The sequence below is a fragment of the Gallibacterium trehalosifermentans genome, from assembly GCF_042433055.1.
Taxonomy (GTDB): domain Bacteria; phylum Pseudomonadota; class Gammaproteobacteria; order Enterobacterales; family Pasteurellaceae; genus Gallibacterium; species Gallibacterium trehalosifermentans.
The window spans coordinates 115,146-172,816 of the sequence record NZ_JBHLWB010000004.1 but is presented as its reverse complement, the minus strand read 5'-3'; the positions used below and the strand labels follow the sequence as shown (position 1 = coordinate 172,816).

Below are 57,671 nucleotides of genomic sequence, written 5' to 3'. Positions count from 1 at the left end.
GATGATGCTGTTGTGTTAGTCCCACCTGTTCGCTTCACGCTAGAACAAGCCTTAGAATTTATTGATGACGATGAGCTGGTTGAAGTAACCCCTGCTTCTATTCGGATTCGTAAGAAATTCTTAACAGAAGTTGAACGGAAACGCGCAAATCGCACAACTACCAGTACTAGCACTCGCTAAATTCTGATTTCCTCCTCCCGCTATTTCCCCTAAAATAGCGGGAGTTTTTTCTTTTATCATTGTCATCATGAGTACATCACATAAACGTCCAACGCTACAAACTATTGCAGATCATCTTGGCTTAACCAAAATGACAATTAGTCGTTACTTACGCAACCCTGAATCCGTTGCGCCCGATACGCGCAGAAAAATAGCGACGGCGATTGAACATTTTGGCTATATTCCAAATCGCGCCCCCAGTATGTTATCCAATGCAAAAAGTCGAGCGATTGGTGTTTTAGTTCCCTCACTGACTAACCAAGTCTTTGCCGATGTCATTAAAGGGATCGAAGAAATTACTGATCGGGCGGGTTATCAAACAATGTTAGCTCACTACGGTTATAGCTTGGAAAAAGAAGAAAAACGGGTTGAATCACTACTTTCTTATAATATTGATGGTTTGATTTTGTCAGAAAATCACCATTCAGAAAGAACCTTAAAAATGATTGAAATAGCCAATATTCCTGTCATTGAAATTATGGATAGTAGTCAATTAGGCATTCAACAAGCCATAGGTTTTGATAATACAGTAGCTTCACAAGCGATGACAGAAACGATGATTCAACGAGGGCATCAACAAATTATCTACTTTTCAGCGCGCATGGATAAGCGTACCCAATTAAAAATGCAAGGCTATGAACTAGCAATGAAAAAGCATGGATTAACCCCGCACAGTATGATTACAGAACGTCCATCATCTTTCTCACTTGGCGCAGAATTACTCCATCAAGCGTTAACTAAATATCCAGAAATAGATGGAATTATTTGTACTAATGATGACTTAGCTATAGGGGCGTTATTTGAATGCCAGCGTTTAGGTATTAATGTACCAGAACAGATTGGTATTGCAGGCTTCCATGGGCATGATGTCGGGCAATCAATGACACCTCAGATAGCTAGCGTCATTACACCTCGCCTTGCGATTGGTCAACGTGCCGCAGAAGAATTATTAAATAGGATTAATGGTATTCCACAACAAAGCAGTATTATTGACTTAGGTTATCATATTCATATTGGTGAAAGCATTTAAACATCAAATGTCGGGGTATAACCCGCCATTTGCTTTTCCTAATATAAAATTGTTGCCCCCTCTTCTGCCGAAGAAATATTTTTTCTAAATAAGGTAAATAATTCTCGTCCCGAGCATTGGTAATCCGCCACAAGATCAACCGCTACAGCTGTACGATCTTGTAGATCATGCAAACAACGCAATATGCCTTGCTCCGCATCAATTTCCACCATATCACCTGTTTGCAAATAAGCTAATGGTCCACCTTTACTTGATTCAGGCGAAAGATGAATAACTGATGGGACTTTCCCAGATGCACCAGACAAACGCCCATCTGTTACGAGTGCTACTTGAAAACCTTGCTCCATTAAATTACCTAAAATTGGCATTAATTGATGTAACTCTGGCATGCCTCGTGCAGCTGGTCCACTATTGCGTACCACAATCACTGCATTTTGTTGTAACTCACCTTGTTTATATGCAGCAACTACTGCGTCTTGATCTTCAAAAACGATAGCAGGCGCAGTCATTTTTCGATGCTCTGCTGCTACGGCACTAATTTTGATGATTCCGCGTCCTAAATTCCCCTCAACCACTTTTAAACCACCTTGTGCACTAAACACTTTCCCTTGTGGTGCGATCACGTCAGGATTTGCCGTCTCTGTAATTTGTTGATAAACCAATACCCCATCAACCAAGGTTGGCATCATAAAATAATCCTGCATAGTGCCATAAATTGGTGTCGCATCGAGATGTAATAAATCTCGCTCTGCTAAACGTTTTAATAACAAGGGTACGCCACCCGCCTGGTGAAATTCATTTACATCGGCTGAGCCGTTTGGGTACACTTTCGCTAATAATGGTACTACTGTCGAAAGCTCTGCAAAATCATGCCAATTAATGATAAATCCCGCAGCACGCGCAACGGCGATCATATGCATAGTATGGTTAGTACTTCCCCCAGAAGCGAGTAATGCAACTAAGCCATTAACCAAACTTTTTTCATCAACCACGTTTGCCAATGGACGGAAATCACGGCTATTACCACTAATTTTTACCATTTGTTGACTGATTAAATCTGTCAAAAGTGGGCGTAATGGACTATTTACAGGGACAAAGGCTGAACCTGGCAACATCAAGCCCATTGCTTCAAACACTAATTGGTTAGTATTTGCCGTACCATAAAAAGTACAGGTACCATTACTATGGTAAGCCGCATTTTCCATTGCTTGTAATGCCTCTTTGCCGACTTTTCCTGCTGCATATTGTTGACGAATAGCAACCTTCTCTTTGTTTGAAATACCTGTTGTCATTGGTCCCGTTGGCACGAATGCTGTCGGTAAATGTCCAAAAGATAACGCACCCATTAATTGCCCAGGTGCGATCTTATCGCAAATTCCCAAAAGCAAAACTGCATCAAACGTATTATGGCTTAATCCAACGGCAGTCGCTTGAGCAATTAAATCACGAGAAAATAGCGAAAGATCCATTCCCTCTTGCCCTTGTGTAATACCATCACACATTGCTGGTACACCTGCGGCAACTTGTGCTGAATGTCCTAATTTCGCCAGTGTTTGTTTAATTTGTATTGGATAATCAAAATAAGGCGCGTGTGCACTCAACATATCGTTATACGCAGAAATAATACCCACATTAATTGTTGTAAAATCAAGAATCGTCTGTTTCTGTGCTGGACAACAGGTTGCAACAGTATGTGCTAAATTGCCACAACTTAGCGTTGCTCGACTTTTTCCTCGTTGTAGCTGTTGTTCAATCCCTTGTAAATAACGCTGACGAGTCGCCTGACTACGTTGAAGAATTCGTTGTGTAACCTGAGTAATAATTGGATTCATTGCCACTTACTCCAAAAATGGTTTGATGGCTGCTACACAACGCTCAACAACTGTTGCAAATGGGGCATCAATATCAATATGAATGACATCTGTTTCATCAGACTGAGGCTCTTCTAATGTTGCAAACTGACTTTTTAACATCTCAGCTTTCATATAATGCCCTTGGCGTTTTTGCATTCGAGAAAATACCAAATCAAAATCGCCTTTCAGATAAATAAACTTTACATCTTTATTTCCTTCACGAATTTGATCACGATATTTCTTCTTCAACGCCGAGCAAATAATAATACCTTTTTCAGACTTTTGTTCTAAGCTAAATGCTGCATCACGAATACGCTCCAACCACGGCGCACGATCTTCATCATTTAAAGGTTGTCCATCACGCATTTTGATAATATTGGCACGTGGGTGTAAATCATCACCATCAATTAATTTCATGCCTAATTGTCTAATAATTTCCGTACCAACACTGGTTTTCCCTGTGCTTGATACCCCCATTAGAATAAAACTTTTTCCTATCGACATAAGACACCTCTTGTATATGGTTCATACAGACTGAAATTAGTATCATCTTATCACGTTATCGGTAACATTCAATGCACAAGTTTAATTTATCCTAAATTCTGTGATCTTCATCAAAAAAAGAAAATATGAATAAAATAAATACAAAAAGAGTAATAAACCACCACAAAAGTTAATAAAAATATGATCTAGATCGCAAATTTAAAATTTACCCCTCTTTAGCACTTTTATTTTTTACAGTTATCGGTAACATTTAACCATTATCTAAAATCAAGTGTTTCTTGCACAATGAATTAAAAAAAAACTTCGTCTGGAGGACTCTATTATGGCTCATGATGCCACATCATTACTATTAATTGCGCTTGGTGCTGTTATCGCATTATTAATCTTAATTATGCGATTTAAGGTTCATGCTTTTGTTGCTTTAACATTAGTGAGTTTACTCACAGCCTTAGCAACAGGCACGCCTTTCGCTAAAATCGTACCAACCATGTTGACTGGTTTTGGTAATACATTGGCTTCGGTTGCGTTATTAGTCGGTTTAGGCGCAATGATAGGACGCTTACTTGAAATTACAGGTGGCGCAAAGGTTCTCGCGGATACCTTAATTAATAAATTTGGTGAAAAACGAGCACCATTTGCATTAGGGGTAGCCTCTTTACTCTTTGGTTTCCCTATTTTCTTTGATGCGGGCTTAGTCGTGATGTTACCGATAATCTTCAGTGTAGCAAAACGCTTCGGTGATTCTACCTTAAAATATGCTTTCCCTGCAGCAGGGGCATTTGCCGTTATGCATGCTTTCCTCCCGCCACACCCAGGTCCAGTAGCTTCAGGTGAATTACTTGGCGTAAATATGGGATTATTAGTGATTGTCGGATTAATTACCGCAATCCCAACTTGGTATATAGGTGGTTATCTCTACGGTCAATTTATTGGTAAACGGATTCATGTTGCTCTACCAACTACCTTTTTAAGTAAAAATGTAGTTGCTGAAACAGCAAATTCAGAAGTACCGAGTTTTGGCAAAGTATTATTTATTCTTTTATTGCCACTCTGTCTAATCTTCTTAGATACTGGTCTGAACACACTTAGCACCATTAAAGCGATTGACGGTTCGCAAACTTGGGTAGAGATTCTTAGAATGTTAGGGAAAACACCTGTCGCATTATTAATTACCCTACTCGTATCTATCCTGTTATTAAAAGGACAACGTACCAAAGAACAAATTGAAAAACTGTGTGATAGCGCATTAGGTCCAATCTGTTCAATCGTATTAGTAACTGGAGCAGGTGGAATGTTTGGTGGCGTATTACGTGCTAGTGGGATTGGTGATGTACTTGCGGCTACCTTATCTGACACAGGTTTACCTATCATTGTTGCCGCATTCGTGATTGCCACTTGCTTACGCGTTGCACAAGGTTCAGCAACCGTTGCCCTAACTACAACAGCAGCACTCATTGCCCCAACGGTTGCAGCAACACCAGGACTTTCTCAATTTGATCTCTGTTTTATCGTTATCTCTATTGCATCGGGTGCAACTGTATTATCACACGTTAATGATTCAGGTTTCTGGTTAATCAGCCGTTTCCTTGAAATGGATACGAAAACAACCTTTAAAACGTGGACTGTATTAGAAACTATTTTGGGCGTTGTTGGCTTTACGATTGTTTCCATCGCTAGCATCTTCCTATAAGTTTCAATTTCAAATAAAATATTCATCTCAGCAGGCATAGTTTTCACTATGCCTGCTTTTTATCTTATTTATCATAAATTAATAGGCATCGTTATATGTTTGCATACCTTTTTCCACTAATTTTATTAGTTATCTCTAACTGTTTTATGACATTAGCATGGTATAGCCATTTAAAATTTCTACACAATGCGCCAATCTGGCAAGCTATTCTTTTCGGTTGGTTGATTGCTTTACTAGAGTATAGTTTCATGATTCCAGCGACACGCTTTCTTGCTGCTCAAGGATTTTCATTCGGACAATTAAAAATTACCCAAGAAGTCATCACCTTGATTGTTTTTGTACCTTTCTTAATCTGGTTCTTCAAACAGCCATTTAAATTAGATTATGTATGGGCTGGGTGTTGTTTATTAGGGTGTGTTTATTTTGTATTTCGCAGTTAACAATAAAAAAGGTTTTCTTACCCTTTAGAAAGAAAACCTCATATTATAAAAATATGCTAATAGGAATTACCGTTCTACATCCATGCATTATTACGAATAATACCAACTGCAATTCCTTCAATTTCTACGTCTTCTTGGCTTAAATCAACGACAATAGGCGAGAGTTCGCTATTTTCTGGGTGTAAATATAACATATTGCCTTTTCGTTCAAAGCGTTTTACGGTTACATTATCATTAATTCTAGCTACTACAACCTGCCCATTTCTAACATCTTTTGTACTATGAACTGCCAACAAATCACCATCGAGAATACCAATATCTTTCATCGACATTCCTTGCACTTTTAATAAAAAGTCAGCTTTTGGTTTAAACATATTCACATCAACTTGATACGTTGCTTCAATATGTGCAGCAGCTAATATTGGTTCACCTGCCGCAACTTTGCCAATTAACGGCAACCCTTCTTCTTCCTCATTGATAACATCTTCTATCGTCTCACCAATTAAACGAATACCTCGTGAAGTACCAGAAACTATCTCAATTACCCCTTTTTTCGCCAGTGCTTTTAAATGTTCTTCTGCGGCATTTGCGGAGCGAAAACCTAATTCCTTGGCAATCTCAGCTCGAGTAGGTGGCATTCCTGTTTGCTCTAGATGTTGTTTTACAAAATCAAACACTTCTTGTTGACGTGCTGTCAACGTTTTTGTTAATTTAGCCATAATAAATTCTCTGTTCTTTTATACAGTATCACCTGTTATTATATACAGTAAAAATGATGTTGAAAAGCTTATTTCCTAATATTTTGTCTATCTTTCAACATTTGCATTGATCTGATAACTGCTTTTCATCTATGAATTTATGCTAAAATGACGCAATTTTTCGTATAAAACTGATAATAAAGGAATAAAAAATGGCGACTTTGCTCAATTTTTATCGCAATTTATTGAAAGCTCCACTCTCTATATTAGTTAAAAGTAATTCCATTCCAAATGATCCCATTACAGAATTAAACCTGAATACGACTGAACCTGTGATTTATGTATTACCTTATACTTCACAGACTGATCTACTTATTTTGCAAAAAAATTGCTTAACCTTAGGTTTGCCTGATCCATTACAACAGAATGAGATCAACGGAATACTATTACCGCGTTACGTATTTTTAGATGAAGGTCGTCGTTTTTTTAAATCAAAAACGGCAAAAAAAGAAACGGAACAAATTTTCTCACAATATTTAGAATTACATCGTGATTTATCTGAACTTAATGTTCAACTCATTCCAGTCTCTGTTCTATGGGGACGCTCACCTGGTTATGAAGATAAATCTGGGCTACCTAAATTACGTTTACTCAATGGTATTGAAAAATTTGCCACCATTCTCTGGTTTGGACGGGATAATTTTGTGCGTTTTTCACAATCTGTTTCTTTACGATATATGATTAATACATATGGCAATGATCCAAAACTTGCTCAAAAACTCCCTCGTGTTGCGCGTATTCATTTTTCAAAACAGCGGATTTCTGCGACTGGTCCACGCTTACTTAACCGTTCTGCAATGTTCGCTAAGTTATTGATTAATGAAAAGATTGTGGCTGCGATTGAAGATGAAGCAAATAATAAAAAAATTTCCAAAGAAAAAGCCGAACAAGAGGCGAGAAAAATTCTCGAAGAAATTGCCGCTAATTTTAATTACAGTAGTTTGCGAATTGCCGATCGTTTCTTAGGTTGGCTATGGAACAAGCTGTATCAGGGTATTAGTGTAGAACACGCAGATCGTGTCCGTAAATTAGCATTAGACGGGCATGAAATCGTGTATGTTCCTTGTCATCGTAGTCATATCGATTATCTTTTATTGTCTTATGTCTTATATCATCAAGGTTTAGTTCCACCACATATCGCTGCAGGAATTAATCTTAATTTCTGGCCTGTCGGGAGTATGTTCCGTAGCTGGGGGGCATTCTTTATTCGTCGTACATTCAAAGGGAATCGCCTTTACTCTACTATTTTTAGAGAATACCTTGCTGAATTATTCCATCGAGGTTATTCCGTTGAATTCTTTATTGAGGGCGGGCGTTCACGTACAGGACGTTTACTTGCCCCAAAAACAGGTATGATCTCAATGACATTGCAAGCCCTACAAAGTGGGCAACAAACCCGCCCTATTACGATTGTCCCTGTCTATATCGGTTATGAACATGTGTTAGAAGTGGATACTTATGCAAAAGAATTGCGCGGTGCAGCCAAAGAGAAAGAAAATGCAGGGTTGGTATTACGCGTTATCAAAAAATTACGAAACCTTGGTAAAGGCTATGTGAATTTTGCAGAACCAATTACATTAAATACTTACCTAAATCAGCATTATCCTCAGTGGCGTCATGATGATGATAAAAATCGTCCTGAATGGTTTAATGAAGCCGTTGATCGTGTGTCTAATCAAATCATGGTCAATATTAACCGTGCAGCAGCGGTAAATGCGATGAATTTGACAGGTTCAATTTTGTTATCTTCTCGTCAACGTGCGTTATCTAAAGCACTATTAATTGAGCAACTTGATACTTATCTACAACTATTACGGAATACTTGCTATGACGATGATATTATTCTGCCAAATGAAACAGGGGAAAGTTTATTGAATCATGTTTTAGGGTTAGATCGAGTCGGCATTATCGTTGAAAAAGACAATTTTGGCGAAATTATTCGCTTAGAACGTTCTTCCGCTGTTTTAATGACATATTATCGCAACAACATTCAACACTTATTTGTCTTACCATCATTTATTGCTAGTCTAGTGTTACATCATGAAGCGATTGAGTTAAATTTGGCACTTGATGCGGTAGAAAAATTCTATCCATTCTTGGCAAACGAGCTCTTCTTGAATATTCCACAAGAAAAACTACACCAATATTTATTAACCATTATTGATGAGCTTTGTCGCCAACAAATATTAAAACGACATGAAAATCTATTAACGATTAATAAAAAACGTGGTAGAGCGTTACAACTCCTTGCAGCAGGGGTAAGAGAAACCTTACAACGTTATTACATTACCCTCAGTCTATTAAAAGCAAATCCTCAACAATCTCGTGCGGAATTAGAAAAAGAGAGTCAATCTATTGCCCAGCGTTTATCAGTATTGCATGGTATCAATGCACCAGAGTTTTTTGATAAAGCCGTATTTGCAGCCTTTATTAATGGCTTAAAACTGAATGAAATAGAGGGTAATAAAATCGATGATTTACACTCAATCTTGCATAAAATCGTTTCGTTAGAAATTGATATTACCATTCAAGATGTCATTGAGAAATCATAACAAAGAAAAAAAACGTGCTAATGAATAAAGCACGTTTTTTATTATTCTTACAGCAACATCATACTATTTACAATGAATTTCTCATAATCATTGGGCTGACTAATTTGTGAATTTTTTTATCTTGTCGTTCTTCAATTAAATGTAAGGCTGCTTGACGTCCCATTTCATAATGAGGCAACGAAATGGTGCTTAATGAAGGAATAAATAAATCGCCAACGCCTATCATATTATCATAACCAAGTACGGCAATATCTTGTGGAATACGAAATCCTTTTGATAATAAATATTGATAAGCAATAAAAGCCAGACGATCATTGCCACAAACTAATACATCAAAATCACTTTTTTCTTTATCAATATGCTTTTCTAAAACAGGTAAAATATCGAGAAAGTTCTCATCTTTATCTGACATATAATATTCTAATGGCATAAACGCCATTTGATACTGTTGCCAAGCTGCAATAAATCCTGCTCGTCTGGATTGTGTTGCTAATGCTTTTTTCGGCAAATAAAAACATAACGGTCTTTTATAACCTCGTTGAATTAACTCTATCGTTGCCAGATATTGACCTTGGTAATCATCAGGAATATAACTTGCCACAGGGAAACTTTCGCTAGCACTAATACAATTCGCTAATGCGATTGGTTTATGACGTAACTTATTTGGTATCTGAATTGGTTTTAGCCCCATGGTACAAATAATAATGCCAAAAGGGCGGTGAGATAAAAGCAGATTTACTTCTGTATCAACATCATCATGATTAAAGGTGTTAATAATAAATGAATTCCAGCCATGTTTTCTGACTGTCTCTTCTATAGAGAGTAAAATTTCAACTGAAAATGGTGTCGTTGCTGTATCAAGCGATAAAACGCCAATAGATGTGCTTTTATTGCCACCACTACGAATTTTTTGCGCTGATAAATCAGGAACATAGTTTAATTCTTCTATGGCTTTCATCACGAGCTCTAATGTTTTAGCTTTTAACTTATGTGGCTCATTAATCGCTCTTGAAACTGTCATAAGCGATACTCCCGCAAGTTCAGCAACTTCTTTTAATGATGACATTTTTAATCCAATTCTCTTTTTTCAATAAAACTTTTCTCTTACTTTGCGACTTTTTTAACAAAAGGCAATCTTTATATATGTGATCATTATCACAAAATCACAATGTTAAGGTTAACATTTTTGATATTTATCACATTTTAAAAGAAATGAAGATTTATTTTTTGATAGTTAACGTTAACATTTAACACATTAAATATACTATAAGAGGTGATTTATGACCACAATACAACAAAATAACGATTGCTATTATATAAAAAATCGGAATTTCTGGATCTTCGGCATCTATTTTTTCCTGTATTTCTTCATTATGGCAACTTGCTATCCTTTTTTACCTATCTGGCTAAGTGATGTAAATGGCTTAACGAAAACAGAAACAGGTATTGTTTTCTCATTTATGTCGCTATTTGCCCTCTGTTTCCAACCCATTTTTGGCTATGTTTCTGATAAATTAGGAGTAAAGAAACACTTACTTTGGGCTATTGCGGTTCTCCTTGTATTCTTTGCGCCTTTTTTCATCTATGTATTTAGTCCATTACTACAAACTAATGTTGTCTTAGGCGCCATTGCTGGCGGGATATATATGGGCTTTGTATTCTCTGGCGGTGCAGCTGCCTCAGAAGCATTTGTTGAGCGAGTAAGCCGTCGTAGCCATTTTGAATATGGTCGTGCAAGAATGTTTGGCATGTTAGGCTGGGCATTATGCGCTTCTCTCGTTGGCGTTTTATTCAATATCAACCCAAGTTTTGTCTTTTGGTTAGGTTCGGGGTGTGCCATTATTTTATTGGTACTGTTATTCTTCGCTAAAGTAGAAAATAGTCCCGCAACAAAAGTTGCCGCACATATAGGCGCCAATACCAATCCAGTTACATTAAAGCAAGCTATTGCACTATTGAAATTACCAAAATTCTGGGCATTACTGCTTTATGTCATTGGGGTGGTATGTGTCTATGATATTTTTGACCAACAATTTGCAAATTTCTTTACCTCATTCTTCTCATCAAAGGCAGTTGGTACTGAAGTCTTCGGTTTTGTTACAACTGGCGGTGAAATCCTTAACGCTACAATTATGTTCTTTGTCCCTTTAATTATTAATCGTATAGGTGCTAAAAATGCGTTATTGATTGCTGGTAGCATTATGAGTATCCGCATACTAGGCTCTGCTTTTGCAACAACACCAGTGGAAGTTGTGATCTTAAAAACATTACATATGTTTGAAGTGCCATTTTATCTTGTAGGATTATTTAAATATATTACCACTGTATTTGAGGTGCACTTCTCCGCTACGATTTATCTTGTTGCCTGCCAATTTTCAAAACAAGTCGCTACCATGCTGATGTCTACTGTTGTCGGTAGCTTATATGACAATTTTAGTTTTCACACCGCATACCTCGTACTTGGTTGTATTGCACTAACCTTTACCATTATTTCATTCTTCACATTAACTGGACGTGTTGATATTAGCGAAAGATATAGACTGCAAAAAATCAACCATCAACATCTTCAAGCTCAATAAGGAAAATATTATGCAACAATATATTCATCTACAAACACCAATTAATGACCTAATTCTTCGCACATCTCCTTATGCAGAAATACTCTATTGGGGAGAACATCTTACAACTTTTGATCAACAAGACATTCTCTCACTTGGTCGATGCACGCCTAATAGTGGATTAGATATAGATGTCCCTACCACGCTTGCAGCTGAAAATGGACGCGGTTTTTTTGATAGCCCAAGTCTTGAGGGCTCAAGAAATGGTAAAGATTGGTCTCCTGTTTTCCATACTACCCATGTCGAACAACAACATAATTATGTCAAAATTACAGCCGAAGATCCGATTGCTAAATTAGCATTTATTAGTGAATTTGAACTTGATAAAAATGGGGTATTAAAAACACGTAATACGTTACATAACTTAGCTGAAAGTGAATTCAACCTCAATCGCTTATCGGTAACCATTCCACTACCAGAACAGGCTAATGATGTCATGTCTTTTTATGGTCGCTGGATTAGAGAATTTCAAACGCAACGCCAATCTTTAAAACATGGTGCCTTTATTCAAGAAAATCGTTATGGTCGAACTTCACACGAATACTTCCCAGGCATTATTATCGGTGAACCAAATTTCAGTGAACAACAAGGAAAATTATGGGGATTTCATCTTGCTTGGAGCGGCAATCACAGAATCCGTGCAGATGTAAAAATTGACGGCAGACGTTTTGTACAACTAGAAGCGCTTTATTTTGCAGGAGAAATCAACCTTTCCTCAAATCAATCGTTTTCAACTCCTTGGGTATATAGCACATATTCATCAACTGGACTCAACACAATGAGCCAACAATTTCATACCCATATCAGAGAACATATTCTTGATTTCCCTACCCAAAAAATTCGCCCTGTTCATCTAAATATCTGGGAAGGGGTTTATTTCGATCATGATCCACAGCATATCTTAGCCATGGCAGAAAAAGCAGCTGAAATGGGAGTAGAACGATTTATCATTGATGATGGTTGGTTCAAAGGGCGTAATGATGATTATGCTGGGCTTGGAGACTGGTATTTAGATGAACGCAAATATCCACAAGGTCTTACCCCAATTATTAATCGTGTAAAACAATTAGGTATGCAATTTGGTATTTGGGTAGAGTTAGAAATGATCAATAAAGATAGCGATCTATATCGAAACCACCCAGATTGGTTATTACAATTAGAAGGGTATGATCAACCAGCAGAACGTCATCAATTTACCTTAGATCTACAAAATCCTCAGGTATTTAACTACTTATTAGAACGAATGAATTGGCTACTAAGTCATCACGAAATTGATTATATCAAATGGGATATGAATCGTAGAATTGTACAGCCAGGACATCAAGGTAAACCTGGATTAGACGGACAAACAAAAGCATTATATCGCTTACATGATGAAATTCGTCAACGTTATCCAAATGTCGAAATTGAAGCTTGCGCCTCAGGTGGAGGAAGAATCGATTACGAAATTTTAAAACGTACACATAGATTTTGGGCATCTGATAATAACGATGCGTTAGAACGGCAAACAATCCAACGCAATATGAGTTATTTCTTCCCATTAGAAGTCATTGGTGCACACATTGGTGGGAAACATTGTCATTCTACATATCGCCAATTAAATATTCAATTTAGAGGTATCACAGCGCTCTTTGGTCATATGGGTGTCGAACTCGATCCCGTCAAAGAGGGCGAAACTGAAAGAGCTGGATTTACCAAATATATATCTCTATATAAACAAATCCGCCCATTATTACACACAGGAAATATCGTGCGTTTAGATATGCCAGATCCTGCCATTCAAATTAGCGGTGTCATTGCCAAAGATCGTTCAACAGCCGTCTTTGCTATTGCACAATTAAAATTACCTGACTACTTACTACCAGGTCATATTCGTATTCCTAATCTTATACCAGAAGCAAAATATCGAGTTTCATTATTGGATTTACCTGATACGATTCGTGAACAACGCGCTGGTCATTTAATGAAAATCTACCCACAATGGTTAACGAAATTATTAAATGGGGAAACATTAGAATTTACAGGAGAATGGCTAACAAAAGTAGGCTTAACCCTATTTCCACAAGATCCTTGCACCGCAACACTTCTTTATATAGAAAAACAATAAACAAAAAGAGTGTGGTTAAGCCACACTTTTTTTATTCAAAATAAAAAAGCCAACTACAAGAGTTGGCAAAGATAAATAAAAGATGAAAATTAAAAAGGGAAATTATTTAGGAAATTTGTTAGCATAGGCTTCTGTATTGATCCACTGGTGATCTTTTTCCCAAGTAAACCGCCATTTTCTTACTGGACCAGCCATTACATTCAAATAATAGTTATTATAGCCAGCAATCGTTGCGACTGGGTGATAGCCTTTAGGGACTTGAACGACATCTCCATCATATACTGCCATACACTCATCTAAACTGCGATCATCGGTATAAACACGTTGAAGACAAAACCCCTGACTTGGTTCAAAACGATGATAATAGGTTTCTTCTAAGTAAGTTTCTGTTTCACTATTTTTCTGATCGTGTTTATGGCTTGGGAAAGAACTCGTACACCCTTCATCAGTAAAGACTTCTACTACCAGTAATGCATCTGCAGGTTCAGTTTCTGGCAAAATGTTATGAACCAAACGTTTGTTATTACCATATCCTCGTTTTTCAACGCCAACGTCTTCTGGCGTGATTAAGCGTACAGGCAAGTTGCCTTGACTTGGCGCTCGACAAATTGCAATTTCTGTTTCACTTTCTGCTAAAATTTGAACATTTTTATGATGAGGAACATATAAAGAGTAAGGGGGAATACGTTCAAATGGCGATTGACGATTACCAATCTTCTCGAAGACTTCATCTTCTACTTGAAAAGTGGCATAACCTGATACCATAACGAAACAGACTTCTGTGTCAGCTGTTGTAAAACAGTGTGTTTTACCTGCTGATAAATGTAATAATTCAAAGCCAACATATTCCCAACCTGCACTTTCTGGCGTGATTTTTTGGCGAAAACCATCATTGATTTTATTCGATTTAGCTAATAATTGACTCATAAAAACCTCTTTTTCATATGAATTATACTTGGTTAGAAAGTTATTCAAGTATAGGCGATAAAATCCTATCAATGAACATTGTTTTTTCTAAGATACAACATAGATCACAAAATAAAACAAAAAATATATTTTAAAAATATTTTTATTTGAAATTTTTATTTCATTGGAGTATGGTTGTCTCCATTACCAACCAAAATGTTAATGTTAAACAAGATAAAGATGAGGGTAATTATGACTCAAGTTATTCCAAATTTTATTAATGGACAAATTGTTGAAAGTCAAAGCCAAAGAGCGGCTTTTGTCTATAATCCTGCAACAGGTGAACAAACTAAACAGGTAAAATTAAGTACTGTCAGTGAAATGGAACAAGCCATTAGTGCAGCCCAAGCAGCCTTTCCTGAATGGTCGCAACAATCTCCATTACGTCGCGCAAGAATTCTATTTAAATTCAAAGAATTATTAGAAAAAAACTTTGATAGTCTTGCTCGTTTAATCACTAATGAACACGGTAAAATTTATTCCGATTCTATTGGTGAATTAACTCGTGGTTTAGAAGTTGTCGAGTTTGCAACAGGTATCCCACACTTACTAAAAGGAGAATTTTCTGCCAATGTAGGTCGTGGAATTGACAGTTTCTCTATTATGCAACCACTAGGCGTTGTTGCTGGGATTACACCATTTAACTTCCCAGCAATGGTGCCAATGTGGATGTTCCCTGTTGCTTTAGCTTGTGGAAATACGTTCGTATTAAAACCATCTGAAAAAGATCCTTCTCTTTCTATTCGTTTAGCTGAATTATTAAAAGAAGCAGGCTTACCAGATGGCGTATTTAATGTTGTTCAAGGCGATAAAGAAGTCGTTGATGTGCTATTGCGAGATCCTCGTATTCAAGCAGTGAGTTTTGTTGGTTCAACACCTATTGCCCAATATATTTATGAAGTTGGATCTGCACACGGTAAACGTGTTCAAGCCTTAGGTGGGGCGAAAAATCATGCGTTAATTATGCCTGATGCCGATATTGAAACGACAGCTAATGCCTTATTAGGCGCCGCTTTTGGAGCTGCCGGTGAACGCTGTATGGCTCTTTCTGTTGCGGTAACTATTGACGATAACGTTGCTGATGCATTAGTAGCAAGCCTCGCACCAAAAGTAAAAGCCTTACGTATCGGTCCTGGCATATTACCTGAAGGCGAAAAAGAAAATGATATGGGTCCACTCATTTCTAAAGAGCATTTAGCGAAAGTATCTAGTTATGTAGACTCTGGTGTAGCAGAAGGTGCAAAATTAGTTGTTGATGGTCGTGGTTATAAAGTTGCAGGTCATGAAAATGGTTACTTTATTGGCGGTACGCTATTCGATAATGTAACAACTGAAATGAAAATTTATCAGGAAGAAATTTTTGGACCAGTATTAGCAATCGTGCGTGCAAAAAGTTATGACGAAGCAATTCAATTAATCAATGATCATCAATATGGTAACGGTAGTGCAATTTTCACGAGTGATGGTGATGCGGCTCGTCAATATAGCCACGATGTCAAAGCGGGCATGGTCGGCATTAATATTCCAATTCCTGTACCAATGGCATTCCACTGTTTTGGTGGTTGGAAATCATCAATTTTTGGTCCATTAAATGCTTATGGTCCAGATGGTGTTCGTTTCTATACAAGAATGAAAACCGTAACCAGTCGTTGGCCAAACCACAAAGTCAGAGAACAAGGTGCGGCATTTAGTATGCCAACGTTATAAGTATAAATTACCAATAAGCCCTTAAATTGAATGTGTATGATGTAGTGTCATACACATTTTTTATTATATAAAACAATCTCTTACAATTTATATTTAAAATATTCAATAGAAAGAGAGGGATATTTGATAGATCTTCAACATAAAAAAACCCGCTAGCTAGCGGGTCTTATTTAAATGTTATTTTAATTAAATCTACTTATTAAGTTTTGCCTTATAAGTTGGATTCATTAAGTTTTCTACTGAAAGAATATCGTTTAGCTCTTCTTCTGTAAGCAAGCCCAACTCAAGTACCACTTCTTTCACCCCTTTACCTGTTTTCGCACAAATCTTACCAACTTTGTCGCCATTATGGTGTCCAATAAATGGGTTTAAATAAGTTACGATACCGATTGAGTTAAAGACATAATTTTCGCAAACTTCTTTATTAACAGTAATGCCATCAACACATTTGTCACGAAGATTAACACAAGCATTAGTTAAAATACTGATAGATTCAAACATTGCTTGACCAATCACAGGTTCCATTACGTTAAGTTGTAATTGTCCTGCTTCAGCTGCCATAGTAACAGTAATATCGTTACCCATTACTTTAAAGCAAACTTGGTTGACCACTTCTGGTACAACAGGATTTACTTTTGCAGGCATAATAGAAGAACCAGCTTGTAATTCTGGTAAGTTGATTTCATTTAAACCAGCACGAGGTCCAGAAGAAAGTAAGCGTAAGTCATTACATACTTTAGAAAGTTTTACTGCAGTACGTTTTAATGCACCATGTACCATAACATAAGCGCCACAGTCAGAAGTCGCTTCAATTAAGTTTTCTGCTTTCACACATGGTAAACCAGTTACTTTAGCAAGGTTTTCCACCACTAAATCAGTGTAACCTTTTGGTGTATTTAATGCAGTACCGATTGCAGTTGCCCCAAGGTTTACTTCTAATAATAAGGCAGCTGTTTTGAGTAAGTTTTTAATTTCTTCATCAAGTAAGACGGCAAATGCTTTGAACTCTTGTCCAACAGTCATTGGTACAGCATCTTGTAATTGAGTACGACCCATTTTTAATACATTCGCAAACTCAACAGATTTATTGGCAAAACCATCGTGCAAATATTGGATTTTATCGACTAATTTTAAAATGCTGTTATAAACCGCAATACGGAAGCCAGTTGGATAAGTATCATTCGTTGATTGGCTAGAATTGACGTGATCCATTGGATCTAGATATTGGTATTCACCTTTTTTATGACCAAGTTTTTCTAAGGCAATATTCGCAACCACTTCATTAGTATTCATATTTACGGAAGTGCCTGCACCACCTTGGTAAACATCAGATGGAAATTGATCCATACATTTACCTGTTGTGAGGATTTCATCACAAGCGGCCATAATTGCATCTGCAATATTTTGTGGAATTGCACCAAGTTCGCCGTTAGTCATTGCGGTAGCTTTTTTAACCATTACCATACCACGTACAAACTCAGGAATATCAGAGATCGTATTATTAGAAATATTAAAGTTTTCGATCGCTCTAAGGGTATGAATTCCCCAATATACATCAGCTGGAATATCTCTTTCACCTAGTAAGTCAACTTCTTTACGGAATTCGCTCATAAGACACCTCAATTCATATATTTTATAATAAAAATCATAATGATAGATTAATGAAAAATCCTAATTTTCATTTCTATCACCTAATGTAATTGGCGCCTATTATAGAGAGAGTTTTTTACAAATTTTGTGATGTGGATCATAAAATCAAATTTACTAAACAGGAGTTATTTTTATCTTATTCATTAGTTTTTTTTATGGGTTGTAGTATGAAAAATTTTTTCACTTGTTACCCTTGAAAGCGATTTTGTGATCCCCATTTCTAGAGCCGTTGTCAAAAAGGGGTATCCCAATAACACACATATTTAGCTAAAACTTATAGGAGTACTTTTATTATGAATATTCGTCCATTACACGACCGTGTAATTTTAAAACGTGAAGAAGTAGAAACTCGTTCAGCAGGCGGTATCGTTTTAACTGGTTCTGCAGCACAAAAATCAACTCGTGGTAAAGTGTTAGCAGTAGGTAAAGGTCGTATTTTAGAAAATGGTCAAGTACAACCACTAGATGTAAAAGTGGGTGACGTAGTGATTTTTAACGACGGATATGGCGTGAAATCAGAAAAAATTGATGGTGAAGAAGTGTTAATCATTTCTGAAAGCGATATTTTGGCGATTGTAGAGTAATTAATTAGAGAACATAAGGAAGCAAAACAATGGCAGCAAAAGATGTAAAATTTGGTAATGACGCGCGTGTAAAAATGTTAAAAGGCGTCAATGTATTAGCCGATGCAGTAAAAGTAACTTTAGGACCTAAAGGTCGTAACGTAGTATTAGATAAATCTTTTGGTGCACCAACAATTACTAAAGATGGTGTATCAGTTGCACGTGAAATCGAATTAGAAGATAAATTTGAAAATATGGGCGCACAAATGGTGAAAGAAGTTGCGTCTAAAGCGAATGATGCCGCTGGTGACGGTACAACCACAGCTACCGTTTTAGCACAAGCAATCGTAAATGAAGGATTAAAAGCGGTTGCAGCAGGTATGAATCCAATGGATTTAAAACGTGGTATTGATAAAGCGGTTGCTGAAGTCGTAGCAGAATTAAAGAACCTTTCTAAACCATGTGAAACTTCAAAAGAAATTGAACAAGTAGGTACTATCTCTGCAAACTCTGATAGCGTAGTAGGTCAAATCATTGCTCAAGCAATGGAAAAAGTAGGTAAAGAAGGCGTTATCACTGTTGAAGATGGTACAGGTTTAGAAGATGAATTAGCCGTTGTAGAAGGTATGCAATTTGATCGTGGTTACCTCTCTCCATATTTCATCAACAAACCAGAAACAGCAACAGTAGAATTTGACAGTCCTTACATTCTTCTTGTTGATAAAAAAGTTTCTAACATTCGTGAAATGTTACCTGTATTAGAAGCAGTTGCAAAAGCAGGTAAACCATTACTTATCATTGCTGAAGATGTAGAAGGTGAAGCGCTTGCAACATTAGTGGTAAATACAATGCGTGGTATCGTGAAAGTTGCCGCCGTAAAAGCACCTGGCTTCGGTGATCGTCGTAAAGCAATGTTACAAGATATTGCGATCTTAACTGCTGGTACTGTGATTTCTGAAGAAATCGGTATGGAATTAGAAAAAGCAACATTAGAAGATCTTGGTCAAGCAAAACGTGTTGTAATTTCTAAAGACAATACCACTATCATTGATGGTATCGGTGATGAAGCACAAATCCAAGGTCGTGTTGCGCAAATTCGTCAACAAATCGAAGAATCTACTTCTGATTACGATAAAGAAAAATTACAAGAACGTGTGGCTAAATTAGCTGGCGGTGTGGCTGTAATTAAAGTAGGTGCTGCAACTGAAGTTGAAATGAAAGAGAAAAAAGCGCGTGTTGAAGATGCGTTACACGCAACCCGTGCCGCAGTTGAAGAAGGTATCGTCCCAGGAGGCGGTGTGGCATTAATTCGTGCTGCAAGCAAAGTGGCTGATAAACTTTCTGGTGAAAATGAAGATCAAAATGTTGGTATTAAACTTGCATTGCGTGCAATGGAAGCACCATTACGTCAAATCGTAACCAATGCTGGTGAAGAGGCCTCTGTTGTTGCAAGCAAAGTGAAATCAGGCGAAGGTAACTTTGGTTATAACGCAGGTGCAGAAGTTTATGGTGATATGTTAGAAATGGGTATCTTAGATCCAACTAAAGTAACTCGTTCTGCATTACAATTTGCTTCATCAATCGCTGGTTTAATGATTACCACTGAATGTATGGTAACTGAATTGCCAAAAGAAGATAAAGCAGATTTAGGTGCTGCAGGCATGGGCGGTATGGGTGGAATGGGCGGTATGATGTAATCATCTATCCACCTCAAAATGAAAAAATACCAGCAAAAATGCTGGTATTTTTTTATCTATTGGAAATAGTCTATTTATTACGCATTTTTCTGTGCATTAAATGTTTCAACTGCCGCATCAAATTTTTCCGCAACATCAGGAGCAACAGGAGAAAAAATTGATGACGCAACGGTTACTGCTGAACACGCTAAGAAACCTGGAATAATTTCATATAAATTAGCAATATCATGCCAATTTAACGTGTGCATTAATGGTTTCCATGCCACGACGGTTACGGCACCTGCTAACATTCCCCATAATGCAGCATTTGAAGTAATATTACGGTTAAATAATGACAAAATAACCAATGGTCCAAATGATGCGCCAAATCCTGCCCACGCATAAGACACCAATCCCATGACCTTGGAGTTTGGATCTTGCGCAATTAACATGGCAACAACGGCAATAATTAATACCATCACCCGACCAACCCAAACAAGCTCCTTACTTGAAGCATTTTTACGCAAAAATCCATGGTAAAAATCTTCCGTAATTGCCGCCGAACACATTAAGAATTGTGCAGATAAGGTACTCATAATAGCGGCTAAAATTGCAGATAAGACAATTCCAACAATCCACGGATTAAAAATTGCCTTAGAAATTTCGATAAACACAGATTCCGCAGAATCTAACATTACGCCTTTAACTTCAAAATAAGCCAAACCGAAATAGCCAACTGCACAAGCACCACCAAGACAAAGAATCATCCAAGTAATCCCAATAACTCTCGCTTTTTCTAAGGCTTGCACGGAATTTGCTGCCATAAAACGAGCAAGGATATGTGGTTGTCCAAAATACCCTAACCCCCAAGAAAGCGCCGAAATCACCCCAATTCCTGAAACGTTATACAACCAATTTGCATAAGGAATACCTGTTTGTTCAGATTTGAGCGCTAATGCCGCTGAAATCTCCCCCCAACTAATATTTAATAACACAATCACTGGCGCAAGTAATAAAGCAAAAATCATTAAAGAGGCTTGAATCGTATCGCTCCATGAAATCGCTAAATAACCACCAATGAAAGTATAAGCTATCGTAGCAATCGCCCCAAAGATTAATGCTGTACCATAATCAATACCCAATAAACTTTGGAATAATTTTGCCCCAGCAACAACACCTGAAGCACAATAAATCGTGAAGAAAAATAAAATTACAGAAGAAGAGATAATTTTCAATGATTTTGCACGACGAGGAAAACGTACTGCAAAAAACTCTGGTAGTGTTAAGGCATTACCATACTGCTCAGTAAATACTCTCAATCGGCCTGCCACAATTTTATAGTTAAAGTAAGCCCCAACCGTTAACCCTACCGCAATCCAAGCTTCTGATAATCCTGTTACAAAAATTGCACCAGGCAAGCCTAATAGTAACCAGCCAGACATATCTGAGGCACCTGCAGACATAGCGGTAACAAAGCTGCCCATTTTTCGACCACCTAAAATATAGTCGTTAAAATTTTTCGTTGAATAATAAGCATAAATCCCTATGCCGAGAATAATAAATAGATACAAAGCAAACGCCGTATAAATTTGATAATTTTGCATATATTTTTCCTGCAGTTAGTGGTTATTGTTCTTCAATAGCCATCAGTGTTGCATTACCACCTGCGGCTGCAATATTTTCACTACGTGAAAATTCATGATACAACAAAGTTACATCTTGTGTTTTTGTCCAATCATATAAACAAAAAATAGCTGGATTATTTTCTGCTAGAGCTTGGCGCTGTTCCTGACTGATCGGCGACACAAAGACACCTTTTTGATAGTATTGCTCTGCTTGACGACACGCCAATTCAGACAAGTTTTGTTTAAGCAATGGATTATCCGCTTCTACAACAACCTTAAATCCTGCTTGTTGTAAAATTTGATACGCTGCAAGCAAACGTGCCATATCCTCACCGAGTAATAATACGCTTGTTGTTTTATAATCAATACTATTTAATTCGCCTGTAATACTTGGTAGAACTTTTGGTTTAGCGGCTAATGAAGAATAATATTGCATCGTTTTTGTTAAACGTTGCACATAGAGTTCTCCTCCTGCCTTTGGTCCAGTTCCAGACAAACCATATCCACCAAACGGTTGTACGCCAACTACTGCGCCAACAATATTACGATTAATATAAAAATTACCACATTGTAAGTGTTCTTCTACAAACTGCACTGTTTGCTTTATTCGACTATGACAGCCACCAGTCAATGCGTATCCTTTCGCATTTACTTCAGATAATAAACGCGGTAAAGATTGCACTTGATAACGAACAAAATGGAGAATTGGTCCAAATACTTCATGGGTTATTTGATCAAGCGAACCGACTTCGTAAATAGATGGTGCCACAAAATGTCCACTTGTTGGTGCAGCCAGTTCTAAATAGCGCCGAGAAATTTTACGGACAGATTCTTGATAATCAAGTAATTTTTGTTTCGCCTCTTCATCAATCACTGGTCCAATGTCTGTATTCAGATACGCTGGATTACCTAAGACTAACTCTTGCATCGATTCGGTTAACATTTCATACAAACGATCTGCAATATCTTCTTGAACCAATAAAATACGTAAAGCAGAACAGCGTTGTCCTGCGGAGTCAAAAGCAGAACTTAACACATCAGTAATCACTTGTTCTAATAGTGCAGATGAATCCACCACCATTACATTCATGCCGCCTGTTTCAGCAATCAAAACAGGCGGATTTTCTCGCGTAATTAATTGGCGATTAATTAAATGTGCAACCTCTGTTGATCCAGTGAACATTACGCCATTAAATGATTGAGCCACTAATGCTGCACCTAATTCACCATCTCCCAAGGTTAATTGTAAAGCATCTTCTGGTACACCTGCTTGATGCAGTAATTTTACCGCATAATATGCAATTAAGGAGGTTTGCTCTGCTGGCTTAGCAATCACACTGTTCCCTGCTGCTAACGCAGCAGCTAGTTGCCCCGTGAAAATTGCTAATGGGAAGTTCCAAGGAGAAATACAAAGAACAACGCCCAATGGTTCAGCCAATACTTTTTTATCTTCTAATAAACGGATCTGTTCTGCGTAATAGCGTAAAAAATCTACCGATTCCCTTAATTCGCCAAGCGCATTTACTAATGTTTTACCCGCCTCTTCAATCGCTAATTTAATTAACAAACCAAAATTTGCTTCATACAAATCTGCGGCTTTCTCTAGAATATCTGCTCGCTCATTAGCCGATCTCAACTGCCACTGACTCCTCACTGCCGCACGAAATACATCTGCAACATCTGCTGCTGCCATAAATTCCACATTTGCTAATACTTGATCAAGTTGCGCTGGATTTCTCACAACAACTTGCTTACCTGCAGACATTGGTACTGCACAAAGTGAGGTAACATCTGCATATGATGCTTGATTTAATGCTTTTTCTAAACGTGATAATGCAACTTCGTCATTTAAATTAAATCCAGCGGAATTACGGCGTGGCGTAAACAAATCAGCTGGCAATTTAATTGCTTTATTTGCTTCACCTTGGAAGCGTTCAAATTTCTTCCATGGTGCTTCAATGAGTGTTTCAATCGAAATATTTGGATCAACTAATTGATGCACAAACGATGAATTTGCACCATTTTCTAATAAACGACGAACTAAATAAGCAAGTAACGTTTGGTGCGTGCCAACTGGCGCATAGACTCGAACTCGACGATTAAATTGGTGTGCGCCAACCACATTATCGTAAAGTGTCTCCCCCATACCATGTAAACATTGAAACTCAAATTCTTTATCTTTGCCTAATTCTGCGATTGTGGCTAATGTTTGTACATTATGGGTTGCAAATTGTGGATAAATAACATCTTGAGCCGTAAATAATTTTTTCGCACAACTTAAATAGGAAATATCAGTATGTACTTTTCGAGTATAGAGTGGAAATCCCTCTACTCCTTCCGTTTGAGCCCATTTAATCTCACTATCCCAATATGCACCTTTTACTAAACGCACCATCATTTTGCGTTGATAGCAGCGATTCATTTCAATGATGTAATCCAATACATATGGGCAACGTTTTGAATAGGCTTGAACAACAAATCCAATACCATCAAAGCCAGCCAAATCAGGATCTTGGAGTAACTTTTCTAATAGATCTAGTGAAATTTCTAAACGAGAGGCTTCTTCTGCATCAATATTTAAGCTAATATTGTATTGTTTCGCTAGTACGAATAGCTGTTTTAAACGAGGGTAAAGTTCTTCCATTACACGTTGCTGTTGGGAACGTGAATAACGTGGGTGAATTGCCGATAGTTTGACTGATACGCCATTAGAATCATATAAAGATCGTCCTGCCGATTGACGCCCAACAGCATGAATGGCTTCCACATAATCTTGCAGATATTTATCCGCATCTTGCATAGTCATTGCTGCCTCACCTAACATATCGAACGAAAAACAATATCCCATCTTCTCCCGTTCAATGATATTTTTTAAGGCACCCTCTATTGTTTCACCAGTAACAAACTGATTTCCCAAAATCCCCATCGCTTTTTCAATCGCCAGTTTCATCATTGGCGCTGACAATTTAGCAAAACTTTTTATTAGTGCTGATGATAAAACTTCTTCACTCAATGCTGCACTAATCTTACTACCTAACAGTAATCCATAACTGGCTGCATTAGTAAAAAGTGATCCACTTTTTTTAACGTGTGAACGCCAATTCCCTAATTTTAATTTATCATTAATCAGTGCATAGCGTGTTTCTGCGTCAGGAATCCGTAATAATGCTTCAGCCAAACACATTAACGCAATCCCTTCCTCACACCCCAATGAAAACTCATGCATTAACGCATCAACACCATAATGCTTTTGTTTTTTATCTCGAATTTTACTAATCAGTTGCTTTGCTGCCTGTTGAATATTTGCTTCCTGTTCTGGTGAAAAATCTAATGTTTGTACAAGTTTCGTAACAGCCTCTTTTTCGGGACAGGCATAATTCTGACTAATTAATTGACGTAATTCACTTTGTTGATTGAAATGTTTAGCATATTGATATTGCATTTTAAATTATCCTTCCAGAACGCTTGAGCAATAAATGCTTTCAGTGTAAAAGATTGGTTAAAATAATAAACCTTAATTTGTTAAATTTGTGATTCAATTCAAACAAATATTTAATACATTCATTACATAAAAACAACTTATTATAAAGGTAATGCGCATACTCAAGATAAAAAGAGTCTTACATCTTGACAAACCAAGTTATTAATAAGAAAGTTTGATACCTTATTTCATATAATAATTATTGCAAAACACAACAAAACTGGAGAAAACATGAAAAAACTCACTAAACTCTCATTAACAACTTTAGCATTAGCTGTATCAACCTCTGCTTTTGCTGCACCAAAAACGTTAGTGTACTGTTCTGAAGCCTCACCATCATCATTCAATCCACAACTCGTAACTGATGGTTCTTCTATTGATGCAAGCGGTCAAGCTATTTATAACCGTTTAACCACTTTTGCGCGAGGCAAAACAGATGTTATACCATCACTAGCAGAAAACTGGGATATTTCCGAAGATGGTAAAGTTTATACGTTTCACTTACGTAAAGGCGTGAAATTCCAATCAAATAAGTTATTTAAACCAACACGTGAATTTAACGCTGACGACGTGCTTTTTTCTTTTAATCGCCAATTAGATCCTAACAATCCTTATCATAAAGTATCTGGTGGTTCTTATGAGTATTTCGTCGGAATGGATATGGGGAATATCATTGATAAAATAGAAAAAATTGATGATTATACTGTTCGCTTTACGTTAAAAGCCCCAAACTCTCCATTTTTAGCAAATCTGGCGATGGATTTTGCGTCTATTTTCTCAAAAGAATATGCAGACAAAATGTTAGCGCTCGGCAAACCTGAAAGTGTGGATACCAACCCTGTCGGCACTGGTCCATTTGAATTAGTTTCTTACCAAAAAGATTCATTAATTCGTTATAAAGCTTTCGATAATTATTGGGAAGGTCGTGCAAAAATTGATCGTTTAGTTTTTGCCATTACCCCAGATGCCTCTGTTCGTTATGCGAAGTTAAAGAAAGGGGAATGCCAAGTAATGCCTTATCCAAATCCAGCAGATATTGCAGAAATGAAAAAAGATCCTAATCTTTTTGTGCATGAAAAAGCAGGATTGAATATTGGTTATCTTAATTTTAATGTTACCAAAGCACCATTTGATAATGTAAAAGTTCGCCAAGCATTAAGTTATGCTGTCAATAAAGAAGCAATTATTGATGCCGTGTATCAAGGTAGTGGTCAAGTCGCGAAAAACCCAATTCCACCAACAATGTGGTCTTATAATGATGATATTAAAGATTACGATTACAACCCTGAAAAAGCAAAAGCATTATTAAAAGAAGCAGGGTTTGAAAAAGGATTTAGCACTGAGCTTTGGGCAATGCCAGTTTCTCGTCCATATAATCCAAATGCCCGTCGTATGGCAGAAATGATTCAATCCGACTGGAAGAAAGTCGGAGTTGACGTCAAAATCGTCAGTTATGAATGGGGTGAATATTTACAACGTATGAGAAAAGGCGAAGATCCTACGGGTATGATGGGGTGGACTGGTGATAACGGTGATCCAGATAACTTCTTTGGTACATTACTCAGTTGTGCATCGAAAGAGCAAGGCTCAAACTATGCAAAATTCTGCTATGCACCATTTGATGAGTTAATCCGCGAAGCGGTTCAATCAAACGATCACACAAAACGCGTTGAGCTTTATAAACAAGCACAAGTTATTTTCAAAGAACAAGCACCTTGGATTACGATTGCACACTCAACAATGTACGAACCTGTTCGTAAAGAACTCAAAAACTATGTCATTAGTCCATTTGGACTTCATTCATTTTATGGCGTTGACTTAGAGTAACTTCAATAGCTATATTACGCACTTCCTGATAACTATAAATAAATATTCTTGCCATATTTTATGGCAAGAATAGGTTAATAATTAGCGAGCGAGCAAACAAATTTATGTTTCAATTTATTTTTAAACGGATTGCCATGGTGATTCCAACCTTTATCGGCATTACCCTTTTAACTTTTGCCCTAATTCATCTTATTCCGGGCGATCCTATTGAAATTCGCATGGGCGAACGTGGGTTAAGCCCTGAAGTCCATCAGCAAATGATGCAACAATTAGGTTTGGATAAATCTTTGCCAGAGCAATATATTAATTATTTAAAAGGCATTGCTCAGGGTGATTTTGGCACCTCTTTTAAAAATAATGTGCCTGTATTAGAGGAGTTTTTATCTCTTTTTCCCGCAACGATTGAATTAGCCGTTTTTGCTATTCTTTTTGCAATTCTCATTGGCATTCCTATCGGCATTTTGGCTGCTATCAAACGCGGTTCAATATTTGATCATTCGGTGATGGCAATCTCGCTAACAGGGTATTCTATGCCCATTTTCTGGTGGGGATTATTATTAATGTTATTGGTTTCTGTACAATGGAACCTCACGCCTGTTTCTGGCAGAATTGATGCAGAGTATTGGGTGGATTCCGTTACTGGTTTTATGCTAATTGATAGTTGGCTTTCTGGGGAACCTGGCGCATTTAAATCCGCTGTTATGCATCTCATTTTACCTTCGATTGTTTTAGGAACTATTCCGTTAGCAGTCATTTCAAGAATGACTCGCTCCTCAATGTTAGAAGTGTTGGGCGAAGATTATATTCGTACCGCACGAGCGAAAGGTTTATCATCAATGCGAGTTATCGTCATTCATGCGTTACGTAATGCGTTAATTCCCGTTGTTACCGTAATTGGATTAATTATTGGTCAATTATTATCTGGTGCAATTTTAACCGAAACAATATTTTCATGGCCAGGTATTGGTAAATGGGTGATAGAAGCAATTCGTGCGCGTGATTATCCTGTTGTCCAAAGTGCTGTACTTATCATTGCAACGATTATTATTGTGATAAATTTATTGGTTGATCTCTTATATGGTGTGGTCAATCCTCGTATTAGATACCGTAAATAAGGATTAAAATATGTCAAATCCCACTATTTCAGTTTCTGCACCAGCACCACGCACACCACTACAAGAATTTTGGTTTAATTTTAGCCGTAATAAAGGTGCTGTGGTTGGTTTAAGTTATATTGTTATTATTTTTCTCATCAGTGTATTTGCTGATATTATTGCGCCACACGATCCTATCGCTCAAGTCAGAGATGCTTTCTTATTACCACCTGCTTGGGTTGACGGAGGAACATGGAATCATATTCTTGGTACCGATGATGTTGGACGAGATATTCTTTCACGTTTAATTTATGGTGCACGTCTTTCTTTATTTATTGGCTTATTAGTAGTTTCTCTCTCCTTTATTTTCGGGATCACTCTAGGCTTAATTGCTGGATATTTTGGTGGCTTAATTGATATTATCATTATGCGTATCATTGATATTATGTTGGCATTACCTAGTTTACTATTGGCAATCGCGATTGTAGCAATCCTAGGACCATCATTATTAAATGCTTCCTTTGCTATCGCATTTGTATCACTACCAAGCTATGTCCGTTTAACTCGTGCTTCTGTATTAAACGAAATTAATCGTGATTATGTTACCTCTTCACGTGTTGCAGGAGCGGGTATTCTACGTTTAATGTTCATTACCATTTTACCAAACTGTTTAGCACCATTAATTGTACAAACCTCAATGGGGTTTTCTAACGCAATCTTAGATATGGCGGCTCTCGGTTTCTTAGGTATTGGCGCTCAACCGCCAACACCAGAATGGGGTGCTATGCTCGCAGAGGCTTTACAATTCGTACAACGTGCATGGTGGGTGGTTACCTTCCCTGGGTTAGCAATTTTATTTACAGTGCTTGCCTTTAACCTAATGGGTGATGGTTTGCGCGATGCTCTTGATCCAAAATTAAAACAATAAGGAGCAATAATGGCACTTTTAACTGTAAACAACCTTTCTGTTCATTTTGGAGAAGAAGACAAACCGTTTAAAGCGGTTGATCGAGTTAGTTACCACATTGAACAAGGTGAAGTATTAGGGATTGTAGGAGAATCAGGTTCAGGTAAATCAGTGAGCTCTCTCGCTATTATGGGATTAATTGATTTTCCAGGGCGTGTTTCTGCCGACAATCTACAATTCGATGGGCAAGATCTGTTAACGCTCAATGAAAAACAAAAACAAAAATTAGTCGGTGCTGATGTTTCAATGATCTTCCAAGATCCAATGACAAGTTTGAATCCTTGTTATACCGTTGGTTATCAAATTATGGAAGCATTAAAAGTTCATCAAGGTGGTAGTAAAAAAGCTCGCCGTGAACGTACTATTGAATTATTACGCATGGTAGGAATCCCTGCTCCTGAATCTCGTTTAGATGTTTTCCCCCACCAACTTTCAGGGGGAATGAGCCAACGAGTAATGATTGCCATGGCAATCGCTTGTCAGCCAAAACTGCTCATTGCAGACGAACCAACCACGGCATTAGATGTAACCATTCAAGCACAAATTATTGATTTACTATTAGAATTACAACAAAAAGAAAATATGGCATTAATTCTGATCACGCACGATCTCGCGTTAGTCGCTGAATCAGCGCATAGAATTATTGTCATGTATGCAGGACAAGTGGTAGAAGAGGGGTTAGCTACAGATATTTTCCGTGAACCAAAACACCCTTATACACAAGCCTTATTACGTTCACTACCAGAATTTGCTGTCGGTAAATCACGTTTAGAATCACTACCTGGTGTTGTTCCAGGTAAATATGACCGTCCTCAAGGTTGTTTACTCAATCCTCGTTGTCCATATGCCACTGACGAGTGCCGTCAAACCGAACCCGTTTTACACCGCATTGGCAATCGTCAAGTTAAATGTCATATGCCATTAAATGCAGAAGGAAATCCTCAACATGTCTGAAGAAGCAGTAATTTCAACGCAATCACCGACTGATGCGCCATTGTTAGCAGCGATCGATCTCAAAAAATATTATCCTGTAAAAAAAGGGATATTTTCCCCTGTTCAATATGTAAAAGCATTAGATGGCGTTTCATTTAAATTAGAACGAGGCAAAACCTTAGCTGTTGTAGGGGAATCTGGTTGTGGTAAATCAACTTTAGGGCGTTTGCTCACCATGATTGAATCGCCAACAGAGGGAGAACTTTATTATCAAGGGAAAAATTTCTTAATTAAAGATAACGAAACAGTTAAACTTCGCCGTCAAAAGATTCAAATTGTCTTCCAAAATCCTTATGCGTCGCTTAATCCACGCAAAAAGATTGGTACTATTTTGGAAGAACCTTTAAAAATTAATACCTCACTAAACAAAGAAGAACGTAAAGCGGCGGTATTAGCGATTATGGAGAAAGTTGGGCTACGCCCTGAGTTTTATGATCGTTATCCGCATATGTTTTCTGGTGGACAACGCCAACGGATTGCTATTGCTCGTGGTTTAATGTTAAATCCTGATATTGTAATTGCAGATGAACCTGTTTCTGCATTAGATGTATCTGTTCGCGCACAAGTCTTAAATCTGATGATGGAGTTACAAGAAAATCTTGGTCTCTCTTATATTTTTATCTCCCATGATCTATCCGTAGTTGAGCATATTGCTGATGAAGTCATGGTGATGTATTTAGGACGCTGTGTAGAGCAAGGAACAACCGAACAGATCTTTGGGAATCCTCGCCACCCTTATACTAAAGCCTTGCTTTCAGCAACGCCAAGACTTTCACCTGAACTAAGACGTGAACGGATTAAACTTTCAGGGGAATTACCAAGCCCATTAAATCCGCCAAAAGGTTGTGCATTTAACGCTCGTTGCCAATTTGCCACAGATAAATGTCGCGAACAACAACCTGAGCTCAAAACCTACCCTAATGGCGTAAAAATTGCCTGCTTTATGGTAGATTAATCCCTAATTATCAGCCATTGTAAATAAAAAAGGGGAATATCAGCGCATATTCCCCCTTCACAATAACTTCAATTTATTCGAACTCATCTAGCCAACACAACAGAATGGCTTCTAAAATCCGTTCATTTGATTTTTCTGGATCATCAGCAAACTCTTCAATTTCACAAATCCAACGATGCATATCGGTAAAGCGAACCGTTTTTGGATCTAAGTCTGGAAAACGATCATATAACGCTTCTGCAATTTGTTGAGCATCTTGCCATTTCATCAATTAATGCTCCTCTTTGGCGTGATTAATCGTATAGCGTGGAATCTCCACTACCAAATCTTCATCGCTGACTACCGCCTGACAACTTAAACGGCTATCTACTTCTAAGCCCCATGCTTTATCCAACATATCATCTTCAAGATCAGAACTGTCATTCAATGAATCAAACCCCTCACGCACAATTACATGGCAAGTCGTGCAAGCACAAGATTTTTCACAGGCATGATCAATTTCAATACCTGAACGTAATGCAGCATCTAAAATAGTTTCCCCTACATTTGCGTCAACAACCATACCTTCTGGACAATGTTCTTCATTGGGTAAAAAAACAATTTTTGGCATTTTTATTTCCTTTTATTCTTCTATTTTTCAAATTGTTCAACAGAATGACCTGCTAATGCGTGTTTAATTGAATTATCCATTCTTCTCGCAGCAAATTCACGTGTTGCCAGATCGACTTGTTTAATTCCTTGCGCAATCAGTTGGCTATCTTCTTGCTGGCATACTGCTTCTAATGCTTGCAATGCCGCTTTTACACCAGCTAACTCGTCAGCATTTAATAAATCAGCATCTGTAGCTAATGCACTATACACATTTTCCAACACTCTCGCCGCTTCTACACGTTGCTCTGCTAATTCACGTGCCTGCATATCTGCTTTTGCATTTTCGTGTGATGATTTAATCATTTGCGCAATTTCATCATCTGTTAATCCGTAAGATGGTTTTACTTGAATAGATGACTGTACTCCTGTTGATTTTTCCATTGCCGTTACACTCAATAAACCATCAGCATCTACTTGATAAGTAACTCGAATATGCGCGGCGCCTGCCACCATTGGTGGAATACCTTTTAAACTAAAACGCGCTAATGAACGACAATCTTGCACCAACTCACGTTCACCTTGCACGATATGCACTGACATTGCAGTTTGCCCATCTTTGAACGTAGTAAATTCTTGCGCTCTTGCTACTGGAATAGTGGTATTGCGTGGAATAATCTTCTCAACCAATCCCCCCATAGTTTCAATACCTAGTGAAAGTGGAATCACATCTAATAACAACATTTCACTATCTGGTTTATTTCCTACGAGAATATCGGCTTGAATAGCAGCCCCTAATGCAACCACTTTATCAGGATCGATTGACGTTAACGGCTGCTTAGCAAAAAATTCTGCAACTTGTTCTCTCACAAATGGTACTCGTGTTGAACCTCCCACCATTACAGTCTCGATCACTTCATCAACACTCACATCCGCATCTTTCAATGCACGACGGCATGCCAATAAAGTCCGCTTCACTAATGGTTGAATTAATTGGTTAAATATCGCCCGTTCAACCACAATTTGTTGATCATTTAAAGTTACAGTAGTTTCTGTTGTCGAGGTTAACGCTAATTTGGTTGCTGTTGCTAAATCTAATAATTGACGTTGTTGTTGATCGTTTTCTGCCGTGAAATTCGCTTGTTGGGCAAGGTAATCTGCTAATAAATGGTCAAAATCATCACCACCTAATGCCGTATCGCCACCTGTTGCTAATACTTCAAAGACCCCTTTACTTAAACGCAAAATAGAAATATCAAAGGTACCGCCGCCTAAATCATAAACGGCAATAACCCCTTCTTGCCCACTATCTAAGCCATAAGCAATCGCTGCTGCAGTCGGCTCGTTTAATAAACGTAATACATTCAACCCCACCAGACGAGCCGCATCTTTTGTTCCTTGCCGTTGAGCATCATCAAAGTATGCTGGCACCGTAATGACACAACCAACTACTTCACCACCTAAACGCTGTTCTGCTAAGGTATGTAAACGTCGCAAAATATCGGCAGATACTTCAACTGGGCTGTGAATACCCTGTTTCGTTACTAATAATGGCAAGCCATTCTCACTCGCTTGCAAATGATAAGGCAAATTTGGATAACGCTGCTGTACATCAGTTAAACTCCGTCCCATTAAACGTTTAACTGAAATAATCGTATTATGTGGATCTGCTGCCGCAAATGCTTTTGCTTCATGACCAACGATCGTTTGTTCTCCGCCATAATAAACAACTGATGGAATCAATGCACGTTCTTGTTCATCAAGTAAAATATCTGCTTTACCACTGCGTACAGTTGCAACTAAAGAGTTTGTTGTACCAAGATCAATCCCTACGGCTAATCGTGCCTGATGAGGTGCAGCACTCTGTCCTGGTTCTGCAATTTGTAATAATGCCATTTGCCTTATGTTCCCACACTAAAAATCAAAAAGTTTTTCTTCTAAACGAGCTATTTCTTGTTGTAATTTCTGGATAAATTTCAAACGATCGATGATCTGTTTTGCATTATGCCATTCTTGTTGCATTAGCTTTTCTGCTAACACATCTAAATTTTGTTGATAACTTGCTTTTGCTTGTTGAGATAATGCTTCTAATAACATTTCATCTTGTTGCTGTTCAGCTTGCGCTAATTGTTCCCTTAATTCCATTTGCTGCATCAGAAACTCAATATCATGCGTCGTATTTTCACTCTCAACGGGCTTTTGCAACGCTAAACTTAACATTGCTTCCGCACGTAAAATAGGATCTTTCAAGATTTGATACGCATCATTAACTTGTGTTGATTGCTGTAATGCCAAACGCTGTTCTTGTTCTGTTGCAGTGGCAAAATTATCAGGGTGTAACTGTTTTTGTAGTTGTAGATACTGTTGTGATAAGGCAGCCTGATCAACTTCAAACTTTATAGGTAATGCAAACAATTCAAAAGGATTAAACATAATATTTTCAATAATATTGGACGATTAAACGTGGAAGCTTTCACCACACCCACATTGTTCTTTTACATTTGGATTAGTAAATTTGAATCCTTCATTCAAACCTTCTTTGACGAAATCTAATTGTGTTCCATCTAAATAAACCAAGCTTTTACTATCAACAATAATTTTTACCCCATTATCTTCAAATACTTGATCATCTTCATTTAAAACATCAACGAACTCGAGAACATAGGCTAACCCAGAACAGCCAGCAGTTTTAATCCCTAAACGTAAACCAATCCCTTTTCCTCGATTTGCTAGAAAATCTCTAACTCGTTGTGCTGCACTTTCTGTTAATGAAATCGCCATATTTTGCTCCTAAATGGGAAAAGGTGTTATCTTCTTGATAACACCTAAAAAATTATTTTACGTTTTTAGCTTTATAGTCTGCGATTGCTGCTTTAATCGCATCTTCTGCCAAAATTGAACAGTGTACTTTTACTGGTGGTAATTCAAGTTCTGCGGCAATATCGCTATTTTTGATCGCTTGTGCTTCATCTAATGATTTACCTTTTACCCATTCAGTAATCAATGAACTCGAAGCGATTGCAGAACCACACCCATAAGTTTTAAATTTTGCATCTTCAATAATGCCATTATCATTAACTTTAATTTGTAACTGCATCACATCACCACAAGCTGGTGCGCCTACCATACCACTACCAACAGTTGGATCTTTTTTATCAAACGATCCAACATTGCGTGGATTTTCATAATGATCGATAACTTTTTCACTGTATGCCATAATTCACTCCTATTAATGTGCTGACCATTCAACGGTACTGAAATCAACACCTTCTTTATACATATCCCATAAAGGTGAAAGTTCACGCAATTTTGCAACCGCTTTTTTCACTAATTCAATCGTATAATCAATTTCTGCTTCAGTGGTATAGCGTCCAATCGTAAAACGAATTGAGCTATGAGCTAACTCATCATTTAAGCCTAACGCACGCAATACATATGAAGGCTCTAAACTTGCAGAAGTACAAGCAGATCCTGAAGACACCGCAATATCACGCAATGACATCATTAATGATTCACCTTCCACATAGTTAAAACTCATATTAAGGTTTGTGCCTACACGATGTTCCATTGAGCCATTTACATACACTTCTTCAATATCTTTTAAACCGTTATATAAACGATCACGCAAGGCAGTTAAACGTAGCATTTCATTTGCCATTTCTTCTTTACAAATACGATAGGCTTCACCCATACCCACAATTTGGTGAACTGGCAATGTCCCTGAACGCATTCCTCTTTCATGCCCACCGCCGTGAATAATTGCTTCTAAACGTACACGAGGTTTACGACGGACATATAATGCCCCAATTCCTTTTGGTCCATAAAGTTTATGGCAAGACATTGACATGAGATCGACTTTTAATGTTGCAAGATCGATAGGTAACTTGCCAACAGATTGTGTTGCATCAACATGAAAAATAATTTTACGTTCACGGCAAAGTTCACCGATTGTCGCAATATCTTGAATAACACCAATTTCATTATTGACATGCATAATAGAAACTAAAATTGTATCTTCACGCATTGCCGCTTTAAGTTCTGCAAGATCAATCAAGCCGTCTGCTTGTGGTGCAAGATAAGTTACTTCAAAACCTTCACGCTCTAATTGACGGCAAGTATCTAATACTGCTTTATGCTCTGTTTTACAGGTAATAATATGTTTACCTTTCGTTTGATAAAAATGCGCAACACCTTTAATCGCAAGGTTATCCGCTTCTGTTGCACCAGAGGTAAACACAATTTCACGCGCATCAGCACCAATCAGATCAGCAATATGATTACGTGCCACATCTACGGCTTCTTCTGCCTGCCAGCCAAATTTATGTGAACGAGAGGCTGGATTACCAAATGTGCCATCTACAGTTAAATATTCCATCATTTTTTTAGCAACACGCTCATCAACAGGACAAGTTGCAGCGTAGTCTAAATAAATAGGTAGTTTCATTTTCACTCCAATCAATCTATTAAGAACAGTTTCTTAATTTTTAATATTTTCTAAATGTTGCTGTACATTGATTTCTGCTCGATAACGCTGTTGCATTTTTTCTTGTTGTGAGCTTACCAATTCAGCAACCGTAATTTCATTGAGAAATTCTTCGATCCGATCACTCAATTTTTGCCATAATGAATGCGTTAAACATTGTACGCCATCTTGACAGTTACCCTTGCTACGGCATTTTGTCGCTTGGACATTTTCATTCACTGCCGAGATAATCATGCCAATAGAAATCGCTTCACTGGGATAACCTAATTGATAACCGCCACCTGGACCACGCGTACTTTTTACTAATCCATAACGACGCAATTTGGCAAATAATTGTTCTAAATAAGAAAGTGATATTTTTTGACGTTCAGAAATATCCGATAAAGTAACAGGACCATCGTCGGCGTTTAACGCAATGTCTAATATAGCAGTAACCGCATAACGTCCTTTTGAAGTAAGTTTCATCGTGAATTCTCTAACCTTGTTTCAAAACGGAGAAAATTCTCACATAACCTACTAAAACAGTCAAGTATTATTCCATTTGTGATAACGTTTTTACCTATTGTCTATTTCTATCTTTTTTTGATAAACGTTCTACTGCGGTCAACATACCTTGCAAGATATTTAGTTCATTGCGCTGAATCGCTGTGCGTAAATAAAGGCGACGCAGTTTCTTCATGACCGCACTGTTTTGAATAAAACCAATTTCTTGATAAATCTTTTCTGTTTTTTGGAAAAAATACTCTAACTCTTCTGCAACTACCCCCTCAGGCAGCGTTGCTTTTGGTTGAGGAATTGTCGGTGATGACTGTGCTTGTAAATAGGCCATTCTAATTTCATAACTGACTAATTGCACCGCCATGGCAAGATTTAATGAGGAATATTCTGGGTTTGCTGGAATATTAAGGTGATAATGGCATTTCAATAACTCTTCATTGGTCAAACCAATTCGTTCACGCCCAAAGACAATCGCCACTTTTCCATTTGCAAGATGTTCTATCGTTTTTTCACCACAATAACGTGGACTAATCGCAGTGGTGGTTAAATGACGAGCTCTTGCACTGGTACCAATAATCAAGGAGCAATCTGCTACGGCCTCATCAAAACTCGCAACAATTTTCGCATTTTCCACCACATCTGCAGAACCAGCCGATAATGCAATAGACTCTTCATTAGGCAATACTTTTGGCGCAACAAGATAAAGTTGTGATAACCCCATCGTTTTCATTGCTCTAGCTGCAGAACCAATATTCCCTGGGTGGGACGTTTCGACTAAAACAATCTTAACTTGATCTAATGACATAACTTTAATTTCTAACAAAAAATGATGCGCAGTTTAGCATGTTTCACTACGCGATGAAATTCCTCGCAATTTTGTCTTTCTTTCTCTATAATGCGCAGCGATTTATCAATTTATCACACAACTGTTCTTTAAAATCTGGTGGAGAAAACCAATGAATCCTATGTTAAATATCGCTATTCGCGCAGTGCGAAAAGCAGGCAATATCGTTGCCAAAGGTTTTGAACGTCGTGATGACATTCAAACAAACCAAAAATCAACTAACGATTATGTTACTAATATTGATAAAGCTGCTGAAGCTGCCATTATTGAGATTATCCGTAAATCTTATCCTGAGCACACTATTATTGCAGAAGAAAGTGGAGCAAGCGAAGGTAAAGAAAGCGATATTCAATGGGTCATTGATCCACTAGATGGCACCACTAACTTTGTTAAAGGTTTACCACATTTCTCAATTTCTATCGCAGTCCGTGTAAAAGGGCGCACTGAAATTGCTGTAGTTTATGATCCAATCCGTAATGAATTGTTCACTGCAGTGCGTGGTGAAGGCGCTAAACTCAATGAATACCGCTTACGCATTGATAATTCCAGTGAATTAACAGGCGCAATTCTTGCAACAGGCTTCCCATTTAAAATCAAACGTTATGTTCCAATTCACTTAAATATGGTCTCTGCATTAATTGAAGATTGCGCAGATTTCCGTCGTACGGGTTCAGCCGCGCTTGATCTTTGCTACGTTGCCGCGGGTCGTGTTGATGCCTATTTTGAAATGGGAGTCAAAGCCTGGGATTGTGCCGCAGGTGATTTAATTGTACGCGAAGCAGGTGGCTTAGTAACCGATTTTGTTGGTGGACATAGCTATCTGACTAAAGGAAATATTGTCGCTGGGTCAGCACGTATCACGAAACAAATTCTGGCTAAATTACAACCTTGTTTAACAGACGAAATCAAAAATTAACCATAACAAGAAAAAACCAGCAAATTGCTGGTTTTTTTATCTTCTACCCGCATAGATGCTTACAAGCAAACGACTCTCTCATTCATTAAATACAATAAATGTCTTCGGACGAAAAAGTAATTGCACTTGACTGCCCAATGAATATTTCTGTTGATGATGAACTACTATAAACTGCTCATCATTTGTTGCGGTAAGATTCCATAATTTCAGTTGATAACGGTAAAAACCACCTAAAAAAATACATTGCTCAACCGTTGCATAAGCTGTCATAGGAGAACTCAGTTGCGTAGGAATCTCCTTTTCCCAGAGATGTAAGGCAATATCTTCTGGTCGAATTAACACACGATAATGTTGTTTTTCCTGCAAAACTTGTTCATTTGCTACGGATACTTGCGTTAAATCAAAATAAGTAAACGGTGATACCAGTCTATCCGCCTGTCGTTGACAGGGAAGATAATTCACCTTACCTAAAAACTCGGCGACAAAACGTGAGTTTGGTCGATGATAAAGTTCATAAGGTGTACCAAATTGAATAATTTTACCTTGATCCATTAAAGCAAGTTTATCCGCAAAAACAAAAGCTTCTTCTTTACTGTGAGTAACAAAAATTGCTGGTACCGCTTGCTGTTTTAAAATTGCACGAATTTCTTCGATCATTTGATAGCGCACTTGGCTATCAATATTTGAAAAGGGTTCATCGAGTAATAACAGTTTCGGCTCACACGCTAATGCTCGGGCAATCGCCACTCGCTGTTGTTGTCCGCCTGATAGTTGATGTGGATAACGTTGTTCTAGTCCTTGTAAATGCACTAACTTAACCATTTCCGCTAAGATAGCTTGCTGCTGTTGACGATTTTTCTGATGCAAGCCAAAGATAATATTTTCTGCCACGGTGAGATGGGGAAATAAAGCATAATCTTGAAAAATAAAACCAATTTGACGTTGCTCCAATGGTGTCGTTGTTAGATCATTGCCTGCCAGCATTATCTTTCCTGCACGCAAAGGCAATAACCCAGCAATCGCTTTTAATAGCGTGGTTTTTCCGCACCCACTTGAACCTAATAAACACACAATCTCTTGTTGTTCTAACACGAGATTTAGATCTTGTAATATGGTGTTATCGTGATAGCCACACGTTAACTGTGTAATTGATAAAGTATTCATCATCTTATTTTGTTCTATTTGCCAGTAACGAGCGAGTCAACATCATTACAGGAATTAACCCGACTATAATTAATACAATCGCAGGTAATGCTGCGCGTTCTAGTTGCTCATCAGAAGTATAGGTAAACACATGTGTTGCTAAAGTATCAAAGTTAAATGGGCGTAATAATAATGAGGCATTTAACTCTTTCATACTCTCAATAAACACAAACAATAATGCCGTTAAAATACCTTTACGCAATAACGGTAAATGAATTTTCCAGCCAACAACTAAGGCAGAATGCCCTAATGTTTTCCCTGCCATCTCTAACGAAGGGGGAATTTTATTTAATGCCGTTTCAATACTCCCAATCGACATCGCAGAAAAACGGATCACGAACGCGGTGATTAAGGCAAAAATTGAACCAGAAAAGATTAACCCTAATGGTGGTATACCTAACCAATTTGTTAACTGATGCAGTTGATGATCTGCAATAGTCAGCGGTATCAACAACCCAATCGCTAAAACTGTGCCAGGTACAGCATACCCTAAAGCCCCAATCCGCAAACCTGCTCTCGCAAATGAAACTTGGGTCATTCTTTGTAAAAAATGCAGCAATAATGCCAATATCACACTAATAATTGCTGCAACGCTAGAGACTAATAAGCTATTTTTCGCATATTGAAAAAAATTTGTTGTCCATGCTTCCGTAAAATAGTGATAAGCCCAATAACTTAGTTGAAATAGTGGAAGTAGAAAAGCTAACAAGACTAATAACCAACTATAAATCACTAAGCCTTTTTCCCACCATCTGGTTAAAGGTTGATATTGATGTGTTTGTTCACAACCTCGTTGATAATGTTGTTGCTTACGTCTCGCATAACGCTCAATCCCAATAAATAGGCTTAATAAAGCTAACATTGAAATCGCAATTTGTGCGGCTGCTTGTAAATCGCCTAATCCTAGCCAAGTATCATAGATCGCCGTCGTCAATGTTGGCACTGCAAAATAGAAAACGGTACCAAAATCACCTAATGTTTCCATCGCAACTAAAGCACAGCCAACAGAAATGGCTGGTCGTAGTAAAGGTAAGGTTATCCGCCAAAAAATATGCGTTGTAGAAGCTCCCAATAATTTAGCACTTTGTGTCAAATTTTCTGATTGTTCAAGGAGTGCCAAACGGGTTAACAAAAAGATATAAGGATAAAGGGATAACGCTAAAATAAAACAGGCTCCCCCTAAACTCCGAATCGACGGAAACCAGTAATCATGAATACTTTGCCAACCAAAAATTGCTCGTAACCATTGTTGAATAATCCCAGGATAATCTAAAAGATCTGTATATAAATAAGCCGATAGATAAGCAGGAATAGCTAATGGTAAACAAAGAAGCCATTGTAAAAGACTCTGACCTGTAAATTGGTAGCGTGAAACTAGATAGGCTGTTGGTATAGCGAAAATTAGGCTGATCCCCACTGTCCCACTGACTAATAACAGTGAGTTGATAAAATAATCGGTTAATACCGTATTCCATAGGTGTTGTAAACTCTGTAATGAACCTTGTCCTGCCTGATAGAGTAGTGCCACTATTGGCATCACAAAAAAGCCAATTAAGAGAAAAACAGTTAGCTGAGAAAATGGTCTATTAAGTTTAATCACAACTCATTACTAATCTAAAAAGTGAAAAACAGAAAAAGGCAGTTGTTTCCACAACCGCCTAATTAAAAACTACAATAAAAATAAATTATTCAATATCGAATTTTACTTCATCAATTAACTTCAAGGCTTTGTCATAGTTTTTCGCAATATCATTGAGTGGTAATGTATCTGCTTTAAAACTTCCCCAAGATTCAACTAATTTAGAGACGGCTACCCCCGATTTCACAGGATATTCATGATTTAATTCTGCATAAAGATGTTGTGCTTTGTCGCTACTTAAAAATTCAACAAGCTTTAATGCGTTTTCTTTATTTTTTGAATATTTTGCCACCGCAACGCCACTGATATTCACATGCGTACCTGTTGTAGTTTGGTTAGGGAAGTTGATGTAAACAGACTCTGCCCAAGCACGCTGTTTTTCATCTTCTAACATTTTGCCGAAGTAATAGCTATTACCAAGTGAATAATCACAAATACCTTCTTTAATTGCTTTCACTTGATCACGATCGCCACCTTGTGGTTTTTGCGCTAAATTATTTTTTAGCCCCACTAAAAATGCTTTCGCTTTTTCTTCACCATCGTGTGCAATCATAGATGCAACTAGTGATACATTATAAGCATGTTTACCCGAACGCACGCACACTTTGCCTTTCAATTCTGGTTTTGCAAGATCATAATAAGTAAAGTTTTCTGGCAATTTACCTACTCTATCTTTTGAGGTATAAATCGCTCTAGCTCGTGTTGTTAAAGCAAACCATTCATCATTTTGATCACGATATTGTGCAGGAATATTTTTTTCTAATACAGTTGAATGTACATGTTCTGCTAAGCCAGCATTAACTAATTCCATGACTCGACTAATATCAACAGTTAATAATACATCTGCTGGGGTAAGTTCTTTTTCACGTTTTACTCGTTCAACTAAACCTTTATCTGCATAGATAAGATTCACTTTTACACCACTTTGCGTTTCAAACTCTTTTAAGAGAGGTTCAATTAAGTAAGGTTGACGATAGGAATAAACATTAACTTCATTAGCTGCGAAAGCAGGTGTGGCTAATGTTGCTAACAAACTAACAGTGAAGAGTGATTTTTTCATAGAGCCTCTCATATTAAATTAACTGGGTCATAAGTAAGAATTTATAACATACAAAATTATCCCCTTCTAGTCAATAAGAATTATTCTCAATTACAATAAAAAATAAAAGGCAGCTTCCACTGCCCTAATCCACCATACAAATCAATAACTAAGGTAATTTTGCAATAATAGCATAACCTTGTTCTTCACCTTGAATACGATATTGGGTATCTGCTTCAATAAATAACGCTTCACCTTGTTGCACTGATAGGGTTTGATTCTCTGCAGTAATTTGTAACTTACCTTGCATCACTAACAACACTTCAGCACTCATAGCAACTAAATTACACTCAGATCCTGATTGATAGTTAAGATTAGCTAAGGCAAAATCCTGACTTGGTGTTTGATAAGTGTGATATCCCTCGCTTGGATCTGCTGCTGGTATGATTTTAGGGGTGATTTCTTGACAGTCAATAATCTTCAATAATTCTGGAATATCCACATATTTTAGTGTTAATCCCCCGCGAATCACGTTATCAGAACATGCCATTAATTCAATATTTTGTCCCCGTAAATAGGCATGAGGGATCCCTGCATCTTGGAAAATCCCCTCTCCTTGTTTGAGATGAACAAGATTAAATAAATAGAAACAGAGTAATCCAGCGTCCAATTTTTCTAATGAAATATCCATCGCTTCAAGAGCATAAATCACCCAATAATCAGGATTTTCTAGAGATAAACAATTTTCACGATAAGCAACTTGGTTTGCTTGAATAACAGGTAATAACCATTGTACTAATTGTGTTTGTGAAGCTTGCATCACTGTCGCATAAAAATCTTTTAATAGTTGATTTTCTAATTGCTCAGCTAATGGCATCAATGATGGACGAGCATATAAAGTCTTTAAAATGGCGTCTTTACTTTTAAATCCATGTAATAGCCAAAAATCCGATAATGCAATCATCATTTCTGGTTTATGGTTATCATCTTTATAACTACGGTTTGCATCTTTTAAATCAATGCCCTCTGCATTTTCACGGGCAAAGCCAATTTCGGCTTCTTTTTTCGTTGGGTGTAATTGAATAGAAAGTGGTTGCACGACATCTAAAATTTTTAATAGATAAGGTAATTTTTGCCCAAATTGTTGTTGAGATTTTTCCCCTAACACGTGAGGAAATTGCGCAATATAGTCAGCAAGATTGTATTCTGTATTATCTTTAACCAATATTGATGGCGCGCTCGGGTGCGCACCTAACCACCATTCTGCATAGATTTTGTCATCTACTGGTAATTGAAAGCATTGTGGAATATACGTTTTTCCACCCCAAATATAGTGCTGTGCCTGACCATTAAGGCGATAAAACATAACTTATTTTCCTCCAATCGGTTGTGTAATTCTGCCTGTTACCGCAAAAAACTGTAAAACTTTTGCTACATCATCAACATCACGAATATAAACAGGTAATGTCTTCCCGTTTTTTAATACAAGCTGTAAAAATCCATTTTCACTAATGTTGATAGTATTAATGTATTGATAAGGGATATACAGATTATTTAAAAAGAACCCATCTTTCTTTAATAGAAAAATGGGGTAACGAATAAAGGCATGATAAATTAATAAAATTGATAACATCACTAACAAATAGAGTGTTCCTGATTCAACTCCTTGTGGTAACGCTTGATATACCGCTATCCAAATCAAAAATAACATTACCAAACTGTCTATTTTATGCTTGTGCAATAAACGGATCTTCAATTCCGTTTTGCCATAACGTTTATCCATTAAAAATTGATCGTAAATAGCATAGAGAAAATATAAAACGATCAATACCAATAAAGTAATATTAATGATCATATCAATTTTTAGATACTGATGAAAAAATAGAAAGTGGGCACATTAGCCCACTCAGTACAAAGCTAATTATGGTGGGTAAATACCCACCAATGCTTTAAGCTAAAATGCCTGTTGCAGCACCAATAATACCGATCACAAAAATACCGATAATAATCCACAGTGCATTCACACGGTTACGCAATAACCACATACAAATAAAGGTGAAGATTAATGGCAGTAAGCCTGGCATTAAGCTATCAAGAATGTTTTGTACAGTGGTGATTTCGGTTGTACCGTCTTGCTTTTCAATCACTGAAACAACCAGCGGTACATTAATAGTCGTCCATTTTTGCACTAAAGCGCCCATAATGAACAAGCCAAGAATTGAAGCGCCCTCAGTCAATTTTTGCAACAAACCACCGCTCATATCTTTTACAACATCTAGCCCTTTCTTATAACCATAAGTTACCCCATAGTAACGTGTTGCTAAACGGACGAGGTTAAATAGGAAGAAGAACAACAATGGACCTAAAATACTACCGCTTAAAGCTAAACCTGCTCCTAATGCAGCAAATACTGGGCGAGCTGTTCCCCAATAGATTGGATCACCTACCCCTGCTAAAGGTCCCATTAAACCTACTTTAATCCCATTAATTGCCGCATCATCGATTGGTTTACCATTAGCACGCTCCTCTTCCATTGCAATAGTTACGCCCAATACGGGCGCTGCCACAAATGGTTGAGTATTGAAGAACTCTAAATGGCGTTTAATTGCATCTTTACGCTCTTGAGAATTTGCATCTGGATATAAGCGTTTAATAACTGGCGCCATAGCAAAGGCAAACCCTAAGGCTTGCATACGTTCAAAGTTCCATGATCCTTGGAAAAGGTTTGAACGGAGAACGACTTTATTTAAATCACTTTGGGTTACTTTTTTCATTTCAGTTGTCATTTCTACTTCTCCCATTAATCTAATCTGTTATCAAGATCGTTATTAGCACTTGAAACTACTTGCACCACTTGTTTACTTTGATTGTATTTAGGGTGAAGTTGAATATAAAGAATTGCCATAATTGTACCTAGTATACCTAATGCTACTAAGTTGAAATTCGTGAATGCAGCTACCACAAAACCCGCATAGAAAAACGGCATTAAATGACCTGCCCGCATCATATTAATAACCATTGCATAACCTACAACCGCGATGATCCCCCCAGCAATTTTTAATCCTGACGTTACCACTGGTGGAATTGCACTAAGCAATGATTGAACAGTATCTGTCCCTGCCGTTAATGCAACGATTAAAGCAGGAATCGCAATACGCATCGCTTGCAAAATCAATGCACTACAATGTACCCAATCAAGACGATTTAGGTTTCCGTCTTGTACTGATTTATCTGCAAGATGTTGGAAACCTACCGTAATTGCACGAACTACATAGGTTAATACCTGACCTGCTGCCGCAAGCGGAATGGCAATCGCAATCCCTGTTGCAATATCTTGTCCACCTACAATGACTAAAATAGTAGAAACAACAGAAGCTAACGCAGCATCAGGTGCTAATGCTGCACCGATATTCATCCAACCTAATGCAAGCAATTCTAATGAACCACCTACAATAATCCCTGTTTTAATATCGCCTAAGACTAAACCAATTAGTGTACAAGCAATTAATGGGCGGTGAGTTTGAAACTCATCTAAAATCGATCCCATTCCTGAAAGACAAGCAATGAGGAAGACTAAAAGAATTTGAATACTAGAAAGTTCCATAATTTTTTCCTGTTATTAAGTGTTAAACAAGATTGCTCTTTTGCAGCAAATCAATCATATTTTCTTTGCGATCATTAGATACCTTACGCACATCTAATTCCACATTCAGTTCAGCTAATTTCTTAAAGGCATCAATATCTTTTTGGTCAACAGAAATCGCACTAGTAATTTGTTTTTTACCATCACGATAAGCCATACCACCAATATTGACAGAGGTAATTTCTAACCCTGCTTCTACTAAAAATAATGCATCTGTTGGATTAGTGAATAACAACATGACCCGATCTTCATTGTATTCAGGGTTATTATAAACTCGCACCATTTTCTCTACATTAACTACGTGAGCCGTAACCCCTGGAGGAGCAGCTTGTTTTAGCATGGTTTTACGCACATCATCTCTATCTACTTCATCGTTTACAACAATGATACGATTAACCCGACTTTCCTTCGTCCAACGTGTTGCGACCTGACCATGAATTAAACGGTCATCAATACGTGCTAAACCGATCGTCATATGCTTACCTGCTGTAGCCACTTCAGGTTGAGCAGGCTTAGATGAAGCAGCAGTAGCAGGCGTTGGAGAAGCCTGAGGTTCTTCTGCTTTCTCTTGTGGCTTTTGTTCTAACTTCAATGCACGTACACCACCACGTCCAGTTTCAAGCGCAATTTCTGCCAACTCGGCTAATGATGGATCATCATCGCGAGCCATAAAGGTTTCAACAAGCATCGGAACGTTTACACCAGTAACCACTTCCATATGATCTTTACCATCTGCCACACGATTCGCTGCATTAAATGGACTACCGCCCCAAGTATCTACTAAAAATAATACTTGATCGCAGCCAGCTAACTCATTTGCCAATTTGTCTTGATACTTCCCAATAATAGTTTCCGCATTCTCACCCGGAACAAAATCAATAAACGCAACATTTTCTTGCTCACCAATCAACATCTCTGTTGTTCTAAGCAACTGCTCTGCTGCAACACCATGTGTAGCTATGATAATAGCAATACTCATAGGAGCTCCTTAATAATTTAATTTAATAGATAAAATTTCAAATAGAGTAATAAAGCGGGCGCAATTTTAAAGAAAAAATTAGCAAAGAGATATAACACAGATCACAAAAATGAAAAAAAGATATGAAAATTCAAGTTATTTTATCCATGTAATCTTATTTTTATCTAAAAATTTAAGATAAAAGAGAGATAGATGGGGAATCACTCACATTTAATTTACATTAAAAAATAAATATCAATGAAATTTATTTTATGAAATAAAAAAATCCTCCACCTTATAAAGATAGAGGATTTTCAAACTATATTGCAATTATAAAGCAATCACTGCACAAAGTGTAAGCACTGAATAAAGTACCGCTAATCCATAGAAAATCACACCACCAGCTGGTACATGAACTTTAAAATCATGCAAGCCTAGGTGAATACGATGGATACCACACCAAGTTGGGAAAATTAATAATGCAAGGATAACTAATTTACCAATCCAAGTGTGAGCAAATGCAATGATATTATCTGGTGATACAATACCAAACGGTAGTAAAAACCCTAAAATTAAGACTAATACAGGGAAAAATACCGCACTAATTGCCCCACCAGCACCGAATAATAACCAAACTGCTGGTTCATTTGAACGTTTTGGAGTTTCTTTGTTCATCTTATTTTTCCTATACTAAAATTAAGGTGATAATACTTACCACAGCAGTGATGCCCCAAAAGACTTTGGCGACAAGATTCACATTAATACGTTCATTTTTTACAATGATATTCATCATTTGCGGCGCCATATTAAAGAATGTGAAGCTGTTTAATAACACTGCTCCAAGCGTAATGACATTTAAAATCACAACCACTGGATTTTGTAAAAATCCAATGAATTTAGTATCAAATGTACCATTACCTAAGCAAAGTAAGCCGTAAAATAATTCTAAACAGAACCAAATTGTTGGTACTGCAGTACTTTCACGCAATACATAGAATTTGTAAAAATCTAACTTTTTCCACCAAGTCGCTTTTACTTCACGCACGTATTTTTTGCGTTTACTGGTTGCTACTGTTGTCATTTTACTTTCTCCTTACTTTTGCATTTTTAACATTGCAAAAACGTAATCTTTCGCACTTTCAATCTTACCTTGGTTAACTGCTGAAGCTGGACCAACATGTTTTGGACACACTTCTGAACAATAACCTACGAAAGTACAACTCCATACACCATTTTTACCGTTGAGAATCTTCATACGCTCTGCTTTACCATGATCGCGATTATCTAAGTTATAACGATGCGCCAACGTAATTGCAGCAGGACCAACAAATTCAGGATTTAAACCAAATTGTGGGCAAGCGGCATAACACAAACCACAGTTAATACACATTGAGAAAGTACGATATTTCTCTAATTGCGCTGGAGTTTGTTTGGTTCTTGACTTCGCTAATTCTGATGATGGTTGTGGTTCATTTTTTAACTCAGGTGCTTGGTTACCAATAATATATGGTTTGATAGACTCAAGACTTTCAATGAAATGGCTAAGATCAACCACAAGATCACGCTCAATCGGGAAATTTGCTAATGGTTCAATACGCATATGACCACTAAAATCACGTAAGAAAGTCTTACACGCTAATTTTGGTTTACCATTTACCATCATTCCACAAGAACCACAAATCGCCATACGGCAAGACCAACGGTAAGATAATTCAGGCTCAAGTTTATCTTTAATATAACCTAACGCATCAAGTAATGAGGTTTGGCTATCATATGGAACTTGATAAGATTTTAAATGCGGCTCACTATCTACTTCAGGGTTATAACGTAGAATTTCCACCGTCATTGTTTGTAATGCATTCGCCATTATTTTGCCCCTTCTTTTGCTGCTTCTGCGGCTTCTGCTTCCGCACCATAAACACGTTTAGCTGGTTGAGATTTAGTAATTTTCACATCACTATATTCAATAGTTGGTAAACCATCTTCTTTATAGAAAGCTAAAGTATGTTTCAAATAGTTCACATCATCACGCTCGGTATAGTCTAAACGTTGATGTGCGCCACGAGATTCTTTGCGTTCAAGAGCTGAGCAAGCAATAGATTGAGCCACATCTAAGATATAACCTAATTCAATAGTATAAAGCACATCTGTATTAAATACGCTTGAGCGGTCTGATACACGGATACGTTTATAACGCTCTTTTAATTCTTGGATCTTATCAACCGTTTTTTGCATACTCTCTTGAGTACGATAAATACCACAACCCTCTTCCATAGAGTTGCCCATTTCATCACGAATCGCAGACCAAGACTCTGTACCTTCTTGTGCTAACAATGCATCAACACGTTTGATGACATCTTGTGCTTGAGCATCAATAACGGATTGATTTGCTGGTTGAGCTTCTACTGCACGTTGTGCTGCGTACTCACCAGCAACACGGCCTAATACAAGCAATTCAGCTAATGAGTTAGAACCTAAACGGTTAGCGCCATGTAAACCAGAAGAAGCACATTCACCTACTGCAAATAACCCTTGAATACGGGTTTCACTTTGTTGGTTAACTTCAATACCACCCATTGTATAGTGAACAACAGGACGCACTGGAATTGGTGCTTTCGCTGGATCAACACCCTCATATGCTTGTGCTAATTCACAAATAAATGGTAAACGTTCATGAAGATATTTTTCACCAAGATGTCTTAAATCTAAATGAACAACATCAACACCTTTTGCTGTTTTTAAAGTATTTCCTTTTTGTAATTCTTGCCAGAATGCTTGTGAAACTTTATCACGTGGACCAAGTTCCATATATTTATTTTGTGGCTGACCAATAGGCGTTTCTGGTCCTAAACCATAATCTTGTAAATAACGATAACCATCTTTATTTACTAAGATACCACCTTCACCACGACACCCCTCAGTCATCAGAATACCAGTATTTGGTAAACCTGTTGGGTGATATTGAACAAATTCCATATCACGAAGAGGAACACCATGACGGTATGCCATAGAAAGTCCATCACCAGTTACAATACCGCCATTAGTATTGAAGCGGAATGCGCGGCAACCACCACCTGTTGCAATAACAACAGCATTGGCGTTGATTTGCACCATGGTACCTTCCATCATATTCATCGCAACAACACCACGTGCATGACCATCATCAACAAGAATATCTAGCACAAAATGTTCATCAAAACGTTGAATTTGCGGAAATTGAATGGAAGTTTGAAATAGGGTATGAAGTAAGTGGAAGCCCGTTTTATCCGCGGCAAACCAAGTACGTTCAATTTTCATTCCACCGAAACGACGTACGTTTACATCACCATCTGGACGACGACTCCACGGACAACCCCAACGCTCAAGTTGTGTCATCTCTACAGGAGAATGTTTTACAAAATACTCTACAACATCTTGTTCACATAACCAGTCGCCACCAGCAACAGTATCATGGAAATGTTTATCGTAAGAGTCTTCCTCTTTAATCACCGCTGCTGCACCACCTTCCGCGGCAACAGTATGACTACGCATAGGATAGACTTTTGAAATTAGAGCAATTTTTAGGTTAGGATTCGCTTCTGCAGCTGCGATTGCAGCACGCAAACCACCACCACCAGCACCAACAATTGCAATATCGACATTAACGGTCTGCACGATATTCCTCCAAGTTAATTAATTACGAGTAAAAAGTATGATTATTTTGCCATTAATTGATTTGAAGGTAATTATTTTTTCACAGATTTTTAATAAAAAAAGTCTGTTTCGTGATCTACCTCAAAAAAGTTATCTCTCTTTCTAATAAATAAAATATAGAAGCTGAATTTGCTTATAGAACAAGATTCATACAACGCTAGAAATAGAAGAAATTCTTGAGACTTTTTATTATAAAAAATACAGACAAACATTTTTATTACAAATTAGCAACAATACAGTGTTTAGTAAGCTAGCTATTAACAATTCATCAATAACTTATTTATTACTCTAAAATAGGCTGCAATAGATACCGCACTGACAGTTTAGTGTAAATTTTAGACAGACAATGTAAATCTTCACGTAAAAAAGCACTAACGAAATTCATTAGTGCTAATTTCAACAGAATATTGTCTCTTATTTTTTATTTTGCAACACACTCTTGCAAAAATAGCTTTAAAATTGATAGATCTGAAGTTAATTCAGGGTGAAATGAACAAGCGAGTAGTTTACCTTGACGGGCTAATACTGGGTGCTCAGCATAAGAAGCCAAAATATCTACTCGCTCACCTACTTTAACAATATAAGGGGCTCGAATAAATACGGCAGGAACAAGCTGTTCAATTCCCTTAACGTGTAATTCCGTTTGAAAACTATCCACTTGCCGCCCAAAAGCATTGCGTTGCACTTCAATATCCATTAATTGCAAATGCGCTTGCTCTTCACCAACGAGTTGTTTCGCTAACAAAATCATTCCCGCACACGTTCCGAAAATCGCTTTATTTGTTGCAAATTGTTGTAATGCTTCAATAAATCCATAATTTCGCATCAATTTCCCTATAGCCGTACTTTCACCACCTGGTAAAATAATGCCATCTAACTGCGCTAATTGTGCAATCTGCTTTACGGCAATGGCGGTAACGCCCAGTTGTTGTAATTGTGCCAAATGTTCACTTACAGCGCCTTGCAACGCTAAAACCCCTATAGTAAGTGATTTCATCTTACCACCCACGCTCTTGCATTCTTTCTGCAACAGGCAGTTGAGAAATTTCAATCCCTCTCATTGCTTCACCAAGCTCTTCTGACAAGCGAGCTATTAAATCATAATCTTGATAATAGGTTGTTGCTTGAACAATCGCTTTCGCAAATTTTTCTGGATTCTCTGATTTAAAAATCCCCGAGCCAACAAAAACACCATCTGCCCCCAATTCCATCATTAATGCGGCATCAGCAGGCGTTGCAACACCACCAGCAGCAAAGTTTACTACTGGTAAACGCCCTAATTGTTTAATTTGTACTAATAGTTCAAAGGGAGCCCCTAGATTTTTCGCTTCAGTCATTAATTCATCATGACTCATTGCTACGACTTTTCGTACTTGCGCATTCACTTTACGCATATGCCGAACCGCCTCAACAATATTGCCTGTGCCAGGTTCACCTTTCGTTCGCAACATCGCTGCCCCTTCACCAATACGGCGTAAAGCTTCACCGAGATCACGACAACCACAAACAAACGGTACAGTAAACTCACTTTTTAACAAATGGAACTCTTCATCAGCAGGGGTTAGCACTTCACTTTCATCAATATAATCTACCCCCATAGCCTCTAACACGCACGCTTCGGTAATATGTCCAATTCTTACTTTTGCCATCACGGGAATTGACACGGCATTCATCACTTCTTTAACAATACGAGGATTTGCCATACGCGCCACACCACCTGCCTTACGAATATCTGATGGAACCCGCTCTAACGCCATCACCGCTACCGCGCCAGCTGCTTCAGCAATACGCGCTTGTTCCGCATTGACAACGTCCATAATCACGCCACCTTTTTGCATTTGTGCCATACCACGCTTGACCACATCACTACCAATAATTGCATTCATCTGCTTTTCTCCACTTTGTAATTAAATAACTCTTATTCTGACGAAAATTGGTAGGTTGAAAAGTATCAATTTTAGCAAACTTAATAAGGTCAGATAGACTAGGTAAAACTTGAGTTACAGATCTAAAATCAGATCTGATTCCACTTGGCAACAGCAAAGTAAGATTTCATTAGACTGTAAAAAGGCTAACGGGGGTTGGCGATAACTCACTTTGCCTTGCAATAATTTTGTACGGCAGGCACCACAATAACCTGATCGGCATTGATATTCATGAGGAATATTATGTTGTTCAAGGTTTTCCAACAAAGATTGTTGATTATCATGTTGTAAGACTTGCTGACGTTGGACTAACTGGACTTGAAACACTTTCATCTCTGATTACTCATGTTTTTCATATGATAAAACAAACTTAAATAGCTTCAATAAAGCAATCAGATCGGTTCTCGCAATACAACGAAATAGACGTAAGAAATGGTATAAGCCTCGATATTTATGTACTAACGCATAAGTATATTGCCATTGTTGTTCACCTCCTTGTTGGCGATAAATTGAAATACTCTTGGCAATTTGTTGATCTGTTACTTTTTCACTAACATATAAACTATGGATATAAAACAACAAATCACGTGCTTTTTGTAGGTGTAAATTATGACTAAATGTTTTTGACTCAAAATCAATAAAACGCACTCCATCTTCTTTCCACCCCATATCGCGAATGGCAGGTCTACCATGGAATAAATTCTGTTGGTGTAGCTGTGCTAAAGCTATAGCAGCATCATGCAGTAATTTTTCGGTAAACGCTGGTGTAGTCGTTGTTTCATTTAAATAACGCTTAACAGATTGTCCAACATCTTCAATCACAAAATAACTATCGCTGACTAACACTAATTTTGCGACTGCAGCTTGCTGCTGATTTAAATACTGTAAAGTTTTGATTTCTCGTTGCAATGCTGCCTGAGGATTTGGTTTAAGTAAACGCATTGCGCCTGTCGTTTTCTCAACCTGTTTAAGCCAAAATTTTTTTCCAGCATACTCAAAAGGAAAAACCCTTTCATCAGGGTTTTTCGTAACTAAATCTGCAACATACTCAGAAAAACGCATAAAAAATCCAAATTATTATTTTCTTTATTTTGCAATTTGTGGTCGATAACACTGTGCATTTTGTTGCACATCTTCCAATCGCCAATCTACCAGTAATTTGCCATTTTCAAAGACTGTTTGCATCATTGAATTATCGTCATATTGATTTAACGGCAACTGATCAATATTAATGGTTTGATATTTTTCACCATTCCAAATCAGATCCAAACGCCCTTTCTTGCTCACCTTACCTTTATCTGTGATAGGTGCTTTATAGACATCAATTAATTTATTTTCTGTTATCACGCAACTACATTTCATCGCAAAACGATGTGTATCACGGTTAATGCTGGTTTCTAAATTGCCTTGTAGCAACGAACCACCACACCCTAGAATTAAGTTTTCTGCTGAGAATTGATTATCTTGTAATGCTTTCAGTAAATCCCAAGCTGTATTCTCATTAACGCCATCACCTTGCAAGATCCGTACATTATTTAACACACGGTAACCTTTTTTATTGACAGTTGTACCAAACGCTTCAGCTAATTTTTCACAAGCAAATAGAACATTACTAATCGCATCACCACTATCAGGGCGAACTACTAATGGATACTTACGTTGTTTCACTTTTTCAGCTAATTGCTGACAGAAAATATTACCAATCGCATTGTAATAGTCATAACTATCTACCACGATAGAGATGACCGAATCCTGATATTTATCTAACAGATTTTCATAAGCTTCTATTTCACGCTCTTTCGACCAAGAAGTAATAGTGCTGTGTTCTGCTGCTGGGACACTAAATCCAGCCATTTCTGCGCCATAATATTCACGCATAAATAGCAATGCTGCAACATTATCTGTCCCTTTAAAATTAATTAAATGTGCCGCTCCACCAATAGCCGCACTTTCTTCACTTGATACACCACGATAACCAAAATCATGTAACATGAAAGGTAAAGCAGCTAAATTATCGGCAGTTTCCTGTAAGAATTTACGACAGATCCGTTGATAAGAATGAGAAAGGGTAGCTACCGTACAAGGATACCAAATTTTTAATAATAACGTTTCGAAGAAACTGACTAGCCAAGCGCATTTTTCGTCGGTATTTTCGACAGTAAGTAAAACATTATGATTATTTACCAAGCTACCTTCAGGTACCGCTCGAATTTTCAACGGTAAATAGCCTTGATGCGCATGCAAAATATATTGCCAATTTTCACGTTCAAACGGCAAGCCATGCAAACGCATAATCTCTTCTGCTTCATCAATCATTGATTGAGTAATTGGTTGGCAAAGATATTTTTTTAGATAGTATTGCAAGCCAAAGAATTGCGTATAACCATAACGCCCACCACGACTTTCAATATAATGATGCATATAAGTCATCTGATTTGGATATTGTGCTGAGTGGGAATATTTATAAGAATCACTCATTAAAATAATATTTTTTACCATTATGGTTACCTTTACTTCTTAAGAATTACTTCGCAATTAGGCTTAATTTTGCTACACGATCGCCAGATAACACACAATCCATTTGATAGAATTGGTTACCATTTAAACGCATTGATGCTGTTAAACGTGAGGTACTCTGCGCACTATTAGCCGATGTTCGTAGCACTTTTTTGGTTCCTGCTACTTGTTGTACTTTTGCAATACAAAGATAATTTAATTTTGCTTCATCACCAGTACGCACTGCAGAAATATTACGATCAGCTGCATTATAACTTAACTTTTGTAACCATTTTTCTGCTGTTTTACCTACTGCTACCGCTTCATTACTTAATTGCCCTTTACCTAAATCATAGCTCTGTTTATTATTAGTAACAGCTATAATCTTTCCATTTTTTACATAAATATGTTCAGTTTGTTGTGAGTTTTTTACCACAATAAACGCAATTTGGCGCTGATCAAAATACGCTGTGGCAGTTTGCATTGCCGTTTCATAAGTAAAACTTGGTAACTTTAACGCACTTTCTTTTAATGCATTTAATTTTGCATTCTCTTGCTGTTCTGCGTTTGTCGATACTGTTTTTCCAGCACCTGTAGAATTTCCAGGGAAAGATAATTGACTACATGCTGATAACAATAATGCCATTACCGCACACGTGAATACTGATAACTTTTTTATCATTTTTACTTCTCCATTTATTTCTAAATTATTATGAATCCCGACTTAAAAATAATGCAGCAGCTCCGCGAACCCCGCCTGAATCACCATGTTTTGCTTTTAAAATAGCTGGAACAACAGCACTACGCATTAAATATTTTGGTAATCGTTGTGGTAATGCTTGATAGATATAATCAAAATTCGATAACCCACCACCTAAAAAGATCGCATCAGGATCTAATACAGTAATCAAATTACCAAAACAAATTGCCATGAGTTCAATAAATTTATCGACAAATGCTACTGTTTTGGGATCATTTTGATAAAAACGTTGAATAATCTCTTTTGCTGATAATTTTTCTTTTAATAGATCATGGTGTAATAACTCAAACCCACGCCCAGAAAGATAAGTATCTAAACAGGCTTCATTTCCACAGCCACAACGATAAATTGGCGCTTGATCCCAACCAAGCAATTTCAAAGCATGGTAATTTAATTGCATATGTCCTACTTCACCAGCCATACCCACTTTACCAGAATGTACTTTACCATTAAAGACTAAGCCTCCACCGAAGCCTGTACCAATAATTAAACCTAATACGGTCGCATATTGTTGACTCTCGATATCCCACGCTTCTGATAAAGCAAAACAGTTTGCATCATTTTCAATACGGACTTCTCGTTGTAGTCGTTCCGTCAAATCACGAATAATTGGTTTATTATCTGCAACACGAATATTGGTAATTTCTGCAACCTCTGTATCTCGACGCACAAATCCAGGTACACCAATACCAACTGTTCCTTTGCAGTTGAATTTTGCATCTGCTTTTTCCACTAATTGGACAACCGCATTTAACCAATCTTCATAGCTGGTTTGTGGCGTATCCACACGTTCACTATATAACTTTTCTAACTGTTGATTGAATACCGCTAATTCAATTTTTGTGCCGCCAATATCAATTCCGTATAACATATGATTACCACCTGCTAAAGTTAACTCACTAATTATTGATTATAGCTTATTTTCCTATCTTTACTAAGGTTCTAGATCAATCTCACCTTTATTAATAAAAATAACGACAAACCAACAAAATAATGTATATAATGACAGCCTTTTCGATTTTTCTTCAATACACATCACGCCATATAGAATATAAATTAAGGATAGAACATGGCAAAAATTGAACTTGTTGCTCAAGCAAATTTACCAACTGAATTTGGCATCTTTAAAATTATCGGTTTTGAACACCCAGAAACACATAAAGAACATGTTGCATTAGTCTTAGGTGATATCGCCAATGGAGAACCTGTATTAGCAAGAATCCATTCAGAATGTTTAACAGGTGATGCTCTGCATAGTCTAAAATGTGATTGTGGTTTCCAATTACAAGCTGCCTTAAAACAAATTAGTGAAGTGGGTCGTGGTGTATTGATTTACCATCGTGCTGAAGGACGTGGTATTGGTTTAATTAATAAAATTCGCGCATACGCTTTGCAAGATCAAGGTATGGATACCATTGAAGCTAATTTAGCTCTTGGTTTTAAAGAAGATGAACGCGATTTTAGTGTGTGTGCGGAAATATTTGAATTATTAGCGGTAAAAGCTATTCGTCTCTTAACAAATAATCCTGAGAAAATTAATACGATGAAACAAGCAGGAATTAATGTGGTAGAACGTGTTCCATTAAATGTTGGGGAAAATCGTTATAATACAGGGTACCTCACGGTTAAAGCAGAAAAAATGGGGCATATGATTGTGCATTCACATGATTGCCAATGTGATCAACATCAAAAATAACCATTCCATTTTTAT

53 protein-coding genes (1 of these 53 only partly in view) are annotated in these 57,671 nt (G+C 37.5%); 17 read left to right on the top strand and 36 right to left on the bottom strand.

The genetic code is table 11. The features are described from left to right. Both typA and gntR read left to right on the top strand, forming a co-directional pair. Positions 1 to 180: the final stretch of a translational GTPase TypA gene (typA, locus tag ACFFHK_RS05280; protein WP_382370263.1), read on the top strand. Its footprint begins 1,674 nt before the window's first position; 180 of the gene's 1,854 nt are visible here — the last part of the coding sequence; its start codon lies off the left edge, out of view; the stop codon is at positions 178 to 180. A 67-nt stretch (positions 181 to 247) separates the two neighbouring features. After that, entirely contained in the window at positions 248 to 1,249 is a 1,002-nt protein-coding gene (gene gntR / locus ACFFHK_RS05275) for a gluconate operon transcriptional repressor GntR (protein ID WP_382370261.1), read from the top strand. A 38-nt stretch (positions 1,250 to 1,287) separates the two neighbouring features. On the opposite strand, the gene edd is transcribed toward gntR, so the two are convergent. Together edd and ACFFHK_RS05265 are read right to left on the bottom strand one after the other, a co-directional pair. Continuing rightward, entirely contained in the window at positions 1,288 to 3,081 is a 1,794-nt protein-coding gene (gene edd / locus ACFFHK_RS05270; RefSeq protein ID WP_382370259.1) for a phosphogluconate dehydratase, read from the bottom strand. 6 nt (positions 3,082 to 3,087) lie between these two features. Further along, positions 3,088 to 3,606 carry a gluconokinase gene (locus ACFFHK_RS05265; protein WP_382370257.1) on the bottom strand — a complete coding sequence of 173 codons (519 nt, stop codon included), beginning with the start codon at positions 3,604 to 3,606 and terminating at the stop codon, positions 3,088 to 3,090. A 322-nt stretch (positions 3,607 to 3,928) separates the two neighbouring features. Between ACFFHK_RS05265 and ACFFHK_RS05260 the strand changes: the two genes are divergently transcribed. After that, positions 3,929 to 5,296 (top strand): GntP family permease, encoded by a 1,368-nt coding sequence (locus ACFFHK_RS05260; protein ID WP_382370255.1) that lies wholly within the window; start codon positions 3,929 to 3,931, stop codon positions 5,294 to 5,296. 95 nt (positions 5,297 to 5,391) lie between these two features. Continuing rightward, positions 5,392 to 5,736 carry a DMT family protein gene (locus ACFFHK_RS05255; RefSeq protein ID WP_382370253.1) on the top strand — a complete coding sequence of 115 codons (345 nt, stop codon included), beginning with the start codon at positions 5,392 to 5,394 and terminating at the stop codon, positions 5,734 to 5,736. Positions 5,737 to 5,810: 74 nt separating this feature from the next. On the opposite strand, the gene lexA is transcribed toward ACFFHK_RS05255, so the two are convergent. Continuing rightward, entirely contained in the window at positions 5,811 to 6,455 is a 645-nt protein-coding gene (lexA, locus tag ACFFHK_RS05250; RefSeq protein WP_382370251.1) for a transcriptional repressor LexA, read from the bottom strand. 191 nt (positions 6,456 to 6,646) lie between these two features. Between lexA and plsB the strand changes: the two genes are divergently transcribed. After that, positions 6,647 to 9,046 (top strand): glycerol-3-phosphate 1-O-acyltransferase PlsB, encoded by a 2,400-nt coding sequence (plsB, locus tag ACFFHK_RS05245; protein ID WP_382370249.1) that lies wholly within the window; start codon positions 6,647 to 6,649, stop codon positions 9,044 to 9,046. 67 nt (positions 9,047 to 9,113) lie between these two features. On the opposite strand, the gene ACFFHK_RS05240 is transcribed toward plsB, so the two are convergent. Beyond that, complete coding sequence (locus ACFFHK_RS05240) at positions 9,114 to 10,112, bottom strand: LacI family DNA-binding transcriptional regulator (protein WP_382370247.1); 999 nt, start codon at positions 10,110 to 10,112, stop codon at positions 9,114 to 9,116. A 214-nt stretch (positions 10,113 to 10,326) separates the two neighbouring features. On the opposite strand from ACFFHK_RS05240, the gene ACFFHK_RS05235 reads away from it, so the two are divergent. Further along, positions 10,327 to 11,625: an MFS transporter gene (locus ACFFHK_RS05235; RefSeq protein WP_382370245.1), complete on the top strand. Its 1,299-nt coding sequence runs from the start codon at positions 10,327 to 10,329 to the stop codon at positions 11,623 to 11,625. Positions 11,626 to 11,635: 10 nt separating this feature from the next. Beyond that, a complete protein-coding gene (locus ACFFHK_RS05230; RefSeq protein ID WP_382370243.1) occupies positions 11,636 to 13,771 on the top strand; it encodes an alpha-galactosidase in 2,136 nt (711 codons plus the stop codon). 102 nt (positions 13,772 to 13,873) lie between these two features. Here the strand turns inward: ACFFHK_RS05230 and iolB are convergent, their stop codons facing one another. Beyond that, positions 13,874 to 14,698, bottom strand: a complete 825-nt coding sequence (gene iolB, locus ACFFHK_RS05225) for a 5-deoxy-glucuronate isomerase (RefSeq protein ID WP_382370241.1) — start codon at positions 14,696 to 14,698, stop codon at positions 13,874 to 13,876. Between the two features lie 231 nt (positions 14,699 to 14,929). Between iolB and ACFFHK_RS05220 the strand changes: the two genes are divergently transcribed. Further along, complete coding sequence (locus ACFFHK_RS05220) at positions 14,930 to 16,444, top strand: CoA-acylating methylmalonate-semialdehyde dehydrogenase (RefSeq protein WP_382370239.1); 1,515 nt, start codon at positions 14,930 to 14,932, stop codon at positions 16,442 to 16,444. 192 nt (positions 16,445 to 16,636) lie between these two features. Here the strand turns inward: ACFFHK_RS05220 and aspA are convergent, their stop codons facing one another. Further along, positions 16,637 to 18,055, bottom strand: a complete 1,419-nt coding sequence (gene aspA / locus ACFFHK_RS05215; protein ID WP_382370237.1) for an aspartate ammonia-lyase — start codon at positions 18,053 to 18,055, stop codon at positions 16,637 to 16,639. Positions 18,056 to 18,387: 332 nt separating this feature from the next. Here aspA and ACFFHK_RS05210 point away from each other — a divergent pair, with 332 nt between their 5' ends. Both ACFFHK_RS05210 and groL read left to right on the top strand, forming a co-directional pair. Next, positions 18,388 to 18,678, top strand: a complete 291-nt coding sequence (locus ACFFHK_RS05210) for a co-chaperone GroES (protein WP_065234389.1) — start codon at positions 18,388 to 18,390, stop codon at positions 18,676 to 18,678. Between the two features lie 29 nt (positions 18,679 to 18,707). Further along, complete coding sequence (gene groL / locus ACFFHK_RS05205) at positions 18,708 to 20,354, top strand: chaperonin GroEL (RefSeq protein ID WP_382370235.1); 1,647 nt, start codon at positions 18,708 to 18,710, stop codon at positions 20,352 to 20,354. Between the two features lie 77 nt (positions 20,355 to 20,431). Here groL and putP read toward each other — a convergent pair whose 3' ends face one another. Continuing rightward, a complete protein-coding gene (gene putP / locus ACFFHK_RS05200; protein WP_382370233.1) occupies positions 20,432 to 21,937 on the bottom strand; it encodes a sodium/proline symporter PutP in 1,506 nt (501 codons plus the stop codon). Positions 21,938 to 21,959: 22 nt separating this feature from the next. Continuing rightward, a complete protein-coding gene (putA, locus tag ACFFHK_RS05195; RefSeq protein ID WP_382370231.1) occupies positions 21,960 to 25,400 on the bottom strand; it encodes a bifunctional proline dehydrogenase/L-glutamate gamma-semialdehyde dehydrogenase PutA in 3,441 nt (1,146 codons plus the stop codon). Positions 25,401 to 25,670: 270 nt separating this feature from the next. Here putA and ACFFHK_RS05190 point away from each other — a divergent pair, with 270 nt between their 5' ends. The 5 genes from ACFFHK_RS05190 (at position 25,671) to ACFFHK_RS05170 (ending at position 31,275) form a co-directional block, all read left to right on the top strand. After that, a complete protein-coding gene (locus tag ACFFHK_RS05190) occupies positions 25,671 to 27,266 on the top strand; it encodes an ABC transporter substrate-binding protein (RefSeq protein WP_382370229.1) in 1,596 nt (531 codons plus the stop codon). A gap of 104 nt (positions 27,267 to 27,370) precedes the next feature. Further along, positions 27,371 to 28,381: an ABC transporter permease subunit gene (locus tag ACFFHK_RS05185; RefSeq protein WP_382370227.1), complete on the top strand. Its 1,011-nt coding sequence runs from the start codon at positions 27,371 to 27,373 to the stop codon at positions 28,379 to 28,381. Between the two features lie 10 nt (positions 28,382 to 28,391). Then, positions 28,392 to 29,288 (top strand): dipeptide ABC transporter permease DppC, encoded by an 897-nt coding sequence (gene dppC, locus ACFFHK_RS05180; RefSeq protein ID WP_382370225.1) that lies wholly within the window; start codon positions 28,392 to 28,394, stop codon positions 29,286 to 29,288. Between the two features lie 9 nt (positions 29,289 to 29,297). Further along, a complete protein-coding gene (gene dppD / locus ACFFHK_RS05175; protein WP_382370223.1) occupies positions 29,298 to 30,281 on the top strand; it encodes a dipeptide ABC transporter ATP-binding protein in 984 nt (327 codons plus the stop codon). Next, the gene (locus ACFFHK_RS05170; protein ID WP_382370221.1) at positions 30,274 to 31,275 is read left to right on the top strand and encodes a peptide ABC transporter ATP-binding protein; all 1,002 of its coding nucleotides are present in this window, start codon (positions 30,274 to 30,276) and stop codon (positions 31,273 to 31,275) included. Before dppD ends, ACFFHK_RS05170 begins: the two co-directional genes overlap by 8 nt. Positions 31,276 to 31,348: 73 nt before the next feature. On the opposite strand, the gene iscX is transcribed toward ACFFHK_RS05170, so the two are convergent. From iscX to trmJ, 9 genes are all read right to left on the bottom strand, one after another. Continuing rightward, complete coding sequence (iscX, locus tag ACFFHK_RS05165) at positions 31,349 to 31,543, bottom strand: Fe-S cluster assembly protein IscX (protein ID WP_382370219.1); 195 nt, start codon at positions 31,541 to 31,543, stop codon at positions 31,349 to 31,351. Between the two features lie 3 nt (positions 31,544 to 31,546). Beyond that, a complete protein-coding gene (gene fdx / locus ACFFHK_RS05160; RefSeq protein ID WP_382370217.1) occupies positions 31,547 to 31,885 on the bottom strand; it encodes an ISC system 2Fe-2S type ferredoxin in 339 nt (112 codons plus the stop codon). Between the two features lie 20 nt (positions 31,886 to 31,905). Beyond that, positions 31,906 to 33,759 (bottom strand): Fe-S protein assembly chaperone HscA, encoded by a 1,854-nt coding sequence (gene hscA / locus ACFFHK_RS05155; RefSeq protein ID WP_382370215.1) that lies wholly within the window; start codon positions 33,757 to 33,759, stop codon positions 31,906 to 31,908. 18 nt (positions 33,760 to 33,777) lie between these two features. After that, positions 33,778 to 34,296: a Fe-S protein assembly co-chaperone HscB gene (hscB, locus tag ACFFHK_RS05150; RefSeq protein ID WP_382370213.1), complete on the bottom strand. Its 519-nt coding sequence runs from the start codon at positions 34,294 to 34,296 to the stop codon at positions 33,778 to 33,780. 24 nt (positions 34,297 to 34,320) lie between these two features. After that, positions 34,321 to 34,644 carry an iron-sulfur cluster assembly protein IscA gene (gene iscA, locus ACFFHK_RS05145; RefSeq protein ID WP_382370211.1) on the bottom strand — a complete coding sequence of 108 codons (324 nt, stop codon included), beginning with the start codon at positions 34,642 to 34,644 and terminating at the stop codon, positions 34,321 to 34,323. Between the two features lie 52 nt (positions 34,645 to 34,696). Beyond that, on the bottom strand, positions 34,697 to 35,080 hold the full coding sequence (gene iscU / locus ACFFHK_RS05140; protein WP_382370209.1) for a Fe-S cluster assembly scaffold IscU: 384 nt from the start codon (positions 35,078 to 35,080) through the stop codon (positions 34,697 to 34,699). A 12-nt stretch (positions 35,081 to 35,092) separates the two neighbouring features. Further along, on the bottom strand, positions 35,093 to 36,307 hold the full coding sequence (locus tag ACFFHK_RS05135) for an IscS subfamily cysteine desulfurase (protein ID WP_382370207.1): 1,215 nt from the start codon (positions 36,305 to 36,307) through the stop codon (positions 35,093 to 35,095). A gap of 33 nt (positions 36,308 to 36,340) precedes the next feature. Beyond that, on the bottom strand, positions 36,341 to 36,811 hold the full coding sequence (iscR, locus tag ACFFHK_RS05130) for a Fe-S cluster assembly transcriptional regulator IscR (protein WP_382370205.1): 471 nt from the start codon (positions 36,809 to 36,811) through the stop codon (positions 36,341 to 36,343). A gap of 94 nt (positions 36,812 to 36,905) precedes the next feature. After that, entirely contained in the window at positions 36,906 to 37,649 is a 744-nt protein-coding gene (gene trmJ, locus ACFFHK_RS05125; RefSeq protein WP_382370203.1) for a tRNA (cytosine(32)/uridine(32)-2'-O)-methyltransferase TrmJ, read from the bottom strand. 151 nt (positions 37,650 to 37,800) lie between these two features. On the opposite strand from trmJ, the gene suhB reads away from it, so the two are divergent. Then, positions 37,801 to 38,604 (top strand): inositol-1-monophosphatase, encoded by an 804-nt coding sequence (suhB, locus tag ACFFHK_RS05120; protein WP_382370201.1) that lies wholly within the window; start codon positions 37,801 to 37,803, stop codon positions 38,602 to 38,604. Between the two features lie 78 nt (positions 38,605 to 38,682). Here suhB and ACFFHK_RS05115 read toward each other — a convergent pair whose 3' ends face one another. From ACFFHK_RS05115 to nagK, 19 genes are all read right to left on the bottom strand, one after another. Beyond that, entirely contained in the window at positions 38,683 to 39,768 is a 1,086-nt protein-coding gene (locus tag ACFFHK_RS05115) for an ABC transporter ATP-binding protein (RefSeq protein WP_382370392.1), read from the bottom strand. Positions 39,769 to 39,772: 4 nt separating this feature from the next. Next, positions 39,773 to 41,407 carry an ABC transporter permease gene (locus ACFFHK_RS05110; protein ID WP_382370199.1) on the bottom strand — a complete coding sequence of 545 codons (1,635 nt, stop codon included), beginning with the start codon at positions 41,405 to 41,407 and terminating at the stop codon, positions 39,773 to 39,775. A gap of 85 nt (positions 41,408 to 41,492) precedes the next feature. Then, positions 41,493 to 42,506 (bottom strand): Fe(3+) ABC transporter substrate-binding protein, encoded by a 1,014-nt coding sequence (locus ACFFHK_RS05105; protein WP_382370197.1) that lies wholly within the window; start codon positions 42,504 to 42,506, stop codon positions 41,493 to 41,495. Positions 42,507 to 42,654: 148 nt separating this feature from the next. Further along, positions 42,655 to 43,851: a mannose-6-phosphate isomerase, class I gene (gene manA / locus ACFFHK_RS05100; RefSeq protein ID WP_382370195.1), complete on the bottom strand. Its 1,197-nt coding sequence runs from the start codon at positions 43,849 to 43,851 to the stop codon at positions 42,655 to 42,657. A gap of 3 nt (positions 43,852 to 43,854) precedes the next feature. Next, the gene (locus ACFFHK_RS05095) at positions 43,855 to 44,340 is read right to left on the bottom strand and encodes a DUF986 family protein (protein ID WP_382370193.1); all 486 of its coding nucleotides are present in this window, start codon (positions 44,338 to 44,340) and stop codon (positions 43,855 to 43,857) included. Positions 44,341 to 44,434: 94 nt separating this feature from the next. After that, positions 44,435 to 45,271 (bottom strand): PTS mannose transporter subunit IID, encoded by an 837-nt coding sequence (locus tag ACFFHK_RS05090; RefSeq protein WP_382370191.1) that lies wholly within the window; start codon positions 45,269 to 45,271, stop codon positions 44,435 to 44,437. A 14-nt stretch (positions 45,272 to 45,285) separates the two neighbouring features. After that, the gene (locus ACFFHK_RS05085) at positions 45,286 to 46,089 is read right to left on the bottom strand and encodes a PTS mannose/fructose/sorbose transporter subunit IIC (RefSeq protein ID WP_382370189.1); all 804 of its coding nucleotides are present in this window, start codon (positions 46,087 to 46,089) and stop codon (positions 45,286 to 45,288) included. Between the two features lie 22 nt (positions 46,090 to 46,111). After that, the gene (gene manX, locus ACFFHK_RS05080; protein WP_382370188.1) at positions 46,112 to 47,107 is read right to left on the bottom strand and encodes a PTS mannose transporter subunit IIAB; all 996 of its coding nucleotides are present in this window, start codon (positions 47,105 to 47,107) and stop codon (positions 46,112 to 46,114) included. A 309-nt stretch (positions 47,108 to 47,416) separates the two neighbouring features. After that, positions 47,417 to 47,761, bottom strand: coding sequence for a fumarate reductase subunit FrdD (frdD, locus tag ACFFHK_RS05075; protein WP_382370186.1), 345 nt, complete (start codon positions 47,759 to 47,761; stop codon positions 47,417 to 47,419). A 10-nt stretch (positions 47,762 to 47,771) separates the two neighbouring features. Further along, positions 47,772 to 48,167 (bottom strand): fumarate reductase subunit FrdC, encoded by a 396-nt coding sequence (frdC, locus tag ACFFHK_RS05070; protein ID WP_382370184.1) that lies wholly within the window; start codon positions 48,165 to 48,167, stop codon positions 47,772 to 47,774. A gap of 12 nt (positions 48,168 to 48,179) precedes the next feature. Beyond that, entirely contained in the window at positions 48,180 to 48,953 is a 774-nt protein-coding gene (locus ACFFHK_RS05065) for a succinate dehydrogenase/fumarate reductase iron-sulfur subunit (protein WP_065234725.1), read from the bottom strand. Next, the gene (frdA, locus tag ACFFHK_RS05060) at positions 48,953 to 50,740 is read right to left on the bottom strand and encodes a fumarate reductase (quinol) flavoprotein subunit (RefSeq protein WP_382370181.1); all 1,788 of its coding nucleotides are present in this window, start codon (positions 50,738 to 50,740) and stop codon (positions 48,953 to 48,955) included. The genes ACFFHK_RS05065 and frdA overlap by 1 nt, the downstream gene beginning before the upstream one ends. A 460-nt stretch (positions 50,741 to 51,200) precedes the next feature. Continuing rightward, a complete protein-coding gene (pdxT, locus tag ACFFHK_RS05055; RefSeq protein ID WP_382370179.1) occupies positions 51,201 to 51,776 on the bottom strand; it encodes a pyridoxal 5'-phosphate synthase glutaminase subunit PdxT in 576 nt (191 codons plus the stop codon). Position 51,777: 1 nt separating this feature from the next. Next, positions 51,778 to 52,665, bottom strand: a complete 888-nt coding sequence (gene pdxS, locus ACFFHK_RS05050; protein ID WP_382370177.1) for a pyridoxal 5'-phosphate synthase lyase subunit PdxS — start codon at positions 52,663 to 52,665, stop codon at positions 51,778 to 51,780. 114 nt (positions 52,666 to 52,779) lie between these two features. Next, positions 52,780 to 53,037: a class I ribonucleotide reductase maintenance protein YfaE gene (gene yfaE / locus ACFFHK_RS05045; RefSeq protein ID WP_382370175.1), complete on the bottom strand. Its 258-nt coding sequence runs from the start codon at positions 53,035 to 53,037 to the stop codon at positions 52,780 to 52,782. Between the two features lie 6 nt (positions 53,038 to 53,043). Further along, positions 53,044 to 53,766 (bottom strand): BUD32 family EKC/KEOPS complex subunit, encoded by a 723-nt coding sequence (locus ACFFHK_RS05040; protein WP_382370173.1) that lies wholly within the window; start codon positions 53,764 to 53,766, stop codon positions 53,044 to 53,046. Between the two features lie 24 nt (positions 53,767 to 53,790). Continuing rightward, the gene (locus ACFFHK_RS05035) at positions 53,791 to 55,203 is read right to left on the bottom strand and encodes a nicotinate phosphoribosyltransferase (protein WP_382370171.1); all 1,413 of its coding nucleotides are present in this window, start codon (positions 55,201 to 55,203) and stop codon (positions 53,791 to 53,793) included. A 25-nt stretch (positions 55,204 to 55,228) separates the two neighbouring features. Then, positions 55,229 to 55,882 carry a hypothetical protein gene (locus ACFFHK_RS05030; protein WP_382370169.1) on the bottom strand — a complete coding sequence of 218 codons (654 nt, stop codon included), beginning with the start codon at positions 55,880 to 55,882 and terminating at the stop codon, positions 55,229 to 55,231. 28 nt (positions 55,883 to 55,910) lie between these two features. Further along, entirely contained in the window at positions 55,911 to 56,831 is a 921-nt protein-coding gene (gene nagK, locus ACFFHK_RS05025) for an N-acetylglucosamine kinase (protein ID WP_382370167.1), read from the bottom strand. Between the two features lie 198 nt (positions 56,832 to 57,029). On the opposite strand from nagK, the gene ribA reads away from it, so the two are divergent. Further along, positions 57,030 to 57,656: a GTP cyclohydrolase II gene (gene ribA, locus ACFFHK_RS05020; protein WP_382370165.1), complete on the top strand. Its 627-nt coding sequence runs from the start codon at positions 57,030 to 57,032 to the stop codon at positions 57,654 to 57,656. The last annotated feature ends 15 nt before the right edge of the window (positions 57,657 to 57,671 follow it).

What these genes read in the sequence shown, in the direction of transcription:
- gntR (WP_382370261.1), top strand. Translation starts at nt 248, where the DNA reads ATGAGTACATCACATAAACGTCCAACGCTACAAACTATTGCAGATCAT.
- edd (WP_382370259.1), bottom strand. Translation starts at nt 3,081, where the DNA reads ATGAATCCAATTATTACTCAGGTTACACAACGAATTCTTCAACGTAGT.
- ACFFHK_RS05265 (WP_382370257.1), bottom strand. Translation starts at nt 3,606, where the DNA reads ATGTCGATAGGAAAAAGTTTTATTCTAATGGGGGTATCAAGCACAGGG.
- ACFFHK_RS05260 (WP_382370255.1), top strand. Translation starts at nt 3,929, where the DNA reads ATGGCTCATGATGCCACATCATTACTATTAATTGCGCTTGGTGCTGTT.
- ACFFHK_RS05255 (WP_382370253.1), top strand. Translation starts at nt 5,392, where the DNA reads ATGTTTGCATACCTTTTTCCACTAATTTTATTAGTTATCTCTAACTGT.
- lexA (WP_382370251.1), bottom strand. Translation starts at nt 6,455, where the DNA reads ATGGCTAAATTAACAAAAACGTTGACAGCACGTCAACAAGAAGTGTTT.
- plsB (WP_382370249.1), top strand. Translation starts at nt 6,647, where the DNA reads ATGGCGACTTTGCTCAATTTTTATCGCAATTTATTGAAAGCTCCACTC.
- ACFFHK_RS05240 (WP_382370247.1), bottom strand. Translation starts at nt 10,112, where the DNA reads ATGTCATCATTAAAAGAAGTTGCTGAACTTGCGGGAGTATCGCTTATG.
- ACFFHK_RS05235 (WP_382370245.1), top strand. Translation starts at nt 10,327, where the DNA reads ATGACCACAATACAACAAAATAACGATTGCTATTATATAAAAAATCGG.
- ACFFHK_RS05230 (WP_382370243.1), top strand. Translation starts at nt 11,636, where the DNA reads ATGCAACAATATATTCATCTACAAACACCAATTAATGACCTAATTCTT.
- iolB (WP_382370241.1), bottom strand. Translation starts at nt 14,698, where the DNA reads ATGAGTCAATTATTAGCTAAATCGAATAAAATCAATGATGGTTTTCGC.
- ACFFHK_RS05220 (WP_382370239.1), top strand. Translation starts at nt 14,930, where the DNA reads ATGACTCAAGTTATTCCAAATTTTATTAATGGACAAATTGTTGAAAGT.
- aspA (WP_382370237.1), bottom strand. Translation starts at nt 18,055, where the DNA reads ATGAGCGAATTCCGTAAAGAAGTTGACTTACTAGGTGAAAGAGATATT.
- ACFFHK_RS05210 (WP_065234389.1), top strand. Translation starts at nt 18,388, where the DNA reads ATGAATATTCGTCCATTACACGACCGTGTAATTTTAAAACGTGAAGAA.
- groL (WP_382370235.1), top strand. Translation starts at nt 18,708, where the DNA reads ATGGCAGCAAAAGATGTAAAATTTGGTAATGACGCGCGTGTAAAAATG.
- putP (WP_382370233.1), bottom strand. Translation starts at nt 21,937, where the DNA reads ATGCAAAATTATCAAATTTATACGGCGTTTGCTTTGTATCTATTTATT.
- putA (WP_382370231.1), bottom strand. Translation starts at nt 25,400, where the DNA reads ATGCAATATCAATATGCTAAACATTTCAATCAACAAAGTGAATTACGT.
- ACFFHK_RS05190 (WP_382370229.1), top strand. Translation starts at nt 25,671, where the DNA reads ATGAAAAAACTCACTAAACTCTCATTAACAACTTTAGCATTAGCTGTA.
- ACFFHK_RS05185 (WP_382370227.1), top strand. Translation starts at nt 27,371, where the DNA reads ATGTTTCAATTTATTTTTAAACGGATTGCCATGGTGATTCCAACCTTT.
- dppC (WP_382370225.1), top strand. Translation starts at nt 28,392, where the DNA reads ATGTCAAATCCCACTATTTCAGTTTCTGCACCAGCACCACGCACACCA.
- dppD (WP_382370223.1), top strand. Translation starts at nt 29,298, where the DNA reads ATGGCACTTTTAACTGTAAACAACCTTTCTGTTCATTTTGGAGAAGAA.
- ACFFHK_RS05170 (WP_382370221.1), top strand. Translation starts at nt 30,274, where the DNA reads ATGTCTGAAGAAGCAGTAATTTCAACGCAATCACCGACTGATGCGCCA.
- iscX (WP_382370219.1), bottom strand. Translation starts at nt 31,543, where the DNA reads ATGAAATGGCAAGATGCTCAACAAATTGCAGAAGCGTTATATGATCGT.
- fdx (WP_382370217.1), bottom strand. Translation starts at nt 31,885, where the DNA reads ATGCCAAAAATTGTTTTTTTACCCAATGAAGAACATTGTCCAGAAGGT.
- hscA (WP_382370215.1), bottom strand. Translation starts at nt 33,759, where the DNA reads ATGGCATTATTACAAATTGCAGAACCAGGACAGAGTGCTGCACCTCAT.
- hscB (WP_382370213.1), bottom strand. Translation starts at nt 34,296, where the DNA reads ATGTTTAATCCTTTTGAATTGTTTGCATTACCTATAAAGTTTGAAGTT.
- iscA (WP_382370211.1), bottom strand. Translation starts at nt 34,644, where the DNA reads ATGGCGATTTCATTAACAGAAAGTGCAGCACAACGAGTTAGAGATTTT.
- iscU (WP_382370209.1), bottom strand. Translation starts at nt 35,080, where the DNA reads ATGGCATACAGTGAAAAAGTTATCGATCATTATGAAAATCCACGCAAT.
- ACFFHK_RS05135 (WP_382370207.1), bottom strand. Translation starts at nt 36,307, where the DNA reads ATGAAACTACCTATTTATTTAGACTACGCTGCAACTTGTCCTGTTGAT.
- iscR (WP_382370205.1), bottom strand. Translation starts at nt 36,811, where the DNA reads ATGAAACTTACTTCAAAAGGACGTTATGCGGTTACTGCTATATTAGAC.
- trmJ (WP_382370203.1), bottom strand. Translation starts at nt 37,649, where the DNA reads ATGTCATTAGATCAAGTTAAGATTGTTTTAGTCGAAACGTCCCACCCA.
- suhB (WP_382370201.1), top strand. Translation starts at nt 37,801, where the DNA reads ATGAATCCTATGTTAAATATCGCTATTCGCGCAGTGCGAAAAGCAGGC.
- ACFFHK_RS05115 (WP_382370392.1), bottom strand. Translation starts at nt 39,768, where the DNA reads ATGAATACTTTATCAATTACACAGTTAACGTGTGGCTATCACGATAAC.
- ACFFHK_RS05105 (WP_382370197.1), bottom strand. Translation starts at nt 42,506, where the DNA reads ATGAAAAAATCACTCTTCACTGTTAGTTTGTTAGCAACATTAGCCACA.
- manA (WP_382370195.1), bottom strand. Translation starts at nt 43,851, where the DNA reads ATGTTTTATCGCCTTAATGGTCAGGCACAGCACTATATTTGGGGTGGA.
- ACFFHK_RS05095 (WP_382370193.1), bottom strand. Translation starts at nt 44,340, where the DNA reads ATGATCATTAATATTACTTTATTGGTATTGATCGTTTTATATTTTCTC.
- ACFFHK_RS05090 (WP_382370191.1), bottom strand. Translation starts at nt 45,271, where the DNA reads ATGACAACTGAAATGAAAAAAGTAACCCAAAGTGATTTAAATAAAGTC.
- ACFFHK_RS05085 (WP_382370189.1), bottom strand. Translation starts at nt 46,089, where the DNA reads ATGGAACTTTCTAGTATTCAAATTCTTTTAGTCTTCCTCATTGCTTGT.
- manX (WP_382370188.1), bottom strand. Translation starts at nt 47,107, where the DNA reads ATGAGTATTGCTATTATCATAGCTACACATGGTGTTGCAGCAGAGCAG.
- frdD (WP_382370186.1), bottom strand. Translation starts at nt 47,761, where the DNA reads ATGAACAAAGAAACTCCAAAACGTTCAAATGAACCAGCAGTTTGGTTA.
- frdC (WP_382370184.1), bottom strand. Translation starts at nt 48,167, where the DNA reads ATGACAACAGTAGCAACCAGTAAACGCAAAAAATACGTGCGTGAAGTA.
- ACFFHK_RS05065 (WP_065234725.1), bottom strand. Translation starts at nt 48,953, where the DNA reads ATGGCGAATGCATTACAAACAATGACGGTGGAAATTCTACGTTATAAC.
- pdxT (WP_382370179.1), bottom strand. Translation starts at nt 51,776, where the DNA reads ATGAAATCACTTACTATAGGGGTTTTAGCGTTGCAAGGCGCTGTAAGT.
- pdxS (WP_382370177.1), bottom strand. Translation starts at nt 52,665, where the DNA reads ATGAATGCAATTATTGGTAGTGATGTGGTCAAGCGTGGTATGGCACAA.
- yfaE (WP_382370175.1), bottom strand. Translation starts at nt 53,037, where the DNA reads ATGAAAGTGTTTCAAGTCCAGTTAGTCCAACGTCAGCAAGTCTTACAA.
- ACFFHK_RS05040 (WP_382370173.1), bottom strand. Translation starts at nt 53,766, where the DNA reads ATGCGTTTTTCTGAGTATGTTGCAGATTTAGTTACGAAAAACCCTGAT.
- ACFFHK_RS05035 (WP_382370171.1), bottom strand. Translation starts at nt 55,203, where the DNA reads ATGGTAAAAAATATTATTTTAATGAGTGATTCTTATAAATATTCCCAC.
- ACFFHK_RS05030 (WP_382370169.1), bottom strand. Translation starts at nt 55,882, where the DNA reads ATGATAAAAAAGTTATCAGTATTCACGTGTGCGGTAATGGCATTATTG.
- nagK (WP_382370167.1), bottom strand. Translation starts at nt 56,831, where the DNA reads ATGTTATACGGAATTGATATTGGCGGCACAAAAATTGAATTAGCGGTA.
- ribA (WP_382370165.1), top strand. Translation starts at nt 57,030, where the DNA reads ATGGCAAAAATTGAACTTGTTGCTCAAGCAAATTTACCAACTGAATTT.